We start from the raw sequence: 57,184 nt of genomic DNA, 5'->3' as shown, positions 1-57,184 counted from the left end.
CAGCGCCGCCTTGCCCGTGTCGCCCGAGGTGGCGGTCACGATCATGATCCTGCGCCCGTCTTCCTCGCGCGAGCGGGACATGAGGCGGGGGAGCATCTGCAGGGCGAGGTCCTTGAAGGCGCAGGTGGGCCCGTGCCAGAGCTCGAGGAGCCAGTCGTCGCCCAGCGACGTGACGGGGGTCACGAGGGGCGTGTCGAAGTTCTGGGCGTAGGCGCCGCGCACGCAATCGTCGAGCTCGTCCGGCGAGAAGTCGGGCAGCAGCGTGGCCAGGACGCGGCGCGCGATGTCGTGGTAGCCGGCGGCCTCGAGGCCCTCGACGCCGAGTTCGGAGGCGCCCAGCTGGTCCGAGACGTAGAGCCCTCCGTCGGGCGCGATGCCTGCGAGTATTGCTTGCCTGCTTGTTACGGAATCGCCGCCGCCGCGCGTGCTGTGATAGAACATGCTCACTGTGGCGCTCCTAGCCTCGGGTTTCGCAGAACGTTCGTAAGTATCATAGTCGCAGGGTGCGGGACCTCCCGTCACCGTCACACAGTAGAAAGATTGGAAGCTCATGAAGGTCGCGCTGCTGGGACACGGCGTCGTGGGACGCGGGGTAGACCAGATCCTCTCCTCCAGGGACCTCGGCGTGGAGGTGACGCGGATCCTGGAGCTGCCGGGCCGCCTGGACGACGGTCGCATGACCTCGGACTATGAGGACATCTTGGGCGACGGGCAGATCGAGCTCGTCGTGGAGTGCATGGGAGGGCTCGAGCCGGCGCACGGCTACATCCTCTCGGCCCTCGCTGCCGGCAAGAGCGTCGTCACCTCCAACAAGGCCGTGGTCGCGGCATACTTGGACGAGTTCGCGAGCCAGGCGCGCTTCTCGCGCGCGAGCCTCCTCATCGAGGCCACCTGCGGCGGGGGAGTGCCCTGGATCGCCAGCATCGAGAAGGCCCGGCGCATCGACCGGATCAGCTCCATAGGCGGCATCATGAACGGGACCACCAACTTCATCGTGGACGCGATGGAGCGCGAGGGCGCGGAGTTCGCGGACGTCCTCGCCCGCGCCCAGGAGCTGGGGTACGCGGAGAGGGACCCCTCGGCCGACATCGACGGCATCGACGTGCGCAACAAGACCGCCATCGCCGCGAGCGTCGCCTTCGGCTGCGCCTGCAGGACGGACATCCCCACCTCCGGCATCCGCAACCTCACGAAGGCGGACCTCGACCTCCTGGCGTCGCGCGGGCTCTCGCTCAGGCTGCTGGGGCGCGCAGTGCAGGAGGGTGGTCGCTTCGCCGCGAGCGTCGAGCCCGTGGTGCTGGGCCATCGCGCCCTCGAGGCCAACGTGCCCGGCAACTTCAACCTGCTGAGCCTCGTGGGCGAGACCGTGGGCGAGCTCGGCTTCTACGGCCAGGGGGCGGGGTCGCTTCCCACCGGCAACGCCATGGTCCAGGATATCCTCGACTTCAGGGATGGCCGGCGCCCCAGCTACGACCTCTCGGCGGACCTCGCCTACGACCCCGGCCTGCTGCGGGGCGACTACCTGCTGCGCAGCGGCCTGGCCCCCGAGGGCTCCGAGGAGTGGGCTCCTGGCGTTAGCCTCCTTCGCGGCCTCAGCGCCGAGGAGGCGCGCGCGACGCTCGACCGTGCGCTCGGGGCCGACCCGACGAGCTTCATGGCCGTGCTGGACGCGAGGGGCTGACGCATGATAAAGGTCGCAAAGTTCGGCGGCTCCAGCGTCGCGGACGCGGAGCAGTTCCGCAAGGTCAAGTCGATCGTGGGGTCGGACCCAGAGCGCCGCTTCGTCGTGGTCTCCGCCTCGGGCAGGCGCTTCCCCCAGGACAACAAGGTCACCGACCTCCTGCTGCTGGTCAACGCGCACATCGAGTATCACGTCGACTGCACAGCGCTCCTCTCGGACATCCAGGCACGCTATCAGGACATCGCCGACGAGCTGGGGCTCAGCTACCCCGTCGCAGAGCGCTTCGGCGAGTTCGCGGCGCAGGTCAAGGGCTTCTCGCCCGAGTACGTGGTGTCGCGCGGCGAGTGGTTCACGGGCCAGCTCATGGCCGAGTACCTGGGCCTTCCCTTCGTGGACGCGGCGGAGGTCATCGTCTTCCACCATGACGGCAGCGTGGACATGGAGCGCACGGCGATGCGCCTGCGCGACCGCGCGACGCGTCTGGGGAGCTTCCTGCTCCCGGGCTTCTACGGCGCCACGGTGGATGGCAGCATCAAGCTCTTCCAACGCGGGGGCGGCGACATCACGGGCGCCATCCTGGCGCGCTGCCTGGACGCCGGCGTGTACGAGAACTGGACCGACGTCTCGGGCTTCCTCGCCGCCGACCCGCGCGTGGTGGACCACCCTCGCTCCATCCACCGCATCACCTACGACGAGATGCGCGAGCTCAGCTACATGGGGGCCTCGGTCCTGCAGGAGGAGGCCATCTTCCCCGTGCGCGAGACCAACATCCCCATCCAGATCAAGAACACCAACGACCCCGACGCCAAGGGCACCATCATCCGCGAGACGGCCGAGGAGCACGTGAAGGAGCACCTCATCACGGGCATCGCCGGCAAGCGCGACTTCATGGCCATCCATGTCCAGCGCGCCCACATCTCGAACGACGTGGGCTACCTCAGGCGTGCGCTCTCGGTCTTCGAGAAGTACGGCGTGAGCGTGGAGCACGTGCCCACGGGAGTCGACTCCTTCGGCGTCGTGGTCAACGGCGCCGACGTGAAGGACAGCATCTACTCCATCGTCAACGAGCTCCAACACGAGCTCGAGCCCGACAGCATCAACGTGGTGGACAGCCTGGCGCTCATCAGCGTCGTGGGCCGCAACATGAGCCGCCGCGCAGGCACCTCGGGCCGCATCTTCGGCTGCCTGGGTGAGGCGGGCATCAACATCCGCATGATCACCCAGAGCTCGCAGGAGATATCGATCATCATGGGCGTCAACAACGCCGACTTCGAACGTGCCATCCAGTGCATCTACGACCGCTTCGTCGACGGCGAGATGGTCGAGATGCCGCAGCTTGCCCAGTAGGGGGTTAGGACATGCCTGACAAGAGAGTTGCCATCCTCGGCGCGACCGGCGTCGTGGGGACCCAGATGCTCCAGTGCCTCGAGGAGAGGGACTTCCCGGTGGGGGAGCTCGTCCCCCTTGCGAGCGCTCGCTCCGCGGGCAGCAGCGTGCGCTTCCGCGGCGAGGAGGTGGTGGTGCGCGAGGCCACGCCCGAGGCCTTCGAGGGCGTGGACGTCGTGTTGGGCGCGGCGGGAGACGAACTCGCCCGCAAGCTCCTTCCCGAAGCCGTGAGGCGGGGCGCCACCTGCGTGGACAACAGCCACGCCTTCCGCCTGGACGAGGACGTGCCCCTGGTCATCCCCGAGATAAACGCCGACGACGTGAGCTGGCACCACGGCATCATCGCCAACCCCAACTGCGCCACCATCATCGGCCTGGTGCCCCCTCTGGCCCCCTGCACCAGGAGGCCGGCATCAGGAGGCTCGTCGTGAGCACCTACCAGGCGGCGTCGGGGGCGGGCATGCCGGGCCTGCGCGAGCTCGAGCGCGAGATGGGTGTCGTCGCCCAGGGCGGCGAGATGGGGCCCACCGACCCCTTCGCCTACCAGCTCGCCGCCAACCTGATTCCCCAGATCGGCGGCTTCAAGGAGGAGGGCTACACCTCCGAGGAGCTGAAGATGCAGAACGAGGGGCGCAAGATCATGCACCTTCCCGAGCTGCGCGTGAGCTGCACCTGCGTGCGCGTGCCCGTGATGCGCTCGCACTCCGAGTCGATCACGGTCGAGTTCGAGAGGCCCCTCTCGCCCGAGCGCGCCCGCGAGCTTCTCGAGGCAGCTCCCGGGGTGCTCGTGGTGGACGAGCCCTCCGAGCTGCGCTATCCCATGCCGCTCCAGAGCTCCGACCAGGACCTGGTCTGGGTCGGGCGCATCAGGCGCGACCTCTCCGCACCTGACGGCGTGAGCTCGCTATGCCTCTGGTGCTGCGGCGACCAGATTCGCAAGGGCGCCGCGACCAACGCCGTGCAGATCGCGGAGTTCCTGCTCTAGCGGCAGGCCTGGGCGGCGGCGCGAAGGATGGCGCCGCCGCGACGAGGCGTGAGCGGGCTCGAACGGGCGCGGGCCCTACTTGAAGGAGGCGAGGAGCCTCTCCACCAGGTGCTTGAGCTCGACGAGGTCCTCGCGCTCCATGCTGATGCAACCGCCGATGCAGGCGGGAACGTCCATCGCCCGCCTGCGAAGCCTCCTGCCCTCGTCGGTCAGGGTGATGATGATGGCGCGCTCGTCCGCCTTGGAGCGGGTGCGGTTGATGTAGCCGTGGCCCTCGAGCCGGCGCAGCAGCGGGGTGAGGGTGGCCGAGTCGAGGTAGAGCCTATGTCCCAGCTCGGTCACGGTGATGCCGTCCCGCTCCCAGAGGGCCATCATCGTCACGTACTGCGTGTAGGTGAGGCCCAGGGGGTCCAGGAAGGGCTTGTACCTGCGCGTGAGCTCCTTCGACGCCGCATAGAGCGGGAAGCATAGCTGGTTCTCGAGCGCCAGGGGGTCGAGCTCCCCACCCTCTGCGGCGTCCTGGGTGGCAGTGACCTTGGTATCGTCCATGTCAATCCTCTCTTCCCGCACGACTTAATCGTGCGCAATTTATCAAGGGAAGTATACCCAAGCGAGAGGGGCGTGCGCCAGAGAAGTCGCCAGGGCCATGCTTGCGGCAAGGCTCTAGTCCCACGCGCCACACAAGGAAGGGCCCGGACGGGATGTCGTCCACCCCGTCCGGGCCGCCATGTGACTCGTCGCGTGCGGGCTGGTCGTGCCTCGCCTAGTTGAACTTTATGAACCTCTGTGCGGTCCGGTACAGCGCGATGGTCGCCGCGCGCCCGCCGGCGCCCGGGAGGTTGGTGGCCAGGCCGCAGATGCCCAGGCGCGCACGCCTCCACATGCGCCGGTCGTAGTCGTAGAGGTCGCTCCAGAGGCGGTCGAGCTCCGCCATGGCGTCGGCATGGTCCGAGAGCTTCGAGAAGACGGAGCAGATCATCATCATGATGACGAAGTAGTTGACCATGTAGCTGCGCAGGGCGTACGACTCGATGTCCTGGTAGAGGTGGTAGGACCTCATCATGATGCGAGTGATCTTGACCTGTTGGTCGATCCTGCCCGCCATGACCTTCTCGTTCACCGACTGGTCCTCCCGCCCGATGAAGTAGCGGTAGAGGTCCACGTCCAGGTAGTAGAGGGTGCGGCAGCGCGGCAGGGGGACGTAGGCGTAGATGTTGTCCACGTAGAAGGTGTGCGCCGGCATGGGCACCCCGCCGTCGCGCAGCACGTCGGTGCGGTAGCAGAGGGCGTGCATGAGGAGGTTCTGGGTCATCTTGAAGTGGCGGATGTCGTTCCAGCCAAAGGCCCTGCCCACGGGGAGCACCGAGCGGTAGTTGACCACGTGGCTGCTGCCGTCCTCCACGTGCTCGTACACGTAGTTGCTGATGATGAGGTCCACGCGCTCGCCGGTCTCGTCCAGCTCGCGGATCTTGCCCAGAAGGGTGGCGCAGGCCTCGGCGTCCAGCCAGTCGTCGGAGTCCACGACCTTGAAGTAGGTCCCCTCGGCGTTTCCCAGGCCCTTGAGGACGGCCATGCCATGGCCGCCGTTCTCCTGGTGCACGGCCTTCACGATGCTGGGGTGGCGCTCCTGCCAGGACTCTGCCTTGGCCAGCGTGTCGTCCTTCGTGGACCCGTCGTCCACGATGACGACCTGGACGTCCTCGGCGTAGTTGGTCCCCACGAGGATGGACTTTATGCACTTGTCCATGTATTCGGCGGAGTTGTAGCAGGGGATGGCGAAGGTGATGACCTTCTTCATGGGTTGGCCCTCCGGATTCGTTGCGACAGGCGGCTGTCGTGCCATTTCTCAAGACATTATGGCATGAGCCGCCCGTTCCATGCGCTCGCTGGTCTAGGATGGGGCTCGCCCGCACGGTCGCGGGCGGCGCTAGGAGGGGAGAGAAGCCATGGCAACCTACCTGAACCCAGGCCCCGTCTTCGGGCCCGTCCGCAGCCGAAGGCTGGGGGTCTCGCTGGGTGTCAACCTCGCGCCGGCGGACGGCAAGCGCTGCAGCTTCGACTGCGTCTACTGCGAGAACGGCACCAACGACGAGCGGCCCACGAGCTCGCCCTGGCCCACGGCCACACAGGTCGCCGAGGCGTTGGGCGCACGCCTGCGCGACATGTCCGCGGCGGGCGAGCCCCCCGACGTGATTACCCTCGCGGGCAACGGGGAGCCCACGGCCAACCCAGAGTTTCCCGAGGTCGTGGATGCGGTCCTCTCGCTTAGGGACGAGCTCTGCCCCAAGGCGCGGGTGGCGGTGCTCTCCAACGCCACCATGGCCCACGTGCCGGCCGTGCGCGACGCGCTCCTGCGCGTGGACGACAACATCCTCAAGCTGGACACGGTGGACGGGGACTTCATCCGGAGGGTGGACCGGCCCGTCGGCGGCTACGACGTGGGCCGCGTGGTGGACGCGCTGGCGGCCTTCGGCGGCAGGGTGATGGTCCAGAGCATGTTCCTGGGCGGGGAGCTCGACGGCAGGAGCGTGGACAACACGGGTGAGGCCTACGTCGGACCTTGGCTTGAGGCGCTCGCACGGATTCGCCCCGAGGCGGTGATGGTCTACACCATCGCGCGCGACACGCCCTTTCAGGGTCTCAGGAAGGCCAGCCCGGAGGCGCTCGACTCCATCGCGGCCCGGGTGCGGGCGCTCGGCCTGGAGTGCAGCGTCTCGTACTAGTCGCGCGAACCGCGCCAGCGCGGCGTGCCGACCGCTCGCCGGCGGGACGCGCTGGCGCAGGCCGGCAGCGACGTGTCGTCTACCAGTGCACGACCACCTTGTCCCCCACGCGGACCAGGTCCCAGAGGGCCTTCGCGTCCTGGTAGGGGAGGTTCACGCAGCCGTGGCTGCCGGCGTAGCTGTAGATCGACCCGCCGAAGCTGTAGCGCCAGGTCGCGTCGTGGAGGCCCACCGAGTTGCCGATGAAGGGCATCCAGTACGACACGTTGCTCCTGTAGTCGGGCTCGCCGTCGTGGTCCTCGTCGGCTCCCACCAGCACCGTGTCGCGGGCCATGTTCGAGTTGATGGCGTAGGTGCCCGTTGGCGTGGTGCGACCCTCCGAGGTGTTGCCCGACACGATGTACGACCTCCATATGACCCTTCCGTTCGCGTCGTAGAAGCGCGCGTACTGGGTGGAGAGGTTGATGTCGATGTGCCGTCCGCGCTCGCGCGCGCCCTCGCTCTCGGCCGGGCGCGAGCCCACGACCTGCAGGGGGATCTCTATGGGGTCGGAGCGCTGGCCCAGGAGGGCGTTGTAGATGGACTCGGCGAGGCTCGCGTCGTCCACCGCGTAGTCGTTGACCTCGTCGGAGTAGTCCACGCTGGCCGCGAGCACCGAGTTGATCCAGTTGCCTATGGCGTCGCCGTCCGCGCCGAGGGCGAGGTCGTCTCCCACGACGAGCCAGGACGCGCTGAGCGACTCGTCCACGCGCGCGACCTCCCTGCCGTCGCGCGTGAGCGGGATGGAGAGGGCGAGTGCGTCGTTGGCCTTCTTGGTCGCCGCCGCGAGCCGCTCGTCGTCATGCCTGACCGTTGGCTGGACGAGCTCCGCGTCGCCCAGGACGAGCTTGCGCTGGAGCGACTTTGCGGCCGTCGACGCGCTGGCGACGACGCGGTCGAGGTCGAGCATGGTGCCCGGCACCTCGTCCGTCACCCTGAACTCCCCCGCGTCGGCGTCGAAGGAGGAGCTGGCGCTGGTCGGCGCCGTGGCGGACTGGTTGTAGGCCTCGACCGCCGGTTGGAGGGCGTCGCGGAGACTCGCCTCGTCCAGGGTCACGCCGTCCTCCTGGAAGATCACGCGGCGGGAGAGGAGGTCAAGGGGCCAGGCGCGCGCGTCCGCCTTCCGGAACGCGTCGCCCGCGTAGTCGTCCGCACGGGCGGCGAGGCCCACGTCGGCGGACGCGACCTGGGCTGTGAAGCCGGAGGGCCCCTGGAGCTCGAGCCTCCAGTCGCGCACGGCGTCCGCAACCGAGGCCGAGAGCGCCTCCTCGGTCATGAGCGAGACGTCCTGTCCGTTCACCGTGGTGCCCGGCGTGAAGTGGGTCGAGAAGTACGCGCAGCCCCCGCCATAGACCGTCGCCAGGGCGAGGCCGCAGGCCACGAGCTTGGGGGCGAGTCGGTGCCTGGGCCCCTCGGGGACGCCGTCCTGGGCCGCCTCGGTGCTGGGGGTGACTGCATGCTTCGCCACGGTCTGCCTCGTCTTCGTTTTGGCTGCTTGAAGGGGCCGCCCCCGAGCGGGAGCGGCACGGCTCAAGAGTCTAGCGCATGGGAGGGGCGCGGACGGCGGGGGAGAGTGGCGTGGGGGCGGAGGCTGGCGGGTCTCTCCTCCGGCGGGCCTGGCCTTGGCCTACTTGCTCGAGCTCCCGCTCGAGCTGGCGGAGCTCCCGGCATCCGAGGAGGTCGTGCCGCCGCTGCCCGAGGAGCTCGTGGACCCGCTGTCGGTGGAGCCCGAGTCGGAGGAGGAGCTGGCATCCGTCGAGGAGCCGCCGCTGCCGGACGTGCTTCCGCTCGTGGAACCCGAGTCGCTCGTGCCGCTCGTCGAGCCGGAGCCGGACGAGCTGCTGCCAGACTCCGACTTCGAGGACTCCGTGCCCGAGGAGCTGGCGTCTGCCTTCGCCTTGTCACCCTTTGTGTCGCTCGAGGAGCTCGTTCCGCTTGCGGAGGAGTCCGCGGAGCTTGCGTCCTCCTGGCTCGTCACGGCCGAGGAGGCGGCGTCACTCTCACCTTTGCCCTGCGCCGCGGTCTCCTCCGTGACGGTGGGCTGCGCCACCTCGCCAAGGCTGGGGCCGATGCCCTGGCCGGCGGTGACGAGGCTGACGATTGCCGCGTAGGCCAGGACCGCGAGCACGGCGAACGCCGCCAGGGCGATGGCCGCCCTGTGCGCCACGCGCCGGCTCTGCTGCCGCGTTGCGGCGCTGCGCAGGCTGTCCGGGGCTATGGGGGTGCCCGTGGCGGCGAAGGAGACATCCCGGCCCTCCTGCAGCGGCGACTCGACGGCGGCAGGCATCAGGCCGGTGTTGCCGTCGTGGCCGCTCAGGGGCACGCCGGGCCGCGTGGGGTCCGGGTCGTCCGCGTGGTCGTACGAGAGGTCCTTGAGCTTCTGGGCGCTGGCCTTGATCATGCCCTTGTACACCTGGGCGGCCAGGGCGCTGGCGCCGGCCGCTACGGCAACGCCGATGATGGAGCCGGCGAGACCGATCCTGGACGAGAGGGCGAACGAGGTCGCCGCCGCGAGGGCACTCGCCACGATCGCCGAGAGCGAGAGCTCCCCCAGGACGCCCCCGCGCCCCTCCTCGTCCTCGTGACGGTCACCTTCCTGCCTCAGCTGGTCACGCATGGAGAACCTCCCAAGAAGACGCGTCCATCCAGACAAGCATTACCCAGCTCGCGGGGCCCATGCGCACGGGCATGGCAACTACACGAATATTTTGGCTAGCTGAGCGGTATGATTGGGGGCGTAGGTTCGACAGGGTGTCTCGTATAGGAGGTATCACCATGCTAGTCAACGCTACTGCCATGCTCCAGAGCGCTCAGAGGGGTCACTACGGCCTGGGTGCGTTCAACACCAACAACCTCGAGTGGGCCTCGTCCATCCTCGACGCGGCCGAGGAGCTCCAGTCCCCCGTCATCATCCAGTGCACGAGCGGCGCCGCTAAGTGGCAGACCAGCTTCAAGGTCGTCGCCGACATCGTGAGGGACCTTGTCGAGGCCAAGAACATCACCGTGCCTGTGGCACTGCACCTCGATCATGGTAGCTACGAGGATGTCTTCAAGTGCATCGATGCGGGCTTCACCTCCGTCATGTACGATGGCTCGCACGAGCCCGACTTCCAGACCAACCTCCAGCGCACCGCCGAGGTCGTCAAGGCCGCCCATAACAAGGGCATCTCCGTTGAGGCCGAGGTCGGCGGCATTGGCGGTACCGAGGATGGCGTGACCTCACAGGGCGAGCTTGCCGATCCCGAGGAGTGCAAGCAGATCGCAGACCTGGGCGTCGACTTCCTGGCGTGCGGCATCGGCAACATCCATGGCATCTATCCTGCCAACTGGGCGGGCCTCTCCTTCGAGCGCCTTGCCGAGATCAAGGCCCTCACGGGCGACCTGCCGCTCGTCCTTCATGGCGGCACCGGCATCCCCGTCGACCAAATCCAGAAGGCCATCTCCGAGGGCGTCTCCAAGATCAACGTCAACACCGATCTCCAGCTGGTCTTTGCTGCGGCCACCCGCACGTACATCGAGAGCGGTGCAGACAAGGAGGGTAAGGGCTACGATCCCCGTAAGCTCCTCAAGCCTGGTCGCGACGCCATCAAGACCCGCACCATCGAGCTCATGAAGGAGTTCGGCTCCGACGGCAAGGGCTGGGCGTAGGCATCGGCTCCTGCCCGGCGCGCCCGCGCAACCGGGCAGGGAAGGCGCACGAACGCAAGGGGGACCGTCTTCGGGCGGTCCCTCTTCCTGTGGACTTGTGGGCTGGACGTGGCTGCGTGGCTGTGGGCCGGGATGCTGCCGGGCCTGGGCGTAGCTGCCGGACTGGATGCTGCCGGGCCTGGGCGCTGCCGGGCTGGATGCTGCCGGCCCTGGGCGTAGCTACCGGTCCGGGATATTGTCGGCCTTGGGCGTAGCTGCCGGTCCCTGGTTGCCTACCAGCCGCAGCGGGCGGGCACGAGCACGTCGAGGGCCCGTGGCTCCACCTCGACCTCGAAGCGCCTGCCCTCGAATCTCTCGCCGTCGACCTGGCAGGGAATGCCCTCTCCCTCGAACTCGACCTGGAGCCTTCTCGCGCGCTCGGCCCTGATGACGCGCGAGCGCACGTGCCTTCCGGAGCGGGCGAGGCCGAAGAGGGCCAGCAGGCGGGGGATGGAGGGCACCTTCACGTTGTAGCAGACGTCCAGCATTCCGTCGTTGGGCAGCGCGTCGGGGCAGACGCGGAAGCCGCCGCCGTAGGTGGGGCCGTTCTGGACCGCGAGTATGAGGGCGCGCAGCTCCTGGGGGTCGCCGTCGTCGAGGCGGAGGCTGCAGGGGTAGCCCTTGTGCCCGGACGAGAAGACCTTCACGCCCGAGGTGGCGAAGAGCATCGACCCCTCCTGGCTCGTGTTGGCGGCGCGGCGGTCGGTCGTGTCCAGGGCGATGGCGGCGTCCAGGCCAAAGGAGAGGGTCTCGACGAAGTGGGTGTCCTGGCCGAGCTCGTTGGTTACGTGGCCCAAGTCGATGCTGACCCTGCGGCCGCCGAGAAGCTCGGCCAGGGAGAGCTCGGGGTCGTTGTAGGTGGCCGAGATGGTGCGGGCGAAGTCGTTGCCCGAGCCCATGGGGATGACGGCGAGGGCGGGGCGGGCGTCGGCGGGCAGGGCCATGAGGCCGTTCGCTGCCTCGTGGATGACGCCGTCCCCGCCCAGGACGATGAGGGTGTCCATCTGGGCGGCGCCGGCTGCGAGGCGCTTGGCGTCTTCGGGGCCCTCGGTCATGACCAGCTCGAACGACTCGGTGGCAGAGGTGTACGACTCGAAGAAGCGCCGGGCGCGCTCCGCCGCCTCGGCCCCCTTTCCGCTGTGCGAGGCGGGATTTGCCACGACGAGCGTCCGACCGAGCCTGAGTATTGCCATGTTGGGGGCCTTTCGGGGACGGGTGCGGTCCGTGCCCCATCATTCTACGCACTTGGGTGGGGGAGCGCCCAGTCGAAGCGGGGGAGAGGCGCGTCGGCGCCCGGTCGCACGGCGCGTGCGCGGGGCGTGAGGCGCGTGGCGCGGCGTGGTGGCGCGTGGTGCAACGGTGCAGCGACGTGCCTGGGGTGCGGGTTGCGGCATGGCGGCGCGGAATGCGGCACGGCGGCCTGCCTTGGTGCACATTCTACGCGTGAAATGCGCACCTCTCCCACAAAACCCCAGCTCAGCGACGAGGGGTGTACATTTGAAATCTGAAATGCACGCTCACGCCGCAGATGGCGGGGGACCGGCCAGCGGTCACGACGAGCTGGTCGACGGACTCGGGATGCTGGTGCGATTTTGCGGAATGCGTTGCCCCGGGCGGGGCACTCTCGTATAATCCTAGGGCGGCTCCGGGGTGTGGCGCAGCTTGGTAGCGCATCTGCTTTGGGAGCAGAGGGTCGCTGGTTCGAATCCAGTCACCCCGACCACGCGCGGCGGTAGTTCAATTGGTAGAGCAGTAGCCTTCCAAGCTACTTGTTGCGGGTTCGAGTCCCGTCCGCCGCTCCATGCGCTCGCTTGCCAGGGTCCTTTGGGGCCCTGGCTTTTTTATCGCGCGGGGTTATGCGCCAATTGCCAGCATCGTGTGGCCACCTTTCCATGTTCTGCAATAGCACGAAAAGTTAACTAATAAGAGTGGAATAAAGTAAGAATAACTTTAGTTTGGAGGGACAATGCCAAAGATCATCTCCAGCACAACGCTGAGGAACAACTACGCGGAGCTCTCCGACTGGTGCCATAAGACCGGCGAACCCCTCTTCGTCACGAAGAACGGTGCTGGTGACCTTGCAGTCCTTGATATGGATGCATACGAGGACCTAACCTCGCGGCTTGCGCTGTACGAGAGCCTTGCCGCAGGGCGCGTCGCCGCGGACGAGGGCCATGCCAGACCCGCGGGTACGGCTGCCCAGGCACTTCGCCGGCGCATCGGGCCGCAGAACGCCAAGGACTGACGCGAGGCCGCTCGATTGCGCACTATGCCGTTCCATCGCACGCTCGGTCGTCCAGCCGCGCGTTCGACATCAGTTGCGGACTCTAAAAGGGGAGAAGTCCGCAACTGACTGTGCCCATGGTGTCTCTCGCCTGTAAACGACCTGTTAGTCTGGAGTCAGCTGCAGGCTCTGAAAGTCCCAAACTCCGCAACCGACTTAACGTGTTGCAGGATTCCGCCGCACGTGTCGCAGAACTTCTCCACCGGCGTCGCCCCGCGCGCCCAGAAGGCACGTCCCGCCCGCGAACTCGACGGCCCCGCCTGCGTGCAGATGCCCTGCAAGTACGGTTTCTTATGCATGTCGATTGAGTTACGCACCGTGAATGTCCTAGCCCGCCCCCAACCCGATGCCTATTCTTTAGCCGTCCGCATTGCGTCACAGCCCTTGAGGGGAGAGACCATGTCCTATTCCGAGAAGGTCATCGCCGAGCTGAAGGAGCGCTACTCCGACCAGCCGGAGTTCATCCAGGCGGCCGAGGAGGTCCTCACGACCCTGCAGCCCGCCCTCGACGCGCATCCCGAGTTTGAGAAGGCTGCCCTGCTCGAGCGCCTCGTCGAGCCCGAGCGCATCGTCATCTTCCGCGTGCCCTGGGTGGACGACGCCGGCAAGGTCCAGGTCAACCGCGGCTACCGCGTGCAGTTCAACAGCGCCATCGGCCCCTACAAGGGAGGCCTGCGCCTGCATCCCTCCGTCAACCTGGGCATCCTCAAGTTCCTGGGCTTCGAGCAGATCTTCAAGAACTCCCTCACCACGCTTCCCATGGGCGGCGGCAAGGGCGGCTCCGACTTCGACCCCAAGGGCAAGTCCGATGCCGAGGTCATGCGCTTCTGCCAGTCCTTCATGATCGAGCTCGTGAAGCACATCGGCCCCGACACCGACGTCCCCGCGGGCGACATTGGCACCGGCGCGCGCGAGATCGGCTACCTCTTCGGCCAGTACAAGCGCCTCACCAACAGCTGGTCCTCCGTGCTCACCGGCAAGGGGCTCTCGTACGGCGGCTCGCTCGCCCGCACCGAGGCCACCGGCTACGGCGCGGTGTACTTCCTGCTCAACATGCTCAAGCAGCGCGGCGAGTCCATCGAGGGCAAGGTCGTCGCGGTCTCGGGCTCCGGCAACGTCGCGCAGTACGCCATCCAGAAGGCCGAGCAGCTGGGCGCCAAGGTCGTGACCGCCTCCGACTCCAACGGCTACGTCTATGACCCCGAGGGCATCGACTTCGACACCCTCGTCGACATCAAGCAGGGCCGCCGCGGTCGCATCAGCGAGTACGTCGCCGCCCGTCCCGGCGCGACCTACCACGAGGGCGAGCGTCCCTGGGGCGAGAACTGCGACATCGCCATGCCCTGCGCGACCCAGAACGAGCTCGAGCTCGCCGACGCCCAGAGGCTCGTTGCCAACGGCTGCGGCTACGTGGTGGAGGGCGCCAACATGCCCACCACCCTCGAGGCGACGCAGTACCTCAAGGAGAACGGCGTCTTCTTTGCCCCCGGCAAGGCTGCCAACGCCGGTGGCGTCGCGACCTCCGGCCTGGAGATGAGCCAGAACCACGAGCACCTCTCCTGGGCCTTCGACGAGGTCGACGAGAAGCTCCACGGCATCATGGACTCCATCTACGCCGCCGCCTACGACGCCGCCAAGGAGTACGGCCACGAGGGTGACCTCGTCTTCGGCGCCAACATCGCCGGCTTCCTCAAGGTAGCCGACGCCATGATGGCCCAGGGCGTCTGCTAGCACGTCCGACGTGGCGGCGCTGCCGCCATCGTCTTGCAAGGCAGGGGGGTCGGACTTGGTCCGACTCCCCCCTGCTTGTGCGGGAGACACGCGATCGCGGTCGCGGTCGGGAGCGGCAAGGCGACGCCCGCGATAAGGCGACGCCCGCGATAAGGCGACGCCCGCGATAAGGCGACGCCCGCGATAAGGCGACGCCCGCGGCGCCTAGTCTCTGCCCGTGCGGGAGACATGCGAAGCATCCGTCTGGCAGCCTGCCCCGGCCCCGCGGGCAGCGCTAGGGAGAGCCAAGACGGCGGCGGTGCCAGCGCACAGCCTGCCCCGGCCCCGCGGGTGTGTCCCTCTCGCCTGCGGGCGTCCCTAGCCCTTGTTGTCGTCCAGCTCGCGGAAGCGCTCGGCCAGCATGGGGCTGTTCTTGGTGAGGCGCTTGATGGTGAGCTTGTTCGCCTTCTCGTCCGCCAGGCGCAGGTTGTTCTGGGAGCCCAGCAGGTTCTCCTTCACCTTCTGCAGGTGGGTGATGGTCTTGTCGATCTCTTCCACCGCCGTGTTGAACTTCTTGTTGGCAAGTTCCACGTTGCGGCCGAACTTGTCCTGGAAGTCGCCTAGGGCGTCCTCGAAGTTCGTGATGTCGATCTGCTCGCTCCGCATCTGGGCAATCTGCAGGCGCAAGTCCTGGGACTTCTGGGCGGCGTTGCGCAGGAGGGCGATGATCAGCAGGAAGAACTGAGGCCTCACCACGTACATCTTGGGATAGCGATATGACATGTCCACGATGCCCTGGTTGTAGTAGTCGCTGTCGAGCTCGAGCATCGACACCAGCACCGCGTACTCGCAGCCCTTCTTCTGGCGGTCGCGGTCAAGCTTGGCCAGGTGGGACTCGTTTGTCTTCTTGTTGGTGGAGCCCAGCTCCTCGTTCTTCATCTCGAACATGATGGAGAGAAGCTCGTTGCCTTCGTCGTCCGTCTCGCGATACACGAAGTCGCCCTTGGTGCCCTCGACGGCCTCGTTGTCCTTCTCGAAGTAGATGTTCTTGAACGAGGAGGGGTCCTGGGAGCGCCAGCGGTTGAACTCCTGCTGGCAGTGCTGCTCGAGGCTCTCTCCCGTCATCTTCACCGTGAGCCGCAGGCGGTAGTCCTTGAGGCGCTCTATCTCGTCGTCCTTGATGCGCACGATCTCTTCCTGGGACTTCTGCGCCTCGTTGAGCTTCTTGCGGTAGCGTGCCTCGAGCTCGTTGCGCTGGCTGTCGCGCTGGGCGAGCTGCCCCTCGAGCGCCACGCACTGGGTGCGGAGCTCGGAGGTGGCGCGCTGCACGGCGAGCTCCTCCGCCTGGCGCGCCGACTGGGCCTGGGACTCCAGGCTGTCCTTGGCGCGGGAGAGCTCGAGCTCGAGGCGGGAGCGCTCGGCCTGGAGCTCGGACTTCGCCTGGGCGTCGGCCAGCTGACGCTCGCGCGCCGCTTGGGCCTGCTGCGCCTGGAGCTCGGCCTTGAGTCGCGCGACCTCGGCCTGGAGCTCGGCCTGCTGGGCCTGGAGCTCGGAGCGGGTCCTCTCCTGCGCGAGCTTCGTGGCGTCCTCGCTCTTGGAGAGCCGGGCCGCAAGCTCGTCGCGCTCACGCTCCACCTTGACGCGTTCCTGCTCGACCGAGAGCCGCGCCTCGCGTACCGCCGAGGCGCGCGCGTCGTCAGAGGCGGCGAGGCGCTCCCTGAGCTGGGCGAGCTCCTGGTTGAGCTCCGACTGCAGGCGCTGCAGTTCGAGCTGGGACTTGGCGCGCTCCTCCGCCAGCTCGGAGGCCTTCTGCCCCTCCATGAGCTGGTGGCGCTCGTGCAGCTCGCGCTCGAACTCGCTGGTGCGCACCTGGCTCACGATGTCCTGGTAGTCCGAGCTCTCCAGCTCGAAGCTCTGGTGGCAGTGTGGGCAGACGATGGTTGCCATGGACGCTCCTTGGTACGAGGAAAGACGGGTCGTGTGATGGACACAGCTTAGCTCAGGGGTGGGACATGATTGGGAGCCGCTCCGGTGGCGGTCGGGTACGCCGTGGCCGCCTGCGTGCCGGGTGCTTCGTCGTGCATGCCATTCACGCCGTCGTGCGCGCCTTTCTCACCCAGCACGCAATTGCGCACAGAATATGAGTGCGAGCACGCTCTTGCGCACTGCCGCTGGCATCGAGCACGCTTGAACGCACGGCTTTTTCAGCGCGCACGCTCTTGCGCACATTGGCCGCAACGTTTGCCCAGGTAACGTGGGGCGGTGATGTGCGTTTGAGCGTGCTCGATGGTTTGATTGTGCGTTGGCGCGTGGAGTATGAGAAAAGCGTGCGCAAACGCGTGGAAGGTGAGAGGCACGTGCGTTCGCGCGTGCGCGGTGCCGCCACGGCTGCGCCACGTGTGCGTTCGCGCGTGCGCGACGCCCCCGCTGACGTCCGTGATGCCCCTCTCGCCTGGAACTGTGACAAGCAGATAAACGCTCTCGCAATTTGCGCAGATTTGAATATCTGGCACCTAGAATGCGTTCAAGCCTTTAACGGTGGCGCGAGACGCCACCAAGGACGCAAGCGACACCTCGCCAGGAGGGGCATCCGCAGGCCGCGGGTGCCCCTTTTGCGAGCGGTCGCAGGGGAAAGGAGCTCCGATGAACCTACTCGCGGGTGCGGACCGGCTGCCCAGGGCACTCCTAGCGCTGGAGGACGGCAGCTGCTACGCCGGCCAGTGCTGCGGCGCCGAGGGCGAGGCCTTCGGCGAGCTGGTGTTCAACACCTCGATGACCGGCTACCAAGAGATCGTGACCGACCCCAGCTACGCGGGCCAGGTCGTGACGCTGACCTATCCCCAGGTGGGAAACTACGGCGTCACCGCCACCGACGGCCAGGCCGCGGCCCCGGCCCTCAGGGCCCTGGTGGTCCGCGACATGTGCTTCGAGCCGAGCAACTGGCAGAGCGTCCGCAGCCTGCCCGACTACCTGCGGCAGGAGGGCGTCGTGGCCATCCAGGGTGTGGACACGCGCGCGCTCACGCTGAGGGTCCGCGAGGCGGGCGCCATGAGGGCGGCGGTCTCGACCACGGACCTCGACCCGAGGAGCCTGGTCGCGCGCGTGCGGGCGAGCGCGGGCATAGGCAGCCACAACTACGTCGCCGACGTCAGCGTGGGGGAGAGGACCGTGCTTTCCCCGCTGGGCACGGCTGCCGCCCGTCCCCGTCGCGTCGTCTCCTACGACTGCGGCATGAAGCGCGGCATCGCGGACGCCATCAGGGCCCAGGGCTTCGAGCTCGTCGTCGTGCCCTGGGACACCCCTGTCGAAAAGGCGCTGGCGCAGGACCCCGACGCCGCCTTCTTCTCCAACGGGCCCGGAGACCCCCAGAGCGTCGGCGCGACCCTCGAGGCCATGCGCGCCCTCCTGGGGCGGCTTCCCGTCTTCGGCATCTGCCTGGGCACGCAGGTCATGGCCCTGGCGGCGGGCGGAAGCGTCAAGAAGCTCCCCTATGGCCACCACGGCGGCAACGAGCCGGTGATGAACCTCCTCACGGGCAGGGTCGAGGTCACGGCCCAGAACCACAACTACGTGCCGGACTTCCCGAGCCTAGGCCCGCTCGTCCCCGAGCTCAGCGGGGGAGAGGCGCGCCACCACGACGACCTCAGGCACTGGAGCCGCCGTCGCGTGGCGCCGGTGGTCGCCAACGGGCGCTACGGCCGTATCCGCCTCACGCACGTGAACCTCAACGACGGAAGCCTCGAAGGCCTCCAGTTCCTGGACGCGCGCGCCTTCTGCCTGCAGTACCACCCCGAGGCGGCACCCGGGCCCAGCGACTCCTCCTACGCCTTCGACGCGTTCAGGCGCCTCGTGGACGGCGAGTCGGACTACCTCGCGCCCGCGCCCGAACTAGCCGCAACGTCGCCCGTCCCCGCCGCTGCGTCGCACGCGCCCGAACCAGCAGCTGCGTCGCACGCCCCCGCCGCCTCCACGCCCGCCGTCCCCGCCCCCGAAGGGAGGTCCCTCTGATGCCCCGTCGCGACGACATCCACAAGGTCCTGGTCATCGGCTCCGGTCCCATCGTCATCGGCCAGGCCTGCGAGTTCGACTACTCCGGCACCCAGGCCTGCCGGGCCCTGCGCGCGGAGGGCTTCGAGGTCGTGCTGGTCAACTCCAACCCCGCCACGATCATGACCGACCCTCAGACCGCCGACCGCACCTACATAGAGCCCATCACCGTGGCCAGCGTCGAGAAGGTCATCGAGCGCGAGAGGCCCGACGCGCTTCTCCCCAACATGGGCGGCCAGACGGCCCTCAACTGCGCGGTGGCGCTGGACGAGGCGGGCGTGCTCGCGCGCTGGGGCGTCGAGGTCATCGGCTGCGACATAGCCTCCATACAGACCGGCGAGGACCGCGAGCTCTTCGCCCGGGCCATGGGCGACATCGGCCTGCGCGTGGCGGACTCGGGCGTGGCGCACTCGCTCGAGGAGTGCGCAGAGGTCGCGGCACGGCTAAGCTACCCTGTCGTGGTGCGGCCCGCCTTCACCCTGGGCGGGGCCGGCGGTGGCATGGCCCACGACGAGGCCGAGCTCGCTGACATCGCGCGCGAGGGGCTCGCGCTCTCGCCCGCCCACGAAGTGCTGGTGGAGCAGGACCTCGAGGGCTGGAAGGAGATAGAGATGGAGGTCATGCGCGACTCCGCGGGCAACGGAATCGTGGTCTGCTCCATCGAGAACCTCGACCCCATGGGCGTACACACAGGAGACTCCATCACCGTGGCCCCCGCCCAGACCCTCACCGACCGCGAGCTCCAGCGCCTGCGCGACCACTCGCTTGCCATCCTGGAGCGGGTGGGCGTCGCCTGCGGCGGCTCCAACGTGCAGTTCGCCGTCAGCCCCACGACGGGTGAGGTCGTGGTCATAGAGATGAACCCGCGCGTGAGCCGCTCGTCGGCGCTGGCCTCCAAGGCCACGGGGTTCCCCATCGCCAAGATGGCGGCGCTGCTCTCCGTCGGCTACACCCTGGACGAGATCCAGAACGACATCACCTGCGCGACGCCCGCCTGCTTCGAGCCCTCGATCGACTACTGCGTGGTCAAGGTGCCGCGCTTCGCCTTCGAGAAGTTCGAGGGCACGAGCGAGGAGCTCACCACCCGCATGAAGTCGGTGGGCGAGGCCATGGCCATGGGCGGCTGCTTCGAGGAGGCGCTGCAGAAGGCCCTGCGCTCGCTGGAGCGCGGCTGGGCCGGCCTGGTGAGTCCCCCGGAGGCGGACGAGACGAACGACGACCGCCTGCTCGGGCTGGTGTCGCGCCCCACGCCGGAGCGCGTCCTCTGGCTGGGCGAGGCCCTGAGGCGCGGCTGGGACGTGGCGCGCCTGCACGAGGCCACGGGCGTCGACGCCTGGTTCCTCTGCCGCATGAGGGACGTCGTCCGGGCGGAGAGCGAGATCGCGCGGCGGGGTCTGGCGGGGCTTGGCGCGGAGGGGCTCCTCGCTGCCAAGCAGCTCGGCTTCTCCGACCTGCAGATCGCGCGCCTCGTCGGCTCGGGCGAGGACGTGGTGCGCGGCGTCCGCGAGGCGCTGGGCGTCGTGCCCCGGCGCCGCAGCGTGGACAGCTGCGCCGGGGAGTTCGCCTCGCGCACGGGCTACCACTACTTCGGCTACGCGGCGGGGGAGACGCCTGCGGATTCCGTGCCTGCCATGGCCGCCCTGCCAGGCGAGAGTTGCGCTGGCGCCTCGCTCGCGGCTGGGTCCCGTGCCGCGGCCGCGCCTGTCCCCGCCGCCCAGGCCGCGCCCGCGGGCCGCAGCGTGGTGATCCTCTCCGCCGGTCCAAACCGCATCGGCCAGGGCATCGAGTTCGACTACTGCTGCGTGCACGCCTCGGCGGCGCTGCGCGAGCGCGGCTACCAGACGGTAATGGTCAACTGCAACCCCGAGACGGTCTCCACCGACTACGACAGCTCCGACCGGCTCTACTTCGAGCCGCTGACCTTCGAGGACGTGATGAACGTCGTCGAGCTGGAGCGTCCGCTCGGCGTGATCGTGACCCTGGGCGGCCAGACGCCCATCAACCTGGCCCGGCGCCTCCGCGACGCGGGCGTGCCCATCCTGGGCACCCAGCCCGAGGCCATCGACCTGGCCGAGGACCGCGACCGCTTCGCCGCGCTGCTCGACCGCCTGCAGGTGGCCTATCCGCCCTCGTCCACGGCGAGCACGGCCGAGGAGGCCCGCGAGGTGGCCCGTCGCGTGGGCTACCCGCTCCTCGTGCGTCCCAGCTACGTGCTGGGAGGGCGTGGGATGGCCATCGTGTACGGCGAGGAGGACCTGGGCGGCTACATGGAGCGTGCCACGCGCGTCTCGCCCGATCACCCCGTCTACCTGGACGCCTTCCTCGAGGATGCCATCGAGCTGGACGTGGACGCGCTCTGCGACGGGCGGGAGTGCCACGTGGGCTCCGTGCTCGAGCACATCGAGGAGTGCGGCATCCACTCCGGGGACTCCGCCTGCTGTTGCCCACCGTTCTCGCTCTCGGCCCAGATGGTGCGGCAGGTGCGCGAGGTGACGCACCGGCTGGCGCTGGCGGTGGGCGTCGTGGGACCGCTCAACGTGCAGTATGCGGTGAAGGACGAGCAGCTGCTGGTCATCGAGCTCAACCCCCGCGCGAGCCGCACGGTGCCCTTCTCGTCCAAGGCCACGGGCGTGCCGCTGGCACGGCTCGCCGCGCGCGTCATGGTGGGCGAAACGATCGCGGGGCTCCGGGCTGCCGGCGAGCTGCCGGACGAGGGGCGCGAGCTGGGCTACTTCGCCGTGAAGGAGGCGGTCATGCCGTGGGCGCGCTTCCCGGGGGCGGACTCTGTCCTGGGGCCCGAGATGCGCTCGACCGGCGAGGTCATGGGCATCGCCGCGAGCTTCCCGGAGGCGTATGCCAAGACCCGGCAGGCCATCGACTATGAGATGCCCCGCGAGGGGGCGGCGTTCGTCTCCGTCTGCGACCGCGACAAACGTGCGATCGCGCCGGTGGCGCTGGCGCTGGCCAACATGGGCTACAAGATCGTGGCCACCGAGGGGACCGCTCGTACGCTGCGCGCGGCGGGAATCGCCTGCGAGGTGGTGAGGCGCGTCGCGGAGGGGCACCCCAACGCGCTCGACCTGGTGGAGTCGGGCAGCCTGGCGTTCATCGTCAACACGCCGCACGGGCACGCCTCACGCGGCGACGGGGCGCGGCTGCGTGCGGCGGCGGTGAACCATGGCATCTGCTGCGTGACGGCGATGTCCGCGACGATCGCGCTGGTGCAGGCACTGGCGGCGGTGAGGGCGCGAGGTGGCGGCGCGCTGGACGTGGTCGCGCTGCAGGACCTGTAGCGCCGTGGCTCGGGCGAGAGGGGCAGGCGAGAGGCGCGTGTCGTCACAGCGAGAGGGACGCGCGATGGCGCGTGACGAGAGGTGCATGTCGTCGCGTGCGTGCGGCTTCCACGCTCGTGCGCCCGCGCCTCTCGCCCGGCACGCTCTTATGCACGCCACCGGGTACGGCCACCGTCGTCGCGCACGCTCTTGCACACGGCCACCGGTGCCGAGCACGCTCTTGCGCACAACTCCTGCAACGCGCACGCTCTTACGCACATGTGCCTCGACGTTTGCCCAGGTAACGTGAGGCGACGATGTGCGTTCGAGCGTGCTCGTCGTTTTGCTTGTGCGTTGGCGCGTGGGTGGCGCTGGCGGTCGTGCGTTGACGCGTGGGTGGCGCTGGCGGTCGTGCGTTCGAGCGCGCGAGCGGCAGGGGCAAGGTGTGCGTCCAAAAAAACTGCGCACGGTATTTTCGAACTTCGGTCGAAATGAGCGTCTGGCCAGCTCAGGAGCTCATTCTCTTTGTGCATCTCCACAACTCTGAGGAATCATGCGCAGTTTTCCGGCGCCTTCGCGACTAGCTTGGGCCTCAGACGATGATGCGGCACTCGTCCTTCAGTGGCCCCGCGCCCTTCTCCTGCTAGCGCGGCACGCGGCCGAAGGGTATGTCCAGCGCGTCCTGGTAGCCCGGCTCCGCGTCCACGATCGCGGGGATCAGGTTCACGTTGGGCGCGGCGCTGGTCAGGAACGGGTCGTCATCCGGGATGATGTTCTCCAGGCGTACGGTCAGGTCCGGCTCCCCCTTGATCTCGACGTAGGTGTCCAGCGGCAGGTCCCGCATGGTCTTGCTCGAGGCCTTATGGACGAAGTGGAAGCCGGTGACCTCCCTCCCGTCCCTCTTGGTGCACATGACGAAGCGATGGGCGCCGACGGTTCCGGGGGTGACGTGCGTATAGGGCGTCGTGACCTCCTCCTTCGAGAGGATCGTCTCCTCCTCGCAGGAGTACTCGTCGTACTCCAGGCCCAGACGCTCGGCCATCTCGATCACGGTCGGACCGTAGTAGGTGAACATGATGTTCTTGACCACGGCCAGCCGCTCCGCAGAGACCTCCTCCGGCCTCTTGCCATAGCCGAAGACGGAGATCCAGGGCGCGGAGTTGACCGCGTCGTCCTCGCCGCCGTAGACGATGGCGGTGTCGATCCTCCGTGAGAACATGCCGCTGATCGAGGGGAAGTACGGGGTGAAGAGGCCCGGAAAGATACCCTGCTGGGTGTAGGTGACCCCGCTGCGCTTGGCCGCCTCGTCGATCTGCCTGAAGTATTCCGGCGCGTTCTTCTCAGAGAAGTAGACGGGCAGGGTCGAGCTGCAGTTCTTGCCATGCGAGAGGATCTTGACGATGTCCTCGACGTTGCCTCCGACGGAAGTGGGGGAGGGAAGCTTGCCCTCGTCCCACTTGGTGGACGGGTAGTAGAGGACGATGTCGGCGTCCAGGCCCAGCACCTCGTCGCCCGACACTATCACGCCGGTCTTGGCGAAGCCGCAGACCTCGCCGGCGTTCCTGCCGACCTTCGCGGGGTCAAGGTCGTAGGCGCCTACCAGGGTCAGGGATTGGCGGGAGTCGATGAGCTGCAGGGCAGGCCTGCCCACCTGCCCCAAGCCCCAGATGATGATGCGGTATTGGTCCTTCATGTCGGGCTTCCTTCCAAGCTGGGTTCGGCGTTGGCCCGAATCTAGCGTGGGGAGACGTGCGCGCAAAGCCCGGATCGTGCGGAGAGTCCCATAACGGAACGAACTGCCCTAAGCGTCCCGCCTCCGGATGTGCTCCCGCAGCTGGGCCCGTACCGCGTCGTCGATGGCGACGTGGTACTCGTCGCCCATCATCTGCGCAATCTCGGCCGCGGCCTGCCTGCCGCTCAGGCCACGGTAGTTCTGCCCGCGGCAGAACTCCTCCACGATGTGGCTGCCCCCGGCGCAGAAGAAGGCGACGTGCAGGGACTCGGCCTCGCTCAGGCTCCGCTTCCAGGCGGTCTCGATGATCCTGCTGCCCATGGAAAAGGTGTAGCGGTAGATGAACTGGAGGTAGGAGTTGTAGCCCGTGGTCTCGAACATGCGGTACTGCTCGGGGTTGCTACGCGCCTTCTCCAGGATGGCGGCGAAGAGGTCCTCGAGGTCGCGGCAGCCCTCGTCCAGGATGGCAGCGTCGTAGACCTGCTGGAAGTAGGCATCCATCACATCCGACTTGTTCCTGAAGTAACGGTAGAAGGTCGTCTTGCTCACGTCGGTCTGGGCTAGGATCATCTCGACGGTGATGGAGGGGTAGCTGTGCATGTGCAGGAGGCGCACGAAGCCGTCGACGATGTGCCGCTTGGTCCACGTGGGCATGCTGCCTCCTCTGTTGGTGGCGTCACCTGGCGTCGGCCACTAGCTTACGCGTGTCGGGCACGCCGTTGCGCACATGCGCCGACGACTGGCACGCACTTGCGCACACGCATCGCCGTCGCGCACGCTCCAACGCACAGGTACCGACGTCCGGCACGCTCCAACGCACGGACATTTCGCCGAACACGCTGTTGCGCACACGTTTTTCGACGTTCACGCTGTTGCGCACACGCACTCCTGCGTTTGCCCAGATAGCATGGAGCGTCCATGTGCGTTCGAGCGTGCTCGCTGTGTGTGGCGTGCGAAACAGCGTGCTTGTTGCGGATGTTGTGTGCAACGGCGTGCACGACGCTAACGACGTGCGTAGTTGCATGCACGGTGCTCTGGCCCGACACCTTGCGTTGCCACCCTGCTTTGCGCCTGCGCCTCGCGAGCGCTAGCATTTTCATGGCGAGAGAGGCGCCGCAACGTAGCCGCACGCCGTACGCACCCGCGTCTGCCGCAGCACGCTCGCGCCTAGAACACTGCCGCCGCCCGCGTCCAGCGCCGTCGCACGTGCCTACGCGCCGCCGCACGCACCCACGCGTGCGACCCCGCCCCGTACCCAACCACCCACCCCCACACTCCGGAGGTTCACATGGAAAACGGCATGATGCTCCAGGGGTTCTCCTGGTACCTACCCGCGGACGGCGCGCACTGGAAGCGCCTGGCCGAGCTCGCGCCCACCCTCGCGCACATGGGCGTGAGCTCCGTCTGGATGCCGCCCGCCTACAAGAACTCCGAGGGGGCCGAGGGCGTGGGCTACGCCGTCTACGACCCCTGGGACCTGGGCGAGTTCGACCAGTGCGGCAGCGTCCGCACCAAGTACGGCACGCGCAGGGAGTACCTCTCAGCCATCCGCGCCCTCCAGAAGTCGGGCATCCAGGTCCTCGCTGACGTCGTGCTCAACCAGCGCTTCGGTGGGGAGGAGTGCGAGGACGTCCTGGCCACCCCCATCAACCCCGCCAACCGCAACGAGCAGGCGGGCGAGCCGCGCCAGATCAGCGCCTGGACCCGCTACCGCTTTCCCGGTCGGGCCGACAAGTACTCCGACTTCCACTGGGACTGGCGCTGCTTCCACGGCACCGACTGGGACGAGTCGACCCACGAGCCCGGCGTCTACCTCTTCGACGGCAAGCACTGGGACGAGGATGTGGACAAGTCCGAGAACGGCAACTACGACTACCTCATGGGCTCCGACGTGGACGTGAGCGGGCCCGCGGTGGAGGAGGAGCTCGGCCGCTGGGGCGAGTGGTACCTCAAGATCACCGGCGTCGACGGCTTCCGCCTGGACGCGCTGAAGCACATCTCGCGCGCGTTCTTCCACCGCTGGCTCACGCGCCTGCGCGAGGCCACGGGCAAGGAGCTCTTCACGGTGGGGGAGTACTGGTCGCCCGAGGTGGAAGACCTCGAGTCCTACCTGGGCGAGGTTCCCATGAGCCTCTTCGACGTGCCCCTGCACTACCGGCTCTTCGACGCCTCCAACAGCATGGGCGAGAGGGACCTGGCTCACGTCTTCGACGACACGCTGGTGCAGCGCGAGCCCATCCGCGCCGTCACCTTCGTGGACAACCACGACACCCAGCCTAACCAGGCGCTGCAGAGCACGGTCCAGGACTGGTTCAAGCCCAGTGCCTACATGCTGATCCTCCTGCGCGAGGCGGGGTATCCCTGCGTCTTCTTCGGGGACCTCTTCGGCATACCCAACGACGGCAACATCCCCGCCGTGGCCGAGCTCCCGCTGCTTATGGAGCTGCGCCAGCGCTTCGCCTTCGGTCCCCAGAACGACTACCTGGACGACGCCAATCTCATTGGTTGGACCCGCGAGGGCGACGACGCGCACCCCATGAGCGGCGTGGCCGTGGTGCTCACCGACGCCGAGGGCGGGACCAAGCGCATGTGCGTGGGCGCACGGCATGCTGGGGCGACCTTCTGCTGCGTGGCGGGCTCCGAAGAGAAGGACGTCGCCATCGACGACGAGGGCTACGGCGAGTTCAGCTGCGGCGGGGGCTGTGGCTGCGCATACGTGCGCAAGGAGGTCGTGAGCTCGCTCGAGCACGACCGCGTGCTGCACTCGATAGACCGAATCGTGCGCAAGGTGCAGGAACCGCGCTACGAGTACTGTCCCATAAGCGTCAACGCCGCGCCGCACCGTACGCGCTCGAGGAAGGGCAAGTAGGGGAGAGGGACTCGGGCGTTTGGCAGCGACTGGCGGCCATCCAGCACGCGACAACGCACGCCCGTCGCCGCTCCGCACGCGCATGCGCATGCGAGCCGCTATCGAGCCGCTACCCCACACGTGCTTACGCACACGAGCCGCCATCCCGCACGCGCTTACGCACGTCGCTTTCGCCCAGCACGCGAAAGCGCACATTGGCCTTGGCGTTTCCGCATTTGGCGGGAGGAGTCCGTGTGCGCGACCGCGTGCGCGTTCAAAATGGCGTGCGCAACGGCGTGCGCGATGCGGCTGCGCGTGCGCATTGTCTGGTCGCGTGCGGGATGGCGTGGACGATGTTGTCGGAGTGCGTTCCCGCGTGCCTGCGGCGACGGGCGGCTCCGGCATCCAGCCCCGGCCCGCATGACGCGCTCGGGTCGAGGCCGTCTTCTCGCGACAAACATTAAACTTCGAAGCAAACGCGCGTCAGTAACAAAATCGCCAAGATTCCTTCTGTTTTAGACACACAAACCCTCGAAATCGTTCTGTGTTAGAGACATAATTGAGCAAATACCTTCTGCGCTAGAGATGAGGTGGCAGTGCTCAAGAGGAAGATGCTCCATGAGCTTGAAGGCTGGAAGGCCGCTGGTGCTCGCAAGGCGCTCGTGCTGCTCGGGGCGCGTCAAGTCGGTAAGACCTACATCGTGCGGGAGTTCGCGCGGCAGAGCTACGACTCCTATATCGAGGTCAACTTCATTGATGACGAGGAGAGCGGCAAACTCCTTGCTACGGCATCGAGCTCGGCCGAGCTACTCTCGCGCCTCTCGCTCGTGGCGGGCCGCTCCATTCCCGAAGGCTCGTTGATCTTCTTTGACGAGGTGCGGCAGCTGGGGCACGACGTCGTCACGCTATCCAAGTTCATCGTGGAGGACGGCCGCTTCGACCTCATCCTCTCCGGATCGCTTCTTGGCACGGCGCTCGGCGGCGTGACGTCGTTTCCCGTCGGATACGCGCAGGTCCGTCGGATGTTCCCCTTGGACTTCGAGGAGTTCTGCTGGGCCAGCGGGGTGCCATCCTCCATCATCGACGAACTTCGCACGGCATTTGACGCAAGGGTTCCTGTCGAGGACTCGCTGCACGACCGCATGGTGAGGCTCTTCAGGCAGTACATCGCAGTGGGCGGCATGCCCGAGGCAGTCTCGACGTTCCTCGAGGGTGGGCTGGACCTCGGCGGCGCCCGACAGGTCTGCCTTGATATCGTCGAACAGTATGGTTTCGACATCTCCAAGTACGCGGGCGAGAGGAGACTCTACGTCCGTTCCATCTACTCCAACGTGCCCTCGCAGCTCGCGAAGGAGAACAAGCGCTTCCAGATGGCGTCCGTGAGGGCAGGCGCCAAGCACGAGCGGATGAGGGACGACTTCACCTGGCTTGAGGACGCTGGCGTGGTGCTTCCCGCCCATGCGGTCACGGAGCCCAAGTATCCCCTGCAGCGGACCAAGGTGGGGGAGAAGTTCAAGCTCTACTCGTCTGACTGCGGGCTCCTGCTGGCGCAATATCCGCGGCTCGCTGCCATGAGGGTCGTGTCGGGCGAGGGGGATGCCAACTTTGGGGCGGTGTACGAGAACGTCGTCGCCCAGGAACTCGCATCGTTGGGCAGGGAGCTCTGGTACTTCCACAACAGCAGGAAGGGCGAGGTGGACTTCCTGCTCCAGACCGAAGACGCCAGGGTCATCCCGCTCGAGGTCAAGTCCGGTAAGGACTACAAGCTGCACTTCGCCCTCAACAACCTGCTCAAAACGAAGGATTGGGACATCAACGAGGCCCTGGTGCTCTCGGAGCGCAACGTGTCCGTCGAGCAGAGGCTTGGGAAGCCGGTCTATTACCTGCCGCTCTACATGCTGCTCTTCCTGGATCAGCTGGTTGGGGTTGGACAAATGGGAGACATGTACCTTGATCCTGTTGAGTTTTAGGGTGCAGCTGTCGAACGTGCGCGGCGGCAGTTCAGTCCGCTAGATCTGCCATACGGGAGTCACGACGACGCCTCGTCCCGCTACGCCGGCGGCCCGCGCCAGGCACACGACCTCTCCCCAGCCCAGCTCGCAGCCGTCGACGCCCTGGAGGCTCGCAAACTCCCTCTGGGCCTCGTCGGCGCGTGCGGCCCTGCCCATGTCCACCTTGACGGGATGCAGCACATCGCCCTCCCTCAGCACCAGGTCGAGCTCGCGGCGCTCCCCGTCGAAGAGGTAGCTGAACTTAGCGAGCTCCCGTCCCGCCGCCAGCCACGTCTTCATTATCTCGGAGGCCACGAAGCTCCGGAATATGGGTCGGTAGAGTGGCCCGAAGCGCAGTTCGTCGGGGCTGTTCAGGCTTGCCAGGTGGCAGGCGAGGCCGGTGTCCATGAAGTGGAGGAGGGGAGTGCGACCCGCGCGCGAGCTCGGTCTCCTGCCCAGGGCGGATTCGAGGGGAGGCACCAGGCAGACGATGCCCAGGTCCTCGAGCAAGTGAATCCATGTCTCGGCGGTCTGAGCGTCGAGCTCGGCCTTATTGCAAAGCCCGTCCAGGTCAAGGGGTTGCGCCGTCCGTTTCGCGCAGGCCGTCATGAGGCTCAGGAAGCGGAAGGCATCACGCCTTCCAAGTGGCCCCACCAGTTCGTGCTCGAGGAGTTTCCTCTCTCAGGCAGAATAGAAGTCGTCCCAGTTGGTCGTGGCGTCCAGGAGCACGGGCTGCCCGCCGCGCCAGATGTGCTCCCAGAGAGCTCCCTCGTCCATCGCGGGTGTGCTGGCCATGCTGCGAGGCGGCGCGGGAACGTGTGGGCCCCTGCCCGTTTGGCCCAACAGCTCCCGCAAGCTGAGCGTTCCAAGCCGAAGCTTGCGCACGTGCTTGGTAAGGGATTGCAGTGCGGCAGAGAGCCTCTCGGTTACGAACTGCGCCTCCAGTACGAGCCCGCCGGGGCGTCCATCCGCCACGGCGGCAGCGACGAGCCTGGGACGTCGCTCCGCATCCTTCAATACCAGCGTGCGGTTGCCCCCTGCCAGCAAGTCGTTGGGGTCAGCAAGGGTGGTGTCCATCGCACTCATTTCTTCAGCCGAGAGGAACTGGCATCCCTCGCCCAGGCAATGCTGCAGCAGGGTGGTCTTCCCTGACCCCCGTGGCCCTACGAGTAGCAGGACTGCATACCGGTCAAGGCAGCTCTTCAGCAGTGGCTCAATCTCTCTGTGGATGTATATTGCCTGGCTCCTATCGACCAATCGCATGCACTGCCGTTGTTTCCATGATGGCGTATGCCTTCGCCGATGGCACATAAGCTGGTAATGTCGCATCCGTAGGTAAAAGATTGTCCTCACCGATGGAATTCGTCTGACGTTGCTCGTGCTCAACGTCAGAAGATTCGCAGAACCCGTCAGAGGCATCAGTATCCTCGTCTCTTAGGAAAATCCGGATATTGACTCGACTGCCGCCTAGAGAGGTCCGTCTCCACCGGCGTCACGCCTGCGTGGGAGGCGATCGTCGCGAAGGTGAAGGCGTCTCCCTCGGGGGCCACCTGGGTGTGCTGCAGCTCCGCTCCCGCCTCCACGAAGCAGTCGTTCACGCCCGCCTCCTCCACGTCCATCACGTCGGCGAACAGGCGGATGCCCCGGTCGTAGTTGAAGGTCTTGGTCTCGAACTCGTAGGTGATGGCGCCGGTCTTGTAGCCGACGTTTCGAGTGTAGTCTCCCAGGCCGGTGACCGAGATCTTCGGGACCATGACCTCCCTTGCGTTGTGCCCCGCGCGGACCATGCGACGGCCGGAGTTGAGCACGCTGGAGACGGACGCCCGCTGGTACACCTCGTCGATCACCGAGGCGTAGCTCTTTGCGAATGCGATGCTGTTGGGCATGGGTTACCTCGCTTCCTGCAGGGTTACCTGCTACTCGTTCTTCTTGTCGTCGTCGGCGAGCCCGGCGATCTCGCGTCAGTGCCTGAGGGTCTTGCCCTCGTCGGTCGCCGCGCCGGCGTTGGGCAGCCCGGTCTTGCCGCCCTGGGAGCCTTCGCCCGCCATGTGCTTGGCAAAGAGCCAGGGCTCGGCCTCCTTGAGCTTGGATACGTCGCCCTCGTAGTCGTCCAGCACCGCGCGCGCCGCCTTCACGTTGCGGCACCCCGCCAGCTGCAGGGCGAAGTCCACGCGCTCGTCTGCCGACGCCTGCTTGAGCTCGGCGATCTCCGCGCTCAGCTTCTCCGCCTGCTCGGCGCTCTTTGCCGCCTCGGCTATCTGGGCCTCGAGTGAGGCGATCTTCTCGTCGCGCTCGGCGATCTGCCTCTCGTAGTCGGGGGCGGACGCATCTCCGTTTCCGTTGCCCCCGTCTACCTGCTGTGACGCCGCCTGCTGGGTCTGCGCCTGGTCTTCCTGGTTGTTCTGTGTGGTTTCCTGGCTGCCATTTTGCTCACCGTCCATGCTGTAACCGCCTTTCGTTGACTTGGGCGGCCACATACAAAGGCAGCCCCCTAACCTGCGATGAGGTTAGGGGGCTGTCACAACTTGACCGAGTGCAGCGGTCGCGCGTTAGTCGAAAGTCTCTTCCGTGTCCTTGTCACGCTCCACGGCATATTTCTTAATGAGCTCTTTGATTACCCCCGAAGGCTCATAAGTCTTTTCGGGCACTGGGTACTCATCTGACATTCGGCATGAACGGTACTTCCCATCTTCGTCCACCCAAATCAGCCATGAGACTTCGGAACGCGCTTCTAGCTGGGGCAAGCGTTCATTAGCGAGCCTGTTGCCACTCCTTTGAAGCGTGGCATACCAAATAGGATGCAGATTTCTATCGCTCAAAGTGCTGAAGAGCTTGTTCCTGTTAGCTAGCAATGCCTGGTAGTGCTGCCTGTAGGGCTCGCCGTAGTCTACGTCCTCAAACACGACGTCATCATGTGCATTGTAATATCGGGCACCGTCAGTGCGCGTTACCCCACACAGGCCCATTGCGAGCTTTGATGGGAATCGGTACCAGCAGTCACCGATGTCGGTCAGACCATCAACGCCTCTTCCTGAAAGAGGAGTCGCTGTGACATGTACATCGGCTATCTTGGTGCGTTCGCAATCTTCGAGGCATTCGTTGATCCAAGGAGCCGACATATACTCGACCGGCGAGATGTAGGTGGCTTCCACATCAATGCCCGCGACGAATGCGGAGGCGTGGTCATAGCCGTCAATTGCCACTATCCCGGCTTCGCTTAGTTTTGCAAGTTCGGCAGAGTCCATAGCTCCGCAGTATGACCAGCAACGAGCCTCCTTGCCGCAGACACCCCAGTCGCTGGCATACATGGAAATGGGGATCACGCCACCTTCAATTGAGAGGAACACGTTGGGGGCATGATCGAGGAGAGCCACCACGTCATCGGCACTACTGGAGCTAATCCAATCGTCAAGCTCTTGCTTAGAACTTATTGTGTTGCCGTCGTCGCATGAGAACGCGGTCGGGAAAGACGGGGTGACATCCGCTCTCTCAGCTGAGAGGGCATTCACGGTTGCCTCGAAAAGCGGGCTTTGGTAGCTAAGCAAGGCGCTGTAGTCACGTGCGAGCTCGTAGGTCTCGTGGGCGGTGCCGTTTTGCCAAGCGGTCTTATGTACGGGAATCCTGTCTGCCATGAAGCCGCAAATCTCATTCCTTGCGCACCATACGTATTTCTCCGCTACGGTCATCACCATGCTTTGTGAGCCATGGTCAGCGCTGCCAAATGAGCCCGATATCTTGCGGTCGATGCCGCCCAGACGATATCCCTTCTCACCAACGGGGCCGACGAATACGTCGGGGTCGTAGCCGTGGTCAACAAGATACTGATAAGCTGCGGAGATAACCCAGCCTTCAAAGCTCGGTTGATTTGTACCCGCCATGTCGGCGGATTGCCTTACGAGCCGCAGCGCGTCATTGCTGTTCCAGCCGCTGTCGGTATGAAATTGGGGTATACCAAACACCCTCTCCAGCTTGTCAACGAGGACGTATCGAGCCAGATTGTAATTGATGGTTTCGTATCCGCTCATCCTGTCCGCATTGGCGGCCGCGGCGTAGATAGGCAGCGCGTCGGATCCGACATTAGTCCCGTATGGCGGTCTGCAACTGTCGATTTCTATTGAGTCGATGGTACTGTCAGCGCAGCAATGTTCTACGAGCGTCCTTCCATAGTATCGTAAGGCTGCATCACGGTTTCCTGGCTCATCAGGTGAGCTGAAAACGGAATTGAAGGTGGTTCTGGCAAAACGTCTCTTCGTTTCCGTGTCAACCCTTCCCTGGCATACGACTTCTTCGGCGATGGCGAACAGGTCCTCTCGCACCTGCGGGTCATTGCAGTCGCTGAGTCGGTCGAAGAGCTCAGCGTATTCGTCCGGATTGCACAGGGCCCATTGAACGAGTTCGTTTCTGCAGTGTCGTCGCCTCAAGTTGCTTACCGTTGTCAGGCACCATGCGAGAAGCAGCGGCATCTGGCTCCACGCGTCGCCTTTGTGCAAGCGAGGCAAATGCCTTGCGGCATCCCGCTCATAGTATATGGACAGCTGGTAGTCGTCGCGCATCTTCCTGGGAATTGACCAGACTCTGTCGCGTTCGGCTGGCGTCGGGAACGTCCTCATGTACTCATCAAGCATGGTTGGCCCAAGAGGATGGTCCCGCTCATCCGCAACTCGAGCAACAATCCCATTGACTATGTCGACGAGCGACTCTCTGCTTCTGGCCATCTCGTCAAGTGCCCATTGCTTGAACTTCCCAGCGGCGCCTTTCTCCGCGCTTGCGAGTGCATCGATTGTCAGCTTGTGAACTCTGTCAACGCCAAGGACATTGACGAGGGCCTCGCTCTTCAAGGGCAAGATTCCGCGCTTTTCGATGAGCAGAATTGCGTACATGTAGGCAGCGTCTCCATGACGCAATAGAGCTTCTGCAGCCGTAGCATCTTCCGTCTCCATGAGCACGACGGCCATGAAGTAGTCCCACAGGTGTCGCGAGCCGGGCTGGTACATGACAATAGAGGGAGAGACGCTCGTGGCTCCAGGATGTCGAACCGTAGCAAGTATCCCGTACCTCTCAAGGAAGTCGAGCATGCCGTTAACATCCTCGCGCTGCATACCAGCGCCCTCGACCACGCTGCCGATTGCTTTGAGATCACGCGGGCTGTCATCCTCCAGGAATGCGCTTGCAAGGGCGATGAGCGTGGTTCCAACGGGCGTTTCATGCATGCTGAGTATCCGGGCATTCCGGGCGGCATACTCTTTATCAAGCCTATCGACCTCGGCATTGACAAGAGCGGTGAGACAGGTCGAAACCTCCTTGTCTATGCGCCTGCCGCCGTATGCGGCGCAGAACATGCGAAGCTCCATAGGCGTCCGAAGCACCCACTTGTAGCGCGTGTTTCCGGCAAGGTCGATAGAGTAATAGTCGATATAGCGGTCGAACAGCTCCCAGGCGGGAACGTCGCCGCTGTCTTCAATACGGTAAAAGCACTCCCACAGATCGTCGGTGTTGGTGCGCTCAATCCCATGAGGACGTGAGGAATAAGCGAACTTGATTCTCGGATATTCCTTCGTGATGGCATCGCCCTGTCTGATTAGCGTAGTCCAGCTTGACGCTGGCTGCCGCTCGTCGAGCCCATCGACGAATATCGCGACCTTAGCCCTGACGGTGATCCCGCCATCGCGCATATCGTGCATCGCAGCGGACGCGCTCAGCGCTTGCCACAGCTCGGCCTCGGTCCAACCGGCAAGGCCGAGCGCATTGGATATGATCTCTCTCCATCCATCCCGGTCGTTGACATCGCCTGCCCGTATGAGGATGGGCAAATGTTTCCCGTCACCCAGGAAGCTAGACGCCTCACTTGCGAAACCGCATGTCTTGCCGGTCCCTTGCCCGCCGATGACGAGACAGTGGGGACAACTGAGTGTGTTGCGCATCGTCCTGCGGATTTCGTATTCGCTCGGAAGCTCTCTGAATCTGCCGATTAGCTTGATTAGTTCGTCTACATGTCCGGTGAGCTTGTGCTTCTCCTTTAAATCCTGGATGTCGGATTCAAAGTTTTCGATAGCCTCATAATCGACTGCAATGTTTTCGATTTCGATCAAGTCTCGCGGCTCTGTCATGAGGCTCTGTCGCCACACATAAAGCGAGTCAGCATATGCGCATATGGCATCATGGCACTTAATGTCAGAGTTTTTCAGTTCGTCGGATAGTCCATCGCCGACCCCCACGAAAGAATCGGTCGCATATGAAAGGGTGTGGCAGAGGTCAAGGTAGGCGTCGATGTCTTTGATTATCCGCAACCTGCTTTTGGTTGACCCGAAGAAGTTGTCGAGGAATATGGCAAGCTCTCCGTCGTCTGTGACCTCGGGTACGTAGCGGTCCTCGAGTCCTTCGATTGTTTCGTTAAGAGCGAGACGCACGTTTTCGGGATTGACCGCTGATTTCTCGAACCAGAAGTGCCAACGCCCCTCATTTGCCGGTTCCGTCAGCAAGCTCCCGATGTGGTGCTCGTCCCAAAGCAAGAGCTCAAGGTCCGGATGGGATTGCGCGATGTTGTCATGGAATTTTTTCCAGTCTCCTTCCTCACCAAGACTAGTGGTTCCGCCCTTGGAGTTCCTCAAAGAGGTGAGGTTGTGTGGCACACAGATTATGTACTGAGTTATGGAGGGGCGCAGTTTGATGGCGGTGTCAATCGATTTCTTGATTTGCTCGTATTGGGACTTTGCAATAGTCTTTCTGAACCACTTCGCCTGCATCCCGATATAGCTGTCATCATTGGTGTTGTGCCAGTATGCTTCTACGCCGCCGTCACCACCATCGCCGCGTATATCGAGATATTCCCAACTGGCGTCAAACAGCATTGCTCGCACGCCCCAAGTCTCGAATAGCTGGCAGCACAGCTCCTCGAACGCCCCGTCATCATCCAAGCCTTGGTTATTGAATTTATCGAATATACTCAATCCGTCCCCATTCTGATGGCCAGTATCAATGCCTAGAACAAGCGTCCCATCTTTGGTGCGATATCTGTTTCAAAAGGCACTGACTGCAATTCCTTAGGCTCGAGCTTTCTTAACCCGCCACCATACTCACGACCGGAATTGATAAGGACCATGGGTGGAATCGAATTTAGCGAGTCGCATAGCGCGTCAAGCTCAGCATCAGTAAAGCTCGTATTCGGATACATGCATAGATAGGCGGTTGTCACGACCGCCATAGACCTATTCCGCACAAAGCGGAAAGGCTGCTTGTTTGATCTGCTCATATATGTGCACACAACAGGGGCGGGGTCGCGTTGCTCTATCGCATACCATTTCTTACGGTGCTTAGCGGTATAGCTGTTTCTTACCTTGTCCGGGCACGTTTCCAGATACGACTGGACGGATTCGGGCAAATCATGTTCGTCAATATCCAACGGAATGTTTAAAAGCGCTCGTCCATGCTCAGTGGGCCAGCCACTTTCATCGGCCTCGACAATGGCGTCATGCATGTATCGCGGTGCAGGCAGGACGGGGACCAGCCATTCGTCCCCTATGCCGAGCTCATGCCACTGCTCGCGGTCTTTCGAATAGAACGATTCCGCGCCCGTGGAGAGGACCCTCTTGACCGAGAAGAAATTGCCGATGCAAGTGTCGGTTACTCTGTCGTCCCTGCTGAAGAAGTGCTGCCATTTGTCGATGGTTTTCAGCTCACTGATAAGAACCTCTTCCGACATGCTCGGCTGCTTGAAGTCGCCCGTTGTAATCAGCGCTTTGTCGGTAGCTTCGGTCGGCTTTTTCCTAAGCACGAGCACGCAGGACGAGACGAGCGCGTCGTCGAATTGCAGGTCGTCGTTGTCGAAGAAGTGGATGCGCTCAATGGTTACGTCCCGAGTAATATAGTCTCGAATGGCCCTGCCGTAGTTGACCGAGAACAATTCTGAAGGAATGAGCCAAGAGGCGATTCCGCCAGGGCTGAGCAGAGACGTTCCCGCAAGGATGAAATAAGCATGCAGCCCAGCTAGCTGGGACAAGTGGTACCCCGAAAGCCGCTCTGCCACTAGCCCATACTCGGTCTTCTCGGCGGCGCTGAGATGATGATGCCGCGAGTATGGTGGGTTGGTAACGAGCAGGTCGAAGCGTCCCAACGTGGAGGCAAGGTCGAAAAAATCGCCGTTGACGTGATTGGACGTTGCGCCACCCCACAACGTCCGCGCAATTTCGTAGACGGGCTCGTCCTTCTCTACGCCGGTGATCTCTATCCTTTCGTCGCATTCGCGTACGGCCGAAATGAAGGCGCCTGTGCCACACGAGGGCTCGAGAAATGTCCTGGGGGCGTCGAGCCTGCCGAGCGCGTCGAGGGCGATTTGCACGGCAAGGTCATAAGGTGTTGCGAACTGCCCTTTTATATTGCGCTCGAGTTGAGTGTGTGCGTTGTCATATTCCTCTTGGTAGCGTCGCCGCTCGAGTTCGGCGCCCCTCATATGCCGACCTCCTGAAAATCCTCCACTCGGTGCTCCCAAACCCAGTCCATGTGGTTCGCCGCCTCGTATCCGAGATAGGTCGAGTCGAAGTAGCCACACAAGAACAAATAGAGGGTCACGTCTCCGTAAGTAGACCGCAACTGCGTCACCTTGGTGTCTTCCTCTTTTCGCCTCTTGTTCGTATTGGCGAAATCGCCTGCCGACTTGCACTCGACCAGGAGAGGCGTATCGATGCTTGGGTCCATCGGCATGATTACGACATCGACTGGCGTGTTCACGTAACCGTTGCTGTCGTCTCGCGCATTCTGATACATGCGCACATTCTTGTGATAGGCGAAGGTGCCGCGCGGCATCTCGAAGGGGCCAACCGAAGCGTCGTCAATGAGCGTGTAACCTTTCGGCTCGAGATAAGCGGCGATAACAGCCAGCTGACGGGCCTCTTGGGCGTTTCTGATAATCGGGTCCGAGGTTGTCCCGCAGAGACGATCTGCGACAACAGACTTAGCGACATACATGTCCATACTGAGGGGGTCGTGTTCGTAGCCAAGCCAGTTTATGAGCTGCCTGTCAAGGAGCCTGTCGATTACGCCGAGCAGGGCAGGTATTTGCTCGTCAATGAAGCGCTGCCTGTTCCGGGTTGGCAGCCTGCCTTCCTCCATTGCCTTTACCTGAGATCTAGACACGTCTGCCAAGCCTGCGAGCCTGTCTCTTGCAATAGGGGGGTGCGCAAAGCATGCGTAACGTCGTCAAGGACTCCGGATTGCTGACGAGAAGCTCGGGAGTGAGCCCCCGAAGGTTCTCGCTTTGCTTAAAGATGCTATCGACGGAAGACATGCACGAACCGCGAGCGTCCTGATAAGTTTGCGGGGCGAAGTCCATAAACCAGTTGTTGTATTGAAGGACGGATTGCCGAGTATCGTCATTCCACCTGCTCGGCTTATCGGCATTAATCACGGTGGCTCCCATCGCCTATTTGCGTTCGGCAAGGTTGTTAACCTTGGACAATTTCTCGATCATGCACATCTTCACAAAGGAGGTGAAGTTAACCCCGCTAAGAGTTGCAGCCTCCTTGGCTGAATCTCGCAGAGGCTGTGGAATCCTGAGCGTGACGGGAACATTCTCGCCGTCTACAAGAAAAGCCTGTATCTCGGTCGGCGAAGCTTCTCTTTCAAGCAAGTCTGTGTATCTCATAGCCCGTCCTCTGTAAGAATGCTGAATGCAATACAATGGAATTCTACCACGTGATAGGTCGCTACAACGCTCTTCATTCCGCATCGGGCATAATAGACAGCCGTAGGGGTATTGAATCCGGCAAGTGAGGCAGGCGGAGTTTGCAGAATATCTCCACGGCGGACATGAGTAGTGCCTATTGCGAAGACGAGAACGTACTGGCAACCCATCCGTTCTCGAACTTATCTGTGCCGCCGGTCCTGGCCGCTGGTCCGGTCCATCGTCAAGGCGCGGGCGGCACAGCGCCCGCGTGGCTGCAGGCGGCATCCGGCTCGGGGCATCCGGCTCGGGGCATCCGGCAGCGACCCAGCCGTCGCAGCACCACCAGCGGCCCCACGCGGGCTCGCTGCAGCCCGCCTGCGGCCCACACGCGCCAGCAAACGCCATCTGTGCCAGCCAGAGCTACTAGCGACGCCATCTCGGCCCGAGACAACCTGTCAGTTATCCCGCGGGGCGCAGAGACCGCCACACACCAGAGAACACCCTAGCGCCCTGTCCCAGCCGTCCAGAAGCTACAGCAGGAGGCCGACGGCCAGCAGCATCAGCCCGCAGGCGCCACAGATGCCGACGCACACGAAAGCGCCCCGCACATGCCCGATCCCAAGCTCGTGCGCGCGCTTCCTGGCGGTGGCCTCGTCCTCGCCGTACCACCTCATGCGGTACTCCCAGGCGGCCATGGTGACGCCGACCTCCCTCATGTCCCTGGCCTTCTCGGCGTCCGTGTCCTGGACGATGGAGTCGTCGAAGGTCACGTGCACCTCGCCCTCGTCGGCGATTTGCTCGCCAAGCGTGCGCGACACCGCCATGACCGCGTGCGATATGCCCGCGAGCGAGTCCTCGAGCGCGTTCTCGTGCCTCTTTATGTTTCGCATGAGCGCGGAGTTGTCCGAGGAGACCTCTGTTGCCGTCTTGACGTAGCCCGTGTTGTCGAAGTCGAAGTACGTGAGCCCGAAGCCGGTGAGGTCGCCGAGCATCTGCAGGGCGATTCTGAATGCCTTGCTCTGGGCATTCGTTCTGGGCGCGGGTGCGAACTCCAGGATAGTATCCGCGGCGCTCTCCGCCTTGCAGAAGATGGTGCAGCCCTGCTTGTCGAACGGGGTAGCGGCGCTCTTGGCGTCGGCTCGCTCCTTATCGAAAAGTGTGTCAGGCAGATGATCCATGCGCCCATTTGGGCATTCGAGGACGTGAGCACCCCAGGGTGCCTGACGCAAGTGCTGGCTGTGCGCATCTCTCGCTTTTTGAATGTCACGTATCTACTTCCCGTCTCGGCCGAGTGGCTCGATCGGCCGACGGACGAGCTAACGGAGACCGAGAGCCCTGCCATCCTGAACCAGATAGGAGTGCGGGCGATGCTAGCGATATCTTCCAGAGGAAAGAAATTGTCGTCACCATAGATGGAGAGCTTCGGCCGTGCCATCGACGAAAAGCAATACCTGAACTTTGATGCGGCAGACGTGGCAAAGCCCACTGTGTCGTCGAAGGGGGAGCGAGCACGGCGCGAGCGACGGTACCGTCCAGAGGAAACGGCTCGCCGTCCAGGCGCTCGCTCGATGCCTTGCTTTCGAGGATGACTTTGCTGGCCGAACATGTGGTGCACGACTGCCCATGAGCAGGACGTTGCCAGGCAAGTTTGTGAGGCTGCTTCAGGGTGCCGACGGGACCAGCCAGCAACCCGCTTTGACAGTGGTTCTCAAATGGGAATCCAGTGGACGATGGAGGTACCAATGAGCGAGGAAGAGCAGGCGCGAGGCCCCGAAGAGCAGGCGGACGTCGAGGATCGGAAAGCTGCGCCAGGCAAGAAACGTATCCTTGTGATTGCGGCAATTGCACTGCTTGCCGTTGCTGCCGTGGCATTTTGGTACGTGAACTTCAAGGTGCCGCACGATGTAGCAGTAAAGGCTTTTGACGAGGCGGCTGCCGGACTCTCGCAGCGTAACCAGGAGCTTGACGACGCGGTGGCGAGCTTGCAGGGAGTGGTCGACTCCGGCGAACAGCCGCTCGACCAGTCGACGCTGGACGAGGCAAGGTCGGCAATTCAATCCGCCACTGCTGCAAAGGTCGAAGCGCCGCAGATGCCATCGGATACCGAGCAGATAAAGGCCGCGGCGGAAGAGGTCTCTTCCCTTGGGGATTACGCGTCGCCGCTGGAGTCCTTGCGGACCGCCCAGAAGAACCTCGAAAGCAGCATCGCCCAGATGAAGCTCGTCACCAATCCGTCGGGCGATTCTGTGGTGCAGCGTTTGACGGGCCTGGCCAATGTAACTGGAGCTGAGGCTGTTTCTGAGGACAACGATCCGAATGGGATGCTTGGTAAGGCTGGGTCGTACACGGCAACCGTCTATTTCAGCTCTGACTTGGTCGACCAGTCCAAGGTCTATCCAAGCACAGGATATACGCCCATTGTCGCCGCTGGCACCGATGGTGGCGGCGCGGTGGAGGTGTACGCGACGGCGGAGGACGCCCAAAAGCGCAATGACTACCTCGCTGCCTTCGACGGAAGCATCCTGGCGTCTGGCTCGCACAAGGTGGTCGGGACGTGCGTCGTCAGGACTTCCAACCTTCTTACCGCTTCGAATCAGCAAGCGCTTGAGGCTACGGTGATTGACGGGCTTACCAAGCTCGACTAGCTGCCATCGCATTTGATCATCTTGCCCCGGCGACAATCATGTTGGTGGGGCATTCATATGCCGAGCGGTTGGGGGGGCGACGCCGCTGACGCTGCGAGGAGGGCGCTGGGGCTGTAGGGGAGGCTTGTCTAGCAAAACGGACACTTCTGCTGCGGAATCGTCCGTGCGACCGGTCGCGCTGCCGTCCCGCCCCCCCTCACACCACCTCGCCCTTGTCGACGAGGACGAGGTCGTCCCTCTCGCCTGCAAGATCCTTGAGCTCGTCGGAGAAGCCTGTGTGGGAGAAGAGGCCCAGCAGGACGCCATCGTCGTAGCTTGCCGCGAACGTTTCTGCCTTCGCGGCAAGACGGCGATACTCGTCCATCCCGACGGGCTTGCCTGCGTAGTACTTGCACTCTCCTAGGAACGCCTTGGCGCCCCCGCCATCCTGCGCACAGACGTCAAGCTCCAGCGATCCCGTGCGGTTCCAGTAGCCGCCTATCCTGCTCGGCGTGATGCCCACCCTCCCCTCGAGGCACAGGCGTGCAAGGTCCTCCGCGCAGATTCTCTCGAACTCGAAGGGGACGAACTTGCTTTGGAAGCTCCGACCCATCGCCTCGAGGCTAGGTCTCATGTTGCCCATCTCGAGCTCTCCCCGGAAGGGATGCACGTAGGTGAGCCAGAAGCGCAGGAAGCTGTCCGACACCTCATAGAGCCCGTTCTTGCTGCGCTCGGGGTAGCGCTCGTTGAAGGGGACCCTCCGCTCGAGGAAGCCGAGCGACATGAGGGGCTTCAGGTAGGGGGTGATCTCTTGTGCCTTTCTCCCCAGCAGCTTTGCCAGTTCGGACGTCTTCCTGCTGCCTGCCGCCACCCCGGAAAGGATGGAGAGGTAGCTGGCAGTGCCTCTTGTCTCTTCCCCTAGGAGGAACTCAGGCTCCTCGTAGAGGAAGCCATAGGTGGAGAGGACGTTGCGACGTATGGATTCCTCGAAGTCCTGGTCGGGGCTAAAGAGCTCGAGGTACTTGGGCACCCCGTTCGTGATGGCATACGAGCGTACGACCGATTCGTAGCTTGCCCTTGGGAAGGCCCCTCGCAGCTCCTGAAATGCAAGCGGCCTTAGCCTCATCTGCGACGTGCGCCTGCCATAGAGGGGGCTCGTCCGCGAGAGGACCTGGTCCCTCATCATGCTTACGGACGAACCACAGAGTATGAGGGTGCATCCTGTGTTCGAGAGCAGCTCGTCCCATACGTACTGCATGATGGAGGGCATGGCCTTGTTCGCCCCGATGAGGTAGGGGAACTCGTCGATGGCCAATACGTACGGTCTGCCGGACATGGCGTCCGCGATTGCGCCAAACAGGGGGCGCCAATCGTCGAAGCTCGCGTCTGCCAGCAGGCGGTTTTCCGCGAACGTGGCTGTCTCCTGGGCGAAGCGCCTGCGGTTGAGCACCTCGTCTTCCTTGGATGCCAGGAAGTAGAGGGAGGGCTTGTCCTGGATGAACTGCTTGATCAGCGCCGTCTTTCCCACGCGCCTGCGTCCGTAGATGACCACGAACGAGCTGCCGCTCTGGTATTCGGCATCGAGTGCGGCGAGCTCCTTCTCGCGACCGAAGAACGGGATGCTACGTGCCATGCGACCACTCCTTATAGATAAGAGAAACACGATTATTATAAGTACGTTTCTCTTTTCTCACAACAGCTAGATGGGCCTACCTTGCATGCGGCGCAGCCGGCTGTCCTGCAACGCTTCCGCCACGCTCCGCCCCTCTCCCCGTTTGCGTGAAGACGGGCAACGTCAGCTCACACGCCCAGCAGCCTTTGCTAGAATCCATAAATTGCATGTGACTAATGCGGGCGTGGCGGAACTGGTAGACGCGCTGGATTTAGGTTCCAGTGGGAGAAATCTCGTGAAGGTTCGAGTCCTTTCGCCCGCACCACGTCGCAGACGCAGAGGAACTGTGCGAGGCGGGCCCTCCCGCCAAGCAGGAGAACAACACTGGAGGAACGTTGAACATCACCGTCACCGCCGAGAGGCCCCAGAACGACCAGGTAGTCGCCACGCTCACCGTGCCCGCTGCCGACGTCGACAAGGCAATCGCCCAGACCTACAGGGACATCGCCCAGAAGTACGCCTTCCAGGGCTTCCGCCGCGGTCGCGCGCCCCGTCCCGTCATCGACAGCATGGTGGGCCGCAGCTCCGTCCTGGCCCAGGCCACCGAGGACGTCATGAACGAGGCGCAGCCCCTGATGTTCGAGGAGCTCGACATCGTCCCCGTCGACCGTCCCAACTACGGCGACGACCCCGTCACCGTGGTCGAGCACGAGGACCTCACCGTGACCTGCACCGTCAGCGTTCCCCCCACCTGCGAGCTCGACTCCTACGATGCCCCCGCCATCAACATGCCTCCCCAGGAGGCCACGGAGGCCGAGATCGACATGCAGGTCGAGCAGCTCCTCAGCTACCACGTGAGCTACGAGGACGAGACCGAGGACCGCGCCGTCGTCGCCGGCGACGTGATCGTGGCCGACGTCCAGAACAAGGAGGGCGCGCCCGAGCTCGCCGGCACCGACCGCCAGCTGGGCCTCTCCAACGCCTACCTGCCCAGCGAGTTCGTCGACGGCATCGTGGGCATGACCAAGGGCCAGACCAAGGACATTGAGTGGACCCGCGCCCACGACGACCACGAGCACCACGTCGCCGTGACCGTGACCCTCAAGGGCATCAAGAAGTCCGTCACCCCCGAGCTCGACGACGAGTTCGCCAAGAAGAGCTTCGGCTTCGACACCGTGGCCGAGCTGCGCGACGCCGTGAAGGAAGAGATCGAGGGCGACAAGAAGAACAGCCTCCCCGGCCTCAAGGAGGACCGCGTCGTCGAGGAGATCGGCAAGCACCTCACCCTGGAGGAGGTCCCCGAGGCCTACCAGAACCAGGTCTTCTCCGAGCTGGCCAACGAGGTCCTGGGCCAGCTGCAGCGCCAGGGCATGTCGCTTGACATGTACCTCGCCGCGCGCCAGATCAAGAGCGAGGACTTCCTCGCCGACCTGCACGAGCAGGCCGCCGAGCGCGCCCGCCAGTCGCTGGCCCTCGACGCCCTGGCCGCCAAGCTCGAGCTCAAGGCCACCGAGGAGGACGTGCGCGCCGAGTTCGAGCGCGCCGGCGTGGACGACGTCGACGCCTCCATCGACGAGTTCACCAAGAGCGGCCAGATGCCCGCCATCCGCGAGTCCATCCGCCGCACCAAGGCCGTGAAGTGGCTGAGCGAGAACGCCACCGTGACCGAGGTCGACGAGATCGCCGAGGCCCGCGCCAAGAAGGACGAGGAGTCCGGCGAGTAGCAGCCGCCGCGGCGGGGGAGGGCAGGCTCGGAGTTGCCCCACGCCCCCTCCGCATTCGCGCGACCCACGACTAGTAGATGCGCTCCGGGGGTACCAACTCTCGGAGCGCATTCCTCTAGGTTAGGAGAGACATGATCAACCCCACCAACATCCCCCTCATCCCGTACGTGGTCGAGCAGACCCCGCGCGGCGAGCGCAGCTACGATATCTACTCGCGCCTGCTCAACGACCGCATCGTCTTCCTGGGCGAGGAGGTCACGCGCGACAGCGCCAACCTCGTGATCGCCCAGCTCCTCCACCTCGAGAGCCAGGACCCCGACAAGGACATCTCGCTCTACATCGACTCGCCCGGCGGCGACGTGTACGCTGGCCTGGGCATCCTCGACACCATGAACTTCATCAAGCCCGACGTGTCCACCATCTGCGTGGGCATGGCCGCCTCCATGGGCGCCGTGCTCCTCTCGGCCGGCGCCAAGGGCAAGCGCATGGCGCTGCCCAACTCCATGGTGCTCATCCACCAGCCCAGCTCGGGCGCCCAGGGCCAGCAGACGGACATTCAGATCGCGGCGGACGAGACCCGCTGGATCCGCAACCGCCTGAACGAGATCCTGTCCCAGAACACGGGCCAGCCCATCGAGAAGATCAACGCCGACACCGAGCGCGACAACTACATGCGCGCCGAGGAGGCACGCGAGTACGGCCTGGTGGACAAGGTCATCGCATCGCGCATGGAGCAGGCGGAGTAGCAAGCGGGCGCGACGCGCCCTTCGAGGAGAGGCCAGATGGCGATAGACAACAACCCACCCGAGATGCGCTGCTCGTTCTGCGGCAAGACCCGCAGCCAGGTGCGCAAGCTCGTCCAGGGGCCCAACGGGGTCTTCATCTGCGACGAGTGCGTCAGCGAGTGCGCCGACATCATGGCAGAGAACGACGAGGACTTCGTGCCTGAGGGCGACTTCGACCAGTTCGACCTCGCCCAGGGCCCCATACAGAACCTCCCGACCCCGCACGACATCTACGACGAGCTGTCGCAGTACGTGATGGGCCAGGAGGAGGCCAAGCGCGCGATGAGCGTGGCCGTCTACAACCACTACCGCCGCATCGTGTCCGGCGACGACGTGACGAGCGAGGACGAGGAGCGAGTGGAGCTCGCCAAGAGCAACATCCTGCTGTTGGGCCCCACCGGCACGGGCAAGACCCTGCTGGCGCAGACCCTGGCGCGCTTCCTCGAGGTGCCCTTCGCCATCGCCGACGCCACGACCCTCACCGAGGCCGGCTACGTGGGCGAGGACGTGGAGAACATCCTGCTCAAGCTTATCGCCGCCGCCGATGGCGATGTGGAGAGGGCCCAGCTGGGCATCGTCTACATCGACGAGATCGACAAGATCGCCCGCAAGGCCGAGAACCTCTCCATCACCCGAGACGTCTCCGGCGAGGGCGTGCAGCAGGCGCTGCTCAAGATCCTGGAGGGCACCATCGCCAGCGTGCCCCCGCAGGGAGGGCGCAAGCACCCCCAGCAGGAGCTCATCCACATCGACACCAGGAACATCCTCTTCATCTGCGGCGGCGCCTTCGTGGGCCTGGACAAGATCGTGGCCGACCGCATAGGCAAGAAGGGCATCGGCTTCAACGCCGAGCTCTCCCGGAAGACGGAGGAGAACCAGGACGAGCTCATGGCCGCGGTCATGCCCCAGGACCTGCACAAGTTTGGCATGATTCCCGAGTTCGTCGGCCGCATCCCCGTGATTACCTCGACCCACGAGCTCACCGAGGACGACCTGGTGCGCATCCTCACCGAGCCGCGCAACGCCATCGTGAAGCAGTACCGTCGCATGTTCCAGATCGAGGGCGTCGAGCTCGAGTTCGAGGACGCGGCCCTGCGCGAGATGGCGCGGCAGGCCATAGAGCGCGGCACCGGTGCGCGCGGCCTGCGTGCGATCTGCGAGTCCACGCTGCAGCAGACGATGTTCGACCTGCCGAGCGACCTGGACATCACCAAGGTCGTCGTGACGCCCGAGTCGGTGGGCGGCGGCACGTTGCCTCGCGTCGTGCGCGAGGACGCGGGCAAGCACCGCGCGGTGTAGGACACGTGGTCCGCTCGCGCGCAAACCAGCCGTGGTCTGCGCGCGAGCTTGCGTTTTAGCAGGTATTTCTTGAGAGGCGCGCAAACCGGCTGTGGTCTGTGCGCCTCTCTCCCTTTTTGCGCCGCCGCGCGTCTAGCACGGGCTCGGCTGCCGTGCGTTCGCGCCGCCGCGCGTCTAGCTCAACCCCAGCAGCTCCGTCGCGTTGGCGGCGCAGGCCTCGCGCACGTCTCGCCCGCGTATTCCCTCGAGCTGGTCCAGCGTCCGCTCGAGCGAGGCGGCTATCTTGGCGGCCGAGAAGGGCTTGCCCTCCGTGGGTGGGAGGTCCGTCTCGGTGAGGAGCCTGCCCTCGGGCAGCTGTCGGGCGTACTCGCGGCCGCGCCTGGTGGCGAGCATCATCTCGTTGACCGAGAACCAGCAGCCCGCCTTCACGGCGCGGTGCAGCTCGTCGCTCGTGCCGCTGAACCAGTGGAAGACGCAGGCGCAGCGCTCGAGGGCGCGCGTGCGCTCCAGGACGTCGAGCACCGTGCCGGCGCACCTCACGGAGTGGATCGAGAGCACGCGCAGCCTGCCGTCCGGACCGGGCCCCGATGCGGCTGCGGCGCAGACGCGCTCGAGGGACGCGAGCTGGCGTGCCTCGCTTCCCAGGTCGACGTGGGCAGGCGAGAGGTCCATGCCTATCTCGCCCACGAAGCCCTCCTGGCTGGCGAGCCGTGCCGCCAGCGCGACGTCGGCGTCCGTCATGCGGCCGTCCGCCACCCACCAGGGATGCGCCCCCACGGCGAGACGGACGTTGGGGGCGTCTTTGAGCTCCTCGCGCGCTCGCAGGTAGCCCTCCGGCGTCACGCTGCAGGCGAGGATGGCCAGGCCGAGCCCCTCGGCCTCCACGGCCACCTCGCGCGCGTTGGACATGAGGTCGAGGTGGCAGTGCGTGTCTACCAGCCGCCAGCCCACGCTAGCGCCAGCCCTGGTGGTCGAGCTCGTTGGAGAGCCCCGCGAGGTCGCAGATCACCCGTCCGGCGATCATCTGGCCCATGATGGGGGGCAGGTAGCTCATGGTCCCCAGTATGGAGCGGCTGCGGTCTCGCCTGCCGTCGGGGCCGGTGCCACCCTCGACGGGGATGGGCGGCTCGTCGGAATAGAGGACCCTGAGGCCGCGTATGCCGCGCTTGCGGCACTCCTTGCGCATCACGCGCGCTATGGGGTCCACGTCCGTCCTCTCTATGGTCGAGAAGCGCAGACGGCAGGGGTTGAGCTTGTTCGCCCCTCCCATGCTGGAGAGGAGGGGGATGCCCTCGTCCTGGCACCAGCGGGCGATGGCCAGCTTCTGCGACACGGTGTCGATGGCGTCCACGACGCAGTCGGGGCGGGGGAGGGCGGCGAGCGCGTCGGTCAGGCCGTCCTTGCCCAGGAAGGCGTTGAGGGCCGTGACCTGGCAGTCGGGGTTGATGTCGCGCACGAGGTGCTCCATGACCTCGCTCTTGGGCTGGCCCAGCGTGTGCTGCCATGCCACGGCCTGCCGGTTGAGGTTGCTGGGGGCCACCACATCGCGGTCCACCAGCACGAGGGAGCCTACGCCGCCTCGTGCGAGCGCCTCCGCGCAGTTGGAGCCCACGCCACCCAGCCCCAGCACCATGACGCGGCTCGCCTGCACGCGCGCCAGGGCCTCGTCGCCCATGACCAGCCTCAGGCGGTCGCTTGCGGTCTCGACCTCGTGCGCGACGCCGCTCTCGCTTTGCTGGAGCATGGATGGGTCTCCCCTCTGCATGGCACGGGCTCCCTTCGCCTTGGGCCTCGTGTTTGCGTACCAGCCGATTGTAGGTGCCAGACGGACCGCGTGGGTGCCAAAGGGACAGGCCAGGGCCCAAAGGTGGGCATTTTGGGCGAGAAAAAAACTGGCAATGTTCCGCAAAGTCAAGAAGATATAGGTGGACGGCATCTTGACCCAAAAATTAAATCTGATTCGTTCGCACTGTCTACGTCTGTATATGTATTGTTGTTCAAACAAGTTAGCGTTCGACGAACGGCAGCTCGTCAAAGGAAAACCACAAAACAATATAATTTTGTTTTGTGCGATGTACGTGCGGGTGGCTTCGGCAAGTTGACCTGAGACGAGTCGCGTCGCACGGGACCTGTAGGCAAGGAAGTACAAGAAAGGCGAAGGAGGTAAGCGATGGTAGGCATCATTTTGGCAAGCCACGGCGGGCTCTGCACGGGCATCAAGGAGTCGGGACAGATGATCTTTGGTCCCCAGGAGAGCGTCGAGGCGGTCGCCCTGACCCCCGACATGGGGCCGGACGACTATCACGCCAAGCTGCTCGAAGCGGTCGCTAAGCTCGAAGACCAGGACCACGTCCTGTTCCTGGTCGACCTCTGGGGAGGCACTCCCTTCAACCAGACCTCGCGTCTGCTTGAGGAGGAGGGCAAGGAGGATTGGGTCGCGGTGACCGGCCTCAGCCTGCCCATGCTCGTCTCGGCGTATGGCTCCCGCATGGCGGCCGAGACCGCAGCCGACGTGGCCAAGGAGATCTATCCCGAGGCCAAGGGCGGTGTCAAGGTCAAGCCCGAGTCCCTGCAGCCCGCGGAGGCCGTCGTGGCCGCGCCGGCTCCCGCAGCCGCCCCCATGGGCGCCATCCCCGAGGGGACGGTCCTGGGCGACGGCCACATCAAGTTCGTGCTCGTGCGCGTCGACACCCGCCTGCTCCACGGCCAGGTCGCCACGACCTGGACCAAGATGACCGGTCCCGACCGCATCATCGTGGTATCCGACGACGTCTCGAAGGACCAGCTCCGCAAGACGATGATCGTCCAGGCGGCGCCTCCGGGAGTCAAGGTGCACGTCGTGCCCGTCCAGAAGATCATCGACGTCGCCAAGGACCCGCGCTTCGGTGCCACCAAGGCGATGCTCCTCTTCGAGACCCCGCAGGACCTGCTCCGCGCGGTCGAGGGCGGCGTCGACATCAAGAAGGTCAACCTCGGCTCCATGGCCCACTCGGTGGGCAAGGTCGTCGTGACCAACGCCATCGCCATGGGCGAGGACGATGTCGAGACGCTCGAGAAGCTCGCCGGCCACGGCATCGAGTTCGACGTGCGCAAGGTGCCCGCCGACTCCGCCGAGCCCTTTGACGCCATCATGAAGAAGGCAAAGTCCGAGCTTGCCGCCCAGACCAAGTAAGAAGGAGGGAATATGTCGCCAATCACGATCCTGCTCGTCGTCATCGTCGCGTTCTTCGCGGGCATGGAAGGCATCCTCGACCAGTGGCAGTTCCACCAGCCGCTCGTCGCCTGCACCCTTATCGGAATCGTCACGGGCTATCCCACCGAGGGCATCCTCCTGGGCGGCTCGCTCCAGATGATCGCCCTTGGCTGGGCCAACATCGGCGCCGCCGTCGCGCCTGACGCGGCCCTGGCCTCCGTCGCCTCCGCCATCATCATGGTGCTCGCCCTCTCGGGCGGCAGCGCCGACTCCACCACGGCCGTCAACGCCTCCATCGCGCTGGCCATCCCCCTGTCGGTCGCCGGCCTCTTCCTCACGATGATCGCCCGCACGCTGGCCACCGGCATGGTCCACGCCATGGACCAGGCCGCCGAGCGCGCCGACTTTGGCGCCATCGAGCGCTGGCAGTTCGCCGGCATCATCATGCAGGGCCTGCGCATCGCCATCCCGGCCGCCGCGCTCTGCGTCATCCCCGCCGAGGCCGTGACCAACGCCCTCAACGCCATGCCCGCATGGCTGTCCGGCGGCATGGCCGTCGGCGGCGGCATGGTCGCCGCCGTGGGCTACGCCATGGTCATCAACATGATGGCCACCAAGGAGGTCTGGCCCTTCTTCGCCCTGGGCTTCGTCCTCGCCGCCATCAGCCAGCTCACGCTCATCGCCCTCGGCGCCATCGGCGTCTCCCTCGCCCTGATCTACCTCGGCCTCAAGGAGCTTGCCACCCAGGGTGGCGGCGCCGGCGGCTCGGGCGACCCTCTCGGCGACATCCTGAACAACTACTAGGCCCCAAGGGAGTGTGAAGACAAATGGCAGAAGAGAAGATCACGCTCAGCGCCAAAGACCGCAAGGCGGTCGCGTGGCGCCACCAGTTCCTCCAGGGCTCCTGGAACTACGAGCGCATGCAGAACGGCGGATGGTGCTACTCCATCATCCCGGCCATCAAGGCCCTGTATCCCAACAAGGATGACCAGGTCGCAGCCCTCAAGCGCCACCTGGAGTTCTATAACACCCACCCGTACGTCTCCTCCCCGGTCATGGGCGTCACCCTGGCGCTCGAGGAGGGCCGCGCCAACGGCGAGCCCATCGACGACGCCACCGTCCAGGGCGTCAAGGTCGGCATGATGGGACCGCTGGCCGGCGTCGGTGACCCCGTGTTCTGGTTCACCGTGCGCCCCATCCTGGGTGCCCTCGGTGCCTCCCTGGCGCTCTCGGGCAACATCCTGGGACCCATCCTGTTCTTCGTCCTCTGGAACGTCATCCGCCTTGCGTTCGAGTACTACACGCAGGAGTTCGGCTACAAGGCCGGCGCCTCCATCGCGCAGGACCTCTCGGGCGGCATGCTGGGCAGGATCACCGAGGGCGCTTCCATCCTTGGCATGTTCATCATCGGCTCGCTGGTCGAGCGCTGGGTGTCCATCTCGTTCACCCCGATCGTCTCGAAGATCCCGCAGCAGGCCGGCGCCTACATCGACTGGGCCAACCTGCCTGCCGGCGCCGAGGGCGTCAAGACCGCCCTCCTGCAGTACAGCGCCCTGGGCGTCAACGGCCTTGACGCGACCAAGGTGACCACCCTCCAGCAGAACCTCGACCAGCTCATCCCCGGCCTCGCCGCCGTGCTGCTGACCCTGCTCTGCTGCAAGCTGCTGAAGAAGAACGTCTCGCCCATCGCGATCATCCTCGCGCTGTTCGCCTTCGGCATCGTCGGCCGCGTCTGCGGCTTCATGTAGGAAGCACGCCCGCGACGGCGGGCGTGACGCTCGACGCGAGGGGCCGCGCCTAGTAGGCTGTGGGAGGCAGGGAGCCTTCTCGGCCGAGGGGCGGGCCCCTCTCGCTTGGCACCGGAACGCATCGGGACGCCCATCGCGGCGGGCGTCTTGCTGGCACTGGAACGCATGGGTTGGCGGACGCCCCGGGTGCCGCCACGAATAGACCCCGACCGATCGGAGCCCGAAGATGGCGCAATCGCAGAACAGCAGCGTGGACCTCGCCGTGCGCGCGACCTCCTACCATGGGCTCGCCACCTACGGGGACCTCATGGTGGGCAACAAGGCAATCGAGTTCTACAACGAGAAGAACGCCGAGGACTACGTCCAGATTCCCTGGGGCGAGGTGGACCACGTCGCCGCGTCCGTGATGCTGGGTGGCAGGTGGATCTCGCGCTTCGCGGTGTTCACGAAGACGAACGGCAGCTTCTCGTTCTCCACGAGGGACAACAAGGCCACGCTGCGCGCGATGCGGCCGTACGTGGGGGAGGACCGTCTTGTGAGGTCGCCGAGCTTCCTGGACGTGGTCGGGCTAGGCGTGCGGCGCCTGTTCAGGGACGTCACCGGGAAGTAGCGCCGTCGCGCGTCGCGTGGGCGTACGGGCGGGCGGCTGCGCCTCTCGCCTTCGTCGTCCACGCGCCTGCGCACGCCCGCCTCACCGTGCACGCTCCAACGCACGCGCAGTCTCATCGAGCACGCGTCAACGCACGTGTCGTCTTGTCACTCACGCCAAAGCGCACATCTGGCGCGTCGTCCACGCCGTTGCGCACGCCCGCCTCACCGTGCACGCTCCAACGCACGCTCATTTCATCCTTCACGCTCCAACGCACACGCGCCTCGGCGTTTGCCCAGTTGCCGCCTTGGGAGCTTGTGCGCTCGCGCGTGGAGGATTCACGCGTTGTGCGTTCGCGCGTGGAGAACGCTCGCGGCGTGCGTGACGACGTGCGCGGTGGTGCGGGACGTGCTCGGCTACGTGCATGATGGCGCCGCAGCGTGCGCGGCTACGTGCATGGTGGTGCTGCGGTGTGCGTGACGGCATGCCGGGCGAGTGGCGCGTGCGCCAGGCCGCACGCGACGGCGCCCCAACTGTCGCGATGCCAGCTGTTGGCTGTGTGAAGCCCCAGGCAGGAGCATCTGCCGACAGCCCGCCCTGCGCTATACTGCCTGCGCATATGACTAGGAGCCCGCGCCTCGCGCTTGCGGGCGCAGGCGAGAAGGAGAGACACGTGGCAACCATCAGCACCGCAGACTTCAAGAACGGCATGGGCCTCAAGATCAACGGCAAGTACTACACCCTTGTCGAGTTCCAGCACGTCAAGCCCGGCAAGGGCGGTGCCTTCGTCCGCTACACCATCAAGGACCTCAAGAGCGGCAAGACCATCAACAACCAGACGGTCAACGCCGGCACCAAGTTCGAGAGCGTCCAGCTCATCACCCGCGAGATGCAGTACCTCTACAACGACGGCGTCGCCTACGTCTTCATGGACAACGAGTCGTACGAGCAGATCCCCGTCGACCCCTCCTACATCGGCGACAACGCCCAGTGGCTCAAGGAGAACGACACCTGCCAGCTCCTCTACGCCGACACCGAGCTCCTGGGCGTGAACCCGCCCATGTTCATCGAGGTCGAGATCACCGAGACCGACCCCGGCTTCAAGGGCGACACCGTCCAGGGCGGCACCAAGCCCGCCACCATCGAGACCGGCGCAACCATCCAGGTCCCCATGTACCTGAACCAGGGCGAGGTCATCAAGGTCGACACCCGCGACGGCAAGTTCGTCTCGCGCGTCTAGCGCCCCCCAGGCATGCCCCCTTCGGGACCCGCGTGCGAGCGGCACGTGGGTCCCGCGCTTTAGGGCCGGGACCGCGCGTTGGCTTCCATGTCCGGCATGCCCGTGTCCGACCGGACACCCGTCCTGCCCGCGCGAACGGCGTGCCGGCGTCGTGTCCCCGCGGCGGCTTCGTGGGCGACGGCACCCGGCCATGCCCAACGTCTATACTGGTCCCGTGAGCGTCGCAAACGGATTCGACGGAGCGTCCCTCCCGAAAGGACTTCCCATGGCAGACAGCGAACTCTTCATCTCTGGAATCGGCATCTCGCGGAACGTCGTCTCGACCATCGTCACCCTGGCGGCCGAAAAGGTCGAGGGCGTCGTGCGCGTGGGCGGCAACGACATCGCCTCCAGCTTGGTCTCCGTCTTCACCCGCAGCAGCGTTCCCGCGGCGCAGGCCGTCGAGTCCAGCGTCGAGGACGACGAGCTCAGGGTCTCCGTCCACCTGGCCGTCTTCTACGGGTACCCCTTCACCCAGCTCGCCGCCGCCGTTCGCGAGGCCGTCGCCGCCGCCATCACCGAGCAGGTCGGCGTCCAGGTCGCGGCGGTCGACGTCTGCATCGACAGCCTCGTATTTCCCAAGGAGTAGCGTTGTCCAACATGCACTTCGGTCCGCGCACCACTGCGCGCAGCCAGGCCCTGCAGCTTCTGTTCCAGGCCGAGGCCACTGGCCGCACGGTCTATGAGGTCCTCGAGGGCGACTACTCGCTCTCGGACGGCCCCCTCGACCCCTTCGGCGAGCGCCTCGCGCGCGGGGCGGACGACATGCGCTCCGACCTCGACGCCGTCATCGACGCGACCTCCTCCAACTGGAGGCTCTCGCGCATGCCCGCCGTCGACCGCAACCTCCTGCGCATCGCCCTGTACGAGATGCTCGAGGTCGACGAGGTTGCGACCGCCGTGGCAATCGACGAGTCCGTCGAACTGGCGAAGGCCTACGGTACCGACGAGTCCTCGCGCTTCGTGAACGGCCTTCTCGGCCGCGTCGCCTCTCGCATGGAGGCGGGTCGCGACGTGGTCGCGGACGCCCATGAGGAACTCTCCCGCCGCGCGGAGGAGGAACGCCGGCATGCCGAGGCGGCAGACGCCGAGCTCGTGGAGGCTGGAGAGGCGGAGGACGAGGGTGGCCCCGACCGGGCCGACTCCGGCGAGGCCGATGCCCGGCCAGGCGAGAACGGCGTCGACTCCGAGGCTGCGGCTGAGCCCCAGCCGGAGGCTCCTGCGGAGTCCGAGGTCCCCGAACCCCAGACCGTCGAAGCAGAGTAGGCCATGGCGAAGCCGGACACCTCCGCGTACGAGTCCTTCGAGGACATCAGCGGACGCCTCGACCAGATTATAGACCTGGTCCGTGACAAGGAGACCTCCCTCGAGCGCTCGCTCGACCTCTTCGACGAGGCCATAGCCCTGGGCTCCAAGGCGGTGGACCTGGTCGACGCGACGGACTTCTCCGCGCGCGAGCAGGCCCAGCTTGCCGATTCCCACGCGCCCCAGGCGGCGGGTGACGGGCAGGCAGGGCCGACCACCAGCGGGGACTAGCATGGGCCGGGGCCGTCGCCGCCTTGACCAGCTCCTGGTGGAGAGGGGCCTCTTCTCCAACGCGCAGGACGCCCTGCGTTCCATCCTCGCGGGCGACGTCAGCACCAGCGACCGGAGGCTCGACCATGCCGGCGAGCTCCTCGCGCCCGACGCGCCCCTCCACGTGAGGGGTCACATCGCCTACGTGGGCCGCGGCGGCCTCAAGCTCGAGCGCGGCCTCGACGCCTTCGGGGTCGACCCAACCGGGCTCGCCTGCCTGGACGTGGGCTGCTCGACCGGTGGCTTCACCGACTGCCTGCTCAAGCGCGGCGCCGCGAGCGTGCTCTCCGTGGACGTGGGCTACGCGCAGTTCGACTGGACGCTGCGCCAGGACCCCCGCGTCACCCTCCTCGAGCGCACCAACATCGTGGACGTCCCCTCGCCCGAGCGCGCGGGGCGTGTCGACCTCGCGGTCTGTGACGTCTCGTTCACCTCGGTCACGACCGTGCTGCCCGCCGTGTGCGAGCTCCTCTCGCCCGAGGGCTCCTTCCTCACGCTGGTCAAGCCACAGTTCGAGGCCACGCGCTCCCAGGTGGGGGAGGGCGGCGTCGTGGGCGACCCCGGGGTATGGCTTTGGGCGCTTGCCAAGGTCGCCTCCGCCTTCGAGGAGAGGGGCCTCGCCCCTCGTGGCTGCTGCGCGAGTCCCATCGCCGGACACAAGGGCAACAGGGAGTTCCTGCTGCTGGGCACGCGCGGCACGTCGCCTGCGGAGCTGGACCTCGCCGGCGTCGTTGCCGAGACGGCGCGCGCCGCCGGCGTCGCGTGGGACGCGCCGGGCACGCGGCACGCCGACCGCGCGCCCGGTCTCGGTGCGACTGGATAGGCGCTCCGGCTCCGTGCTACACTCTTGCAAAGACCGAACACGCGTTCCAAATGAGGGGTGTCAAGGATGAAGGTGCTGCTCGTTCCCAACTACTCCCGTCCCGAGGCCATGGAGGGCGCCAGCCGCCTTGCGGCGTGGCTCGAGGGGGAGGGCGTCGAGCTGCAGTGGGCCCACGACAAGAAGCTCTTCCCCGGTTGCGTGGTGAGCACCGAGGGCGTGGACCTGGTCGTCTCGCTCGGAGGCGACGGAACGCTGCTGAGGGCGTCACGCATCGTGGGCTACCAGGAGATACCCCTCCTCGGTCTCTCGTACGGGCACCTGGGCTTCCTCACGGCGGGCGGCCCATCCAACATGATCGAGACGGTGGCGGACGCCCTCGCGGGCGAGCTCCACGCGTCCCATCGCGCGACCCTGGACATCGAGGTCGAGTTCGAGCTGCCGGACGGCAGCATAGAGTCGAAGCGCTCCTTCGCGCTCAACGACCTCTCGCTCACGCATGGCGTGAGGGGGGACATGATCGAGTTCGACGTGGCGGTCTCGGGGCACCACATCGAGCGCCTGAGGGGGGACGGCTTCGTGGTGGCGACGGCCACCGGGTCCACGGGCTACGCCCTCGCGGCGGGCGGACCCATCGTCACGCCAGAGTTCTCGGGCATGGTCTGCGTGCCCGTGGCGCCGCACTCCATCAGGGCCCGCGCCTTCCTCACGGCGCCCTCCGACGTCGTGGAGATCGCGATCAGCCCCGAGCGCCATGCCGAGCGCCTCTTCTTCTCCGACGGACAGCCCATGGACTGCGGCCCGCGCGGCGTGCGCGCCACCGTGAGGCGCGGCCCGGGCGACATCATCCTCCTGGACCGCAGCTCGAAGAGCTTCTACCAGTCGGTCTCGCGCGTGTTCTACGGGGAGAACCGCTGATGATCGACCAGCTCCACGTGCAGGACGTGGCGCTCATCCACGACGCCACCATCGAGCCCGCGGCGGGCCTCACCGTCCTCACGGGCGAGACGGGCACGGGCAAGTCCGCGCTGCTCTCGTCCATCAAGCTGCTCATGGGCGAGCGGGCGGACGCCGGCGCCGTGCGCGAGGGGAGCGACTGCCTGGTCGTCGAAGGCAGGCTCTTCCTCACGGGCGGCGATGGGGACGGCGTCGTGGTGAGGCGCCAGGTCGAGTCGAGCGGCCGCGGCAGGGTGCAGCTGGACGGCCGCATGGCCTCGGTGCGAGAGCTCGCCGAGGGGGTGGGCTCGAGCATCGACCTCTGCGGGCAGCACGAGCACCAGAGGCTCCTCCAGGTGGCAAGCCACGTCGACCTCCTGGACGGCTGGGCGGGGGAGGGCGTGACGAGCGCGCGGGAGTCCTACGCGCAGGCTCTCAGGGACGCCCGCGCCGCGAAGGCGGAGCTCGAGCGCGTGGTCGAGATGAGCCGCTCCGCGGACGGGCGCGTGGACGAGGCCTCCTTCGTCCTCAGGCGCATAGACGAGGTGGGGCCCGCGGAGGGGGAGCTCGAGGAGCTCGAGCAGCAGCTCCCCATGGCGGAGCACTCGGAGTCCCTGCTCAGGGCGGCCGGAGGGGCGCACGAGTCCATCCTGGGGGACGAGGGCGTCTCTGACGCGCTCGCCTCCGCGGTGTCCGAGCTCAGGGACGCGGCGGCCTACGACGAGCGGCTCGAGGGCTTTGCCTCCCGGCTCGAGTCCAGCCTCATCGACGTGGAGGACGTGGCCTCGGAGCTCAGGCGCTACCGCGACTCCCTCGACTTCGACCAGGACTCGCTCGAGCGCATGCAGGCGCGGATGTCCCAGCTCCAGGGGCTCCTGCGCAGCTACGGCCCGCGCATGGAGGACGTCCTCGAGCGGCGCCGCAAGGCCGCGGAGCTCGTGGACGCGGCCCGCGACG

General features: G+C 65.4%; 45 protein-coding genes, 3 tRNA genes and 2 pseudogenes (1 of these 50 only partly in view). 29 read left to right on the top strand and 21 right to left on the bottom strand.

Features of this window, described 5'->3' with window-relative positions; all coding sequences use genetic code 11:
* Positions 1-441: the 5' portion of a threonine synthase gene (thrC, locus tag HMPREF1008_RS08665; protein WP_198003199.1), read on the bottom strand. 1,038 nt of this gene lie to the left of the window's left edge; 441 of the gene's 1,479 nt are visible here — the first part of the coding sequence; its start codon is at positions 439-441; the stop codon falls past the left edge of the window.
* Positions 442-550: 109 nt separating this feature from the next.
* On the opposite strand from thrC, the gene HMPREF1008_RS08660 reads away from it, so the two are divergent.
* The 3 genes and pseudogenes from HMPREF1008_RS08660 (at position 551) to HMPREF1008_RS08650 (ending at position 4,052) form a co-directional block, all read left to right on the top strand.
* Entirely contained in the window at positions 551-1,681 is a 1,131-nt protein-coding gene (locus HMPREF1008_RS08660) for a homoserine dehydrogenase (RefSeq protein ID WP_009279485.1), read from the top strand.
* 3 nt (positions 1,682-1,684) lie between these two features.
* A complete protein-coding gene (locus HMPREF1008_RS08655; protein ID WP_009279484.1) occupies positions 1,685-3,028 on the top strand; it encodes an aspartate kinase in 1,344 nt (447 codons plus the stop codon).
* An 11-nt stretch (positions 3,029-3,039) separates the two neighbouring features.
* Positions 3,040-4,052, top strand: a pseudogene (locus HMPREF1008_RS08650) (aspartate-semialdehyde dehydrogenase).
* Between the two features lie 75 nt (positions 4,053-4,127).
* Here HMPREF1008_RS08650 and HMPREF1008_RS08645 read toward each other — a convergent pair.
* Entirely contained in the window at positions 4,128-4,601 is a 474-nt protein-coding gene (locus tag HMPREF1008_RS08645) for a MarR family winged helix-turn-helix transcriptional regulator (RefSeq protein WP_009279481.1), read from the bottom strand.
* 214 nt (positions 4,602-4,815) lie between these two features.
* On the bottom strand, positions 4,816-5,850 hold the full coding sequence (locus HMPREF1008_RS08640) for a glycosyltransferase (protein WP_009279480.1): 1,035 nt from the start codon (positions 5,848-5,850) through the stop codon (positions 4,816-4,818).
* Between the two features lie 148 nt (positions 5,851-5,998).
* Between HMPREF1008_RS08640 and HMPREF1008_RS08635 the strand changes: the two genes are divergently transcribed.
* Complete coding sequence (locus HMPREF1008_RS08635) at positions 5,999-6,775, top strand: radical SAM protein (protein ID WP_009279479.1); 777 nt, start codon at positions 5,999-6,001, stop codon at positions 6,773-6,775.
* 79 nt (positions 6,776-6,854) lie between these two features.
* Here the strand turns inward: HMPREF1008_RS08635 and HMPREF1008_RS08630 are convergent, their stop codons facing one another.
* Together HMPREF1008_RS08630 and HMPREF1008_RS08625 are read right to left on the bottom strand one after the other, a co-directional pair.
* On the bottom strand, positions 6,855-8,282 hold the full coding sequence (locus HMPREF1008_RS08630; RefSeq protein WP_009279478.1) for a L,D-transpeptidase: 1,428 nt from the start codon (positions 8,280-8,282) through the stop codon (positions 6,855-6,857).
* A 159-nt stretch (positions 8,283-8,441) separates the two neighbouring features.
* The gene (locus HMPREF1008_RS08625) at positions 8,442-9,431 is read right to left on the bottom strand and encodes a hypothetical protein (RefSeq protein WP_009279477.1); all 990 of its coding nucleotides are present in this window, start codon (positions 9,429-9,431) and stop codon (positions 8,442-8,444) included.
* A 158-nt stretch (positions 9,432-9,589) separates the two neighbouring features.
* Between HMPREF1008_RS08625 and fba the strand changes: the two genes are divergently transcribed.
* A complete protein-coding gene (fba, locus tag HMPREF1008_RS08620) occupies positions 9,590-10,462 on the top strand; it encodes a class II fructose-1,6-bisphosphate aldolase (RefSeq protein WP_009279476.1) in 873 nt (290 codons plus the stop codon).
* 272 nt (positions 10,463-10,734) lie between these two features.
* Here fba and HMPREF1008_RS08615 read toward each other — a convergent pair whose 3' ends face one another.
* Entirely contained in the window at positions 10,735-11,694 is a 960-nt protein-coding gene (locus HMPREF1008_RS08615) for a diacylglycerol kinase family protein (RefSeq protein WP_009279475.1), read from the bottom strand.
* A gap of 453 nt (positions 11,695-12,147) precedes the next feature.
* On the opposite strand from HMPREF1008_RS08615, the gene HMPREF1008_RS08610 reads away from it, so the two are divergent.
* From HMPREF1008_RS08610 to gdhA, 4 genes are all read left to right on the top strand, one after another.
* Positions 12,148-12,224 (top strand) — tRNA-Pro (locus HMPREF1008_RS08610).
* Positions 12,225-12,227: 3 nt separating this feature from the next.
* Positions 12,228-12,303: transfer RNA gene (locus HMPREF1008_RS08605), tRNA-Gly, on the top strand.
* Between the two features lie 164 nt (positions 12,304-12,467).
* On the top strand, positions 12,468-12,746 hold the full coding sequence (locus HMPREF1008_RS08600; RefSeq protein WP_009279474.1) for a type II toxin-antitoxin system Phd/YefM family antitoxin: 279 nt from the start codon (positions 12,468-12,470) through the stop codon (positions 12,744-12,746).
* 438 nt (positions 12,747-13,184) lie between these two features.
* Complete coding sequence (gene gdhA, locus HMPREF1008_RS08595) at positions 13,185-14,516, top strand: NADP-specific glutamate dehydrogenase (RefSeq protein WP_040656785.1); 1,332 nt, start codon at positions 13,185-13,187, stop codon at positions 14,514-14,516.
* 357 nt (positions 14,517-14,873) lie between these two features.
* On the opposite strand, the gene HMPREF1008_RS08590 is transcribed toward gdhA, so the two are convergent.
* The gene (locus tag HMPREF1008_RS08590; RefSeq protein WP_009279472.1) at positions 14,874-16,442 is read right to left on the bottom strand and encodes a DUF2130 domain-containing protein; all 1,569 of its coding nucleotides are present in this window, start codon (positions 16,440-16,442) and stop codon (positions 14,874-14,876) included.
* Positions 16,443-17,138: 696 nt separating this feature from the next.
* Here HMPREF1008_RS08590 and carA point away from each other — a divergent pair.
* On the top strand, positions 17,139-18,503 hold the full coding sequence (gene carA / locus HMPREF1008_RS08585; RefSeq protein WP_009279471.1) for a glutamine-hydrolyzing carbamoyl-phosphate synthase small subunit: 1,365 nt from the start codon (positions 17,139-17,141) through the stop codon (positions 18,501-18,503).
* Positions 18,503-21,835 (top strand): carbamoyl-phosphate synthase large subunit, encoded by a 3,333-nt coding sequence (gene carB / locus HMPREF1008_RS08580; RefSeq protein ID WP_009279470.1) that lies wholly within the window; start codon positions 18,503-18,505, stop codon positions 21,833-21,835. The genes carA and carB overlap by 1 nt, the downstream gene beginning before the upstream one ends.
* 622 nt (positions 21,836-22,457) lie before the next feature.
* Here the strand turns inward: carB and HMPREF1008_RS08575 are convergent.
* A complete protein-coding gene (locus tag HMPREF1008_RS08575) occupies positions 22,458-23,507 on the bottom strand; it encodes a hypothetical protein (RefSeq protein ID WP_009279469.1) in 1,050 nt (349 codons plus the stop codon).
* Positions 23,508-23,615: 108 nt separating this feature from the next.
* Complete coding sequence (locus tag HMPREF1008_RS08570) at positions 23,616-24,200, bottom strand: TetR/AcrR family transcriptional regulator (RefSeq protein WP_009279468.1); 585 nt, start codon at positions 24,198-24,200, stop codon at positions 23,616-23,618.
* 634 nt (positions 24,201-24,834) lie between these two features.
* Here HMPREF1008_RS08570 and HMPREF1008_RS08565 point away from each other — a divergent pair.
* Both HMPREF1008_RS08565 and HMPREF1008_RS08560 read left to right on the top strand, forming a co-directional pair.
* Complete coding sequence (locus tag HMPREF1008_RS08565) at positions 24,835-26,415, top strand: alpha-amylase (RefSeq protein ID WP_009279466.1); 1,581 nt, start codon at positions 24,835-24,837, stop codon at positions 26,413-26,415.
* Positions 26,416-26,990: 575 nt separating this feature from the next.
* A complete protein-coding gene (locus HMPREF1008_RS08560; RefSeq protein WP_009279465.1) occupies positions 26,991-28,364 on the top strand; it encodes an ATP-binding protein in 1,374 nt (457 codons plus the stop codon).
* Positions 28,365-28,403: 39 nt separating this feature from the next.
* Here the strand turns inward: HMPREF1008_RS08560 and HMPREF1008_RS08555 are convergent, their stop codons facing one another.
* The 9 genes and pseudogenes from HMPREF1008_RS08555 to HMPREF1008_RS08515 all read right to left on the bottom strand — a co-directional run bounded on the left by HMPREF1008_RS08555 (position 28,404) and on the right by HMPREF1008_RS08515 (position 39,221).
* The gene (locus HMPREF1008_RS08555) at positions 28,404-29,039 is read right to left on the bottom strand and encodes a DUF4143 domain-containing protein (protein ID WP_009279464.1); all 636 of its coding nucleotides are present in this window, start codon (positions 29,037-29,039) and stop codon (positions 28,404-28,406) included.
* A 27-nt stretch (positions 29,040-29,066) separates the two neighbouring features.
* Positions 29,067-29,471, bottom strand: a complete 405-nt coding sequence (locus HMPREF1008_RS08550; protein WP_232202856.1) for a hypothetical protein — start codon at positions 29,469-29,471, stop codon at positions 29,067-29,069.
* A gap of 332 nt (positions 29,472-29,803) precedes the next feature.
* Complete coding sequence (locus HMPREF1008_RS08545) at positions 29,804-30,271, bottom strand: hypothetical protein (protein WP_009279462.1); 468 nt, start codon at positions 30,269-30,271, stop codon at positions 29,804-29,806.
* A gap of 75 nt (positions 30,272-30,346) precedes the next feature.
* The gene (locus tag HMPREF1008_RS08540; RefSeq protein ID WP_009279461.1) at positions 30,347-30,826 is read right to left on the bottom strand and encodes a hypothetical protein; all 480 of its coding nucleotides are present in this window, start codon (positions 30,824-30,826) and stop codon (positions 30,347-30,349) included.
* A 108-nt stretch (positions 30,827-30,934) separates the two neighbouring features.
* Positions 30,935-35,332, bottom strand: coding sequence for a hypothetical protein (locus HMPREF1008_RS08535; protein WP_040656782.1), 4,398 nt, complete (start codon positions 35,330-35,332; stop codon positions 30,935-30,937).
* Positions 35,333-35,364: 32 nt separating this feature from the next.
* A complete protein-coding gene (locus HMPREF1008_RS08530) occupies positions 35,365-36,831 on the bottom strand; it encodes an N-6 DNA methylase (protein WP_009279459.1) in 1,467 nt (488 codons plus the stop codon).
* Positions 36,828-37,550, bottom strand: a pseudogene (locus tag HMPREF1008_RS08525) (XamI family restriction endonuclease); the annotation flags it as partial. The gene HMPREF1008_RS08530 and the pseudogene HMPREF1008_RS08525, both read right to left, overlap by 4 nt.
* A gap of 250 nt (positions 37,551-37,800) precedes the next feature.
* Positions 37,801-38,022, bottom strand: coding sequence for a hypothetical protein (locus tag HMPREF1008_RS08520; protein WP_009279457.1), 222 nt, complete (start codon positions 38,020-38,022; stop codon positions 37,801-37,803).
* A 551-nt stretch (positions 38,023-38,573) separates the two neighbouring features.
* The gene (locus tag HMPREF1008_RS08515; protein WP_009279456.1) at positions 38,574-39,221 is read right to left on the bottom strand and encodes a hypothetical protein; all 648 of its coding nucleotides are present in this window, start codon (positions 39,219-39,221) and stop codon (positions 38,574-38,576) included.
* Positions 39,222-39,785: 564 nt separating this feature from the next.
* Here HMPREF1008_RS08515 and HMPREF1008_RS08510 point away from each other — a divergent pair.
* Complete coding sequence (locus HMPREF1008_RS08510) at positions 39,786-40,688, top strand: hypothetical protein (protein ID WP_009279455.1); 903 nt, start codon at positions 39,786-39,788, stop codon at positions 40,686-40,688.
* Positions 40,689-40,884: 196 nt separating this feature from the next.
* Here HMPREF1008_RS08510 and HMPREF1008_RS08505 read toward each other — a convergent pair whose 3' ends face one another.
* Complete coding sequence (locus tag HMPREF1008_RS08505; protein ID WP_009279454.1) at positions 40,885-42,300, bottom strand: ATP-binding protein; 1,416 nt, start codon at positions 42,298-42,300, stop codon at positions 40,885-40,887.
* A gap of 217 nt (positions 42,301-42,517) precedes the next feature.
* Between HMPREF1008_RS08505 and HMPREF1008_RS08500 the strand changes: the two genes are divergently transcribed.
* From HMPREF1008_RS08500 to clpX, 4 genes are all read left to right on the top strand, one after another.
* A tRNA-Leu gene (locus HMPREF1008_RS08500) sits at positions 42,518-42,604 on the top strand.
* Between the two features lie 70 nt (positions 42,605-42,674).
* Positions 42,675-44,003 carry a trigger factor gene (gene tig, locus HMPREF1008_RS08495; RefSeq protein WP_009279453.1) on the top strand — a complete coding sequence of 443 codons (1,329 nt, stop codon included), beginning with the start codon at positions 42,675-42,677 and terminating at the stop codon, positions 44,001-44,003.
* A gap of 131 nt (positions 44,004-44,134) precedes the next feature.
* A complete protein-coding gene (locus HMPREF1008_RS08490) occupies positions 44,135-44,749 on the top strand; it encodes an ATP-dependent Clp protease proteolytic subunit (protein ID WP_009279452.1) in 615 nt (204 codons plus the stop codon).
* A gap of 36 nt (positions 44,750-44,785) precedes the next feature.
* Entirely contained in the window at positions 44,786-46,087 is a 1,302-nt protein-coding gene (gene clpX / locus HMPREF1008_RS08485) for an ATP-dependent Clp protease ATP-binding subunit ClpX (RefSeq protein ID WP_009279451.1), read from the top strand.
* 174 nt (positions 46,088-46,261) lie between these two features.
* Here clpX and HMPREF1008_RS08480 read toward each other — a convergent pair whose 3' ends face one another.
* Both HMPREF1008_RS08480 and HMPREF1008_RS08475 read right to left on the bottom strand, forming a co-directional pair.
* Positions 46,262-47,038, bottom strand: coding sequence for a TatD family hydrolase (locus HMPREF1008_RS08480; protein WP_009279450.1), 777 nt, complete (start codon positions 47,036-47,038; stop codon positions 46,262-46,264).
* A gap of 1 nt (position 47,039) precedes the next feature.
* On the bottom strand, positions 47,040-47,831 hold the full coding sequence (locus tag HMPREF1008_RS08475) for a ThiF family adenylyltransferase (protein ID WP_198003167.1): 792 nt from the start codon (positions 47,829-47,831) through the stop codon (positions 47,040-47,042).
* Between the two features lie 426 nt (positions 47,832-48,257).
* Here HMPREF1008_RS08475 and HMPREF1008_RS08470 point away from each other — a divergent pair, with 426 nt between their 5' ends.
* From HMPREF1008_RS08470 to HMPREF1008_RS08420, 11 genes are all read left to right on the top strand, one after another.
* Entirely contained in the window at positions 48,258-49,259 is a 1,002-nt protein-coding gene (locus HMPREF1008_RS08470) for a PTS sugar transporter subunit IIB (protein ID WP_009279448.1), read from the top strand.
* 12 nt (positions 49,260-49,271) lie between these two features.
* Positions 49,272-50,084, top strand: coding sequence for a PTS mannose/fructose/sorbose transporter subunit IIC (locus HMPREF1008_RS08465; protein WP_009279447.1), 813 nt, complete (start codon positions 49,272-49,274; stop codon positions 50,082-50,084).
* Positions 50,085-50,107: 23 nt separating this feature from the next.
* On the top strand, positions 50,108-51,028 hold the full coding sequence (locus tag HMPREF1008_RS08460; protein ID WP_009279446.1) for a PTS system mannose/fructose/sorbose family transporter subunit IID: 921 nt from the start codon (positions 50,108-50,110) through the stop codon (positions 51,026-51,028).
* Positions 51,029-51,254: 226 nt separating this feature from the next.
* Positions 51,255-51,638 (top strand): DUF956 family protein, encoded by a 384-nt coding sequence (locus HMPREF1008_RS08455; protein WP_009279445.1) that lies wholly within the window; start codon positions 51,255-51,257, stop codon positions 51,636-51,638.
* 652 nt (positions 51,639-52,290) lie between these two features.
* Positions 52,291-52,857, top strand: a complete 567-nt coding sequence (gene efp / locus HMPREF1008_RS08450; RefSeq protein WP_009279444.1) for an elongation factor P — start codon at positions 52,291-52,293, stop codon at positions 52,855-52,857.
* Between the two features lie 265 nt (positions 52,858-53,122).
* Positions 53,123-53,485, top strand: a complete 363-nt coding sequence (locus HMPREF1008_RS08445) for an Asp23/Gls24 family envelope stress response protein (RefSeq protein ID WP_009279443.1) — start codon at positions 53,123-53,125, stop codon at positions 53,483-53,485.
* Positions 53,486-53,496: 11 nt separating this feature from the next.
* The gene (gene nusB, locus HMPREF1008_RS08440) at positions 53,497-54,162 is read left to right on the top strand and encodes a transcription antitermination factor NusB (RefSeq protein WP_083823536.1); all 666 of its coding nucleotides are present in this window, start codon (positions 53,497-53,499) and stop codon (positions 54,160-54,162) included.
* Positions 54,163-54,165: 3 nt separating this feature from the next.
* The gene (locus HMPREF1008_RS08435) at positions 54,166-54,432 is read left to right on the top strand and encodes an exodeoxyribonuclease VII small subunit (protein WP_009279441.1); all 267 of its coding nucleotides are present in this window, start codon (positions 54,166-54,168) and stop codon (positions 54,430-54,432) included.
* A 1-nt stretch (position 54,433) separates the two neighbouring features.
* Positions 54,434-55,294 carry a TlyA family RNA methyltransferase gene (locus HMPREF1008_RS08430; protein WP_009279440.1) on the top strand — a complete coding sequence of 287 codons (861 nt, stop codon included), beginning with the start codon at positions 54,434-54,436 and terminating at the stop codon, positions 55,292-55,294.
* A 66-nt stretch (positions 55,295-55,360) separates the two neighbouring features.
* Positions 55,361-56,209: an NAD(+)/NADH kinase gene (locus HMPREF1008_RS08425; RefSeq protein WP_009279439.1), complete on the top strand. Its 849-nt coding sequence runs from the start codon at positions 55,361-55,363 to the stop codon at positions 56,207-56,209.
* Positions 56,209-57,184: AAA family ATPase (locus HMPREF1008_RS08420; RefSeq protein WP_009279438.1), on the top strand; the 976-nt coding region annotated here is incomplete at its 3' end. The genes HMPREF1008_RS08425 and HMPREF1008_RS08420, both read left to right, overlap by 1 nt.

The sequence above is a fragment of the Olsenella sp. oral taxon 809 str. F0356 genome, from assembly GCF_000233535.1.
GTDB lineage: Bacteria > Actinomycetota > Coriobacteriia > Coriobacteriales > Atopobiaceae > Olsenella_I > Olsenella_I phocaeensis.
The sequence above is the reverse complement of the archived record's forward strand: the minus strand, read 5'-3'. Positions and strand labels throughout refer to the sequence as shown.

Bases quoted from the DNA above. Each gene is read 5' to 3' on its own strand.
- HMPREF1008_RS08570 (WP_009279468.1), bottom strand. From the start codon at position 24,200: ATGCCCACGTGGACCAAGCGGCACATCGTCGACGGCTTCGTGCGCCTC.
- HMPREF1008_RS08505 (WP_009279454.1), bottom strand. From the start codon at position 42,300: ATGGCACGTAGCATCCCGTTCTTCGGTCGCGAGAAGGAGCTCGCCGCA.
- HMPREF1008_RS08530 (WP_009279459.1), bottom strand. From the start codon at position 36,831: ATGAGGGGCGCCGAACTCGAGCGGCGACGCTACCAAGAGGAATATGAC.
- fba (WP_009279476.1), top strand. From the start codon at position 9,590: ATGCTAGTCAACGCTACTGCCATGCTCCAGAGCGCTCAGAGGGGTCAC.
- HMPREF1008_RS08455 (WP_009279445.1), top strand. From the start codon at position 51,255: ATGGCGCAATCGCAGAACAGCAGCGTGGACCTCGCCGTGCGCGCGACC.
- HMPREF1008_RS08475 (WP_198003167.1), bottom strand. From the start codon at position 47,831: ATGCTCCAGCAAAGCGAGAGCGGCGTCGCGCACGAGGTCGAGACCGCA.
- HMPREF1008_RS08565 (WP_009279466.1), top strand. From the start codon at position 24,835: ATGGAAAACGGCATGATGCTCCAGGGGTTCTCCTGGTACCTACCCGCG.
- HMPREF1008_RS08435 (WP_009279441.1), top strand. From the start codon at position 54,166: ATGGCGAAGCCGGACACCTCCGCGTACGAGTCCTTCGAGGACATCAGC.
- HMPREF1008_RS08615 (WP_009279475.1), bottom strand. From the start codon at position 11,694: ATGGCAATACTCAGGCTCGGTCGGACGCTCGTCGTGGCAAATCCCGCC.
- carB (WP_009279470.1), top strand. From the start codon at position 18,503: ATGCCCCGTCGCGACGACATCCACAAGGTCCTGGTCATCGGCTCCGGT.
- HMPREF1008_RS08445 (WP_009279443.1), top strand. From the start codon at position 53,123: ATGGCAGACAGCGAACTCTTCATCTCTGGAATCGGCATCTCGCGGAAC.
- HMPREF1008_RS08515 (WP_009279456.1), bottom strand. From the start codon at position 39,221: ATGGATCATCTGCCTGACACACTTTTCGATAAGGAGCGAGCCGACGCC.
- HMPREF1008_RS08600 (WP_009279474.1), top strand. From the start codon at position 12,468: ATGCCAAAGATCATCTCCAGCACAACGCTGAGGAACAACTACGCGGAG.
- HMPREF1008_RS08625 (WP_009279477.1), bottom strand. From the start codon at position 9,431: ATGCGTGACCAGCTGAGGCAGGAAGGTGACCGTCACGAGGACGAGGAG.
- HMPREF1008_RS08545 (WP_009279462.1), bottom strand. From the start codon at position 30,271: ATGCCCAACAGCATCGCATTCGCAAAGAGCTACGCCTCGGTGATCGAC.
- HMPREF1008_RS08635 (WP_009279479.1), top strand. From the start codon at position 5,999: ATGGCAACCTACCTGAACCCAGGCCCCGTCTTCGGGCCCGTCCGCAGC.
- HMPREF1008_RS08520 (WP_009279457.1), bottom strand. From the start codon at position 38,022: ATGAGATACACAGACTTGCTTGAAAGAGAAGCTTCGCCGACCGAGATA.
- HMPREF1008_RS08465 (WP_009279447.1), top strand. From the start codon at position 49,272: ATGTCGCCAATCACGATCCTGCTCGTCGTCATCGTCGCGTTCTTCGCG.
- carA (WP_009279471.1), top strand. From the start codon at position 17,139: ATGAACCTACTCGCGGGTGCGGACCGGCTGCCCAGGGCACTCCTAGCG.
- HMPREF1008_RS08510 (WP_009279455.1), top strand. From the start codon at position 39,786: ATGAGCGAGGAAGAGCAGGCGCGAGGCCCCGAAGAGCAGGCGGACGTC.
- HMPREF1008_RS08640 (WP_009279480.1), bottom strand. From the start codon at position 5,850: ATGAAGAAGGTCATCACCTTCGCCATCCCCTGCTACAACTCCGCCGAA.
- HMPREF1008_RS08590 (WP_009279472.1), bottom strand. From the start codon at position 16,442: ATGGCAACCATCGTCTGCCCACACTGCCACCAGAGCTTCGAGCTGGAG.
- HMPREF1008_RS08425 (WP_009279439.1), top strand. From the start codon at position 55,361: ATGAAGGTGCTGCTCGTTCCCAACTACTCCCGTCCCGAGGCCATGGAG.
- HMPREF1008_RS08430 (WP_009279440.1), top strand. From the start codon at position 54,434: ATGGGCCGGGGCCGTCGCCGCCTTGACCAGCTCCTGGTGGAGAGGGGC.
- nusB (WP_083823536.1), top strand. From the start codon at position 53,497: ATGCACTTCGGTCCGCGCACCACTGCGCGCAGCCAGGCCCTGCAGCTT.
- HMPREF1008_RS08540 (WP_009279461.1), bottom strand. From the start codon at position 30,826: ATGGACGGTGAGCAAAATGGCAGCCAGGAAACCACACAGAACAACCAG.
- HMPREF1008_RS08575 (WP_009279469.1), bottom strand. From the start codon at position 23,507: ATGAAGGACCAATACCGCATCATCATCTGGGGCTTGGGGCAGGTGGGC.
- HMPREF1008_RS08660 (WP_009279485.1), top strand. From the start codon at position 551: ATGAAGGTCGCGCTGCTGGGACACGGCGTCGTGGGACGCGGGGTAGAC.
- HMPREF1008_RS08645 (WP_009279481.1), bottom strand. From the start codon at position 4,601: ATGGACGATACCAAGGTCACTGCCACCCAGGACGCCGCAGAGGGTGGG.
- HMPREF1008_RS08490 (WP_009279452.1), top strand. From the start codon at position 44,135: ATGATCAACCCCACCAACATCCCCCTCATCCCGTACGTGGTCGAGCAG.
- gdhA (WP_040656785.1), top strand. From the start codon at position 13,185: ATGTCCTATTCCGAGAAGGTCATCGCCGAGCTGAAGGAGCGCTACTCC.
- HMPREF1008_RS08460 (WP_009279446.1), top strand. From the start codon at position 50,108: ATGGCAGAAGAGAAGATCACGCTCAGCGCCAAAGACCGCAAGGCGGTC.
- HMPREF1008_RS08655 (WP_009279484.1), top strand. From the start codon at position 1,685: ATGATAAAGGTCGCAAAGTTCGGCGGCTCCAGCGTCGCGGACGCGGAG.
- HMPREF1008_RS08470 (WP_009279448.1), top strand. From the start codon at position 48,258: ATGGTAGGCATCATTTTGGCAAGCCACGGCGGGCTCTGCACGGGCATC.
- clpX (WP_009279451.1), top strand. From the start codon at position 44,786: ATGGCGATAGACAACAACCCACCCGAGATGCGCTGCTCGTTCTGCGGC.
- HMPREF1008_RS08550 (WP_232202856.1), bottom strand. From the start codon at position 29,471: ATGAGTGCGATGGACACCACCCTTGCTGACCCCAACGACTTGCTGGCA.